Below are 57,671 nucleotides of genomic sequence, written 5' to 3'. Positions count from 1 at the left end.
TTGCATGATTGGCGCGTTTGTGGCGAATTTTATGGGTGGCGAACTGAAAAATGATCCGGTTTATCAGGAGCGTTTAGAGCAAGGCCTGATCAAACTCACCACACCGACTCAGCGTAATATTTTGCCGACCGCGAAAACCGCGACTTATATTTTCTTGGCCGCGATTGGTTTTGTGGTGTGTTACGCCGCAGCCATTTCTAAATCGGTTGGCCTTATTGTTGACCCTGCCCTAGGCCGCAACGAAGCGATCATGACGGTCATGCTTGCCGCCGCAGCGGTGATCGTCCTTATCACTAAAATCGATGCGGCGAAAATCCCGTCAGCGTCGACGTTTCGTTCAGGCATGACTGCGTGTGTTTGTGTACTGGGTGTCGCATGGCTAGGCTCAACCTTTGTTAATGCGCACGTCAATGAAATCAAAGAAGTCGCGGGTGAGCTACTCGCAGACTACCCATGGATGTTGGCTATGGTGCTGTTTTTCGCTTCGATGCTGCTTTACTCGCAAGGCGCCACAACGGTTGCACTGATGCCAGCTGCGCTGGCGATTGGTGTTGCGCCACTGACAGCGGTTGCGTCTTTTGCCGCGGTTAGTGCGCTGTTTGTTCTGCCAACTTACCCAACCTTACTGGCAGCAGTGGAAATGGACGATACTGGCTCAACACGTATCGGTAAGTATGTGTTTAACCACCCATTCTTTATTCCAGGTGTGGTCACGATTGCCTCAGCAGTGGCTCTGGGCTTTACATTTGGTGGTTTACTTATTTAGACCATTCAGATAAAAATCAAGCACTAAAAGGGAGGATGACCTCCCTTTTTTATTTTCCGCTGAATATAAAAAAGGCACATTCAAGATAAAGGTCACATCACAACTTTGATTTAAGTCAAAATACATTTAAAAAAATTGCCATGAATTAAAATCCGTTCGTTTGAATAAAATTCCTTAATTCTATCTCTCTAGCACTAAAATAGCCTCACTGACTCAACTTATAAAAATCACCTAGAATATTAATCCGATTTTATTAAACAAATACCCTGCCAGTTCTATTCAGCTAACTATAGCCTAAAAAAGACCAGTATATTTTTGTGAAGATCCACAAAGTACGAGCTTTTCTCTGCTCTTAAAATAGCGGAAAAGAACCAAACAATAAGGTTCATAAACCTCGAATTCCCAAGAACTTAATTAATAAAGTTTTTATTTCATAACTATTAGTCGCTGATTCACTTTTATTTATGGGTAAATAAATAAAAGTAAGGAGATCACCATGACAACCCAAACTGTACCTACTGAAGAAAAAAAAGGCGGCTTCTTAGCCAACTTTAAGTTTCCGTCCGCTTACACCATTTTATTTATCCTCATCGCGCTCGTTGCGTTATTAACGTGGATTGTTCCTGCTGGTCAATATGACCGTGCAATGAACGAAGACCTAGGCCGAGAAGTTCCAGTCACTGGCACTTACAAAGCGGTGGATGGCAACCCACAAGGCGTGGTTGACGTTCTACTGGCCCCTATCGACGGTTTCTACGACCACAACAGCTACGAAGCGGCTGCAATCGACGTTTCTCTATTCATTCTTGTTATCGGTGGCTTCCTTGGTTTGGTTACCAAAACAGGCGCTATCGACGCGGGTATTGAGCGAGTCACTCACCGCTTAGAGGGCCGAGAAGAAATGATGATACCAATACTGATGGCGCTATTTGCCGCAGGTGGTACCGTCTATGGTATGGCGGAAGAGTCACTGCCATTCTATACCCTACTTGTACCTGTAATGATGGCCGCACGTTTTGACCCACTAGTGGCAGCAGCTACTGTACTTTTGGGCGCTGGTATCGGTACGCTAGGTTCTACTATCAACCCATTTGCAACCGTAATCGCGGCCAACGCGGCAGGCATTCCGTTCACTGACGGCATCATCCTACGTGTTGTTGCACTGCTTATCGGTTGGGTGATCTGTGTCGCTTACGTGATGCGTTATGCGCGCATGGTTCGTCAAGACCAAACTAAATCTATCGTTTACGATAAATACGAAGAAAACAAAGCGCACTTCTTGGGCAACCAATCAGATGAAAGCCTAGAGTTCACAGGCACTCGCAAGCTGATCCTAAGTATCTTTGGCGCGTCATTCGCGGTAATGATCTACGGTGTATCAGTAGCTGGTTGGTGGATGGCTGAGATCTCAGCAATGTTCTTAGCATCAACCATCATCATTGGTATCGTGGCTCGTATGAGCGAAGAAGAATTTACTACCAGCTTTATCGACGGGGCCCGTGACCTACTTGGCGTAGCACTAATCATCGGTATCGCACGTGGTATCGTCGTGGTGATGGACCGCGGTATGATCACTGACACCATCTTGTACTCTGCAGAACAAATGGTGACTGGCCTTTCCTCGGTCATCTTCATCAACGTGATGTTCTTCCTTGAAGTGCTACTGTCATTCCTAGTGCCTTCGAGCTCTGGTCTAGCGGTACTCACCATGCCAATCATGGCGCCACTGGCTGACTTTGCTGGTGTAGGCCGAGACCTGGTTGTGACTGCGTACCAATCAGCCTCTGGTTTGGTGAACCTGGTAACGCCAACCTCTGCCGTGGTCATGGGGGGCTTAGCAATCGCACGTGTGCCTTATGTTCGCTACGTGAAATGGGTTGCGCCGCTACTTGCTATCCTAGCGCTATTCTGTATCGCGGTTCTAAGTGTTGGTGCACTGATCTAAAACCGATTTTTAAACTGGGTAGCTGCTCTCGTTCCTGCTATCCAGTTTCCTTGTCAAAGCCGCCCTGTGCGGCTTTTTTTTATTTCCTAATTTACACCCTTAGCCACAGGGAAATAATCGCTCTCTGTGTATTACAGAGACTCAAAAACGCCTTTCTAATTGCCGAACTATTTTATTTACCTTCTTGAAAACCTTATTACTTCTTTAATTTTTAAAAAATAAACCATCCCACATTCATTCGTAATAACTTTTTCAATGAGTTTTTATTAAATAAATTAATAAATCCCCCAAGGCGAATGTGATCTACAACAAATTTATTATCAAAAGTTTTGTTAGCAGAGGTTTAAATTAAAGCTAAAAAGCACTTATCTAGAAAGATTGAATGCATAAATTAATTTAATTCACTTGTTTATCACCCTCTTTTTATTGAATACATTTTCCATAAAAATCCGGATATCTAAAGCATACGAATATATTGTGCATAAACTTCCCAAACAAGTGGCTTTTTAGGGCATTCACAACCAAATAACAAGTGCATAGATATTGTTAAAACCCTTGAAAACACTGGCTTGAGGCATAAAAAATGAACTGTGATTGAGCTCTAAGTTTCCTATTCAGAGAAGCGTATATTTAATTCCAGAGCAAAGAAGTGAATAAATAAATTCACACCTCTTCCCTTACAAAATTAATTATTAGTTTTAATTTAAGAACTAATTAAATATAAGAGAGATACGATCATGAGTAAGTTATATGTAGGTTCTGAAATCGGTCAATTACGTCGCGTGCTAGTTCATCGTCCAAGACGCGCTCTAACTCACTTAACACCATCTAACTGCCATGAATTGCTATTTGATGATGTACTAGCGGTTGAACGTGCAGGTAAAGAGCACGACGTATTCACTCAAACTCTACGTGACCAAGGCGTTGAAGTATTGCTTCTTACTGACCTACTGGCTGACACGCTAGCAGTGCCAGAAGCAAAAGAATGGTTGCTAAGCCGCCAAGTGTCTGATTACCGTCTAGGCAAAACGTTCGCGAATGACGTTCGTTGCTACCTAGGTGACCTACCTAACCTTGAGTTAGCGAAGATCCTAACAGGTGGTTTGGCTTACGGCGAAATGCCAATGAAATCTTCTTCTATGATGCAAGGCATGCATGCACCAAGCGACTTCATCATCGAGCCACTACCAAACCATCTATTTACTCGTGATACATCATGCTGGGTTTACGGCGGCGTATCTATCAACCCAATGGCGAAACCAGCTCGTCAACGTGAAACAAACCATGTTCGCGCAATTTACCGCTGGCACCCAACCTTCGCTGGCCAAGACTTCGTGAAATACTTCGGCGACGAAGAAAGCATTAACTACGACAACTCAACTATCGAAGGCGGCGACGTACTGGTTATCGGTAAAGGCGCAGTACTTATCGGTATGTCAGAGCGTACAACAGCACAAGGTGTTGAACACCTAGCGTCTAACCTATTCAAGCACGGTCAAGCGAAACAAGTTATCGCAATGGAGCTACCTAAACACCGCTCTTGCATGCACTTGGATACAGTAATGACTCACATGCGTGAAGATACTTTCTCGGTTTACCCAGAAGTGGTTCGTAAAGACGTGAAATGCTGGAGCCTAACAGGCGATGAGTCTGGCGCGGTGAACGTGAAAGAAGAAGGCTACTTCGTTAACGCTATCGAGAAAGCACTAGGCGTAGACAAAGTGAACCTAATCACCACTGGTGGTGACAACTTCCACGCTGAACGTGAACAGTGGAACGATGCGAACAACGTGCTAACAGTGAAACCTGGTGTAGTTATCGGCTACGAAGGCAACACTTACACCAACGAGAAATACGACAAAGCAGGTATCACAGTACTACCAATCCCAGGTGATGAGCTAGGTCGTGGTCGTGGCGGTGCACGCTGCATGAGCTGCCCAATCGAACGTGACGGTATCTAAATCGTGATGAAAAGGCAGGAGTGCCTAGCACTTCTGCCCCCTGCAGAGAGATGAAAACAATGACGAAACAAACAGTAGTAGTAGCACTTGGCGGTAACGCCCTACTTCGTCGCGGCGAGCCTCTAGAGGCTGAAGTTCAACGCCAAAACATTGAAATTGCTGTCAAAACGATTTCTGAAATCGCTAAAGAATACAACGTGGTACTGGTTCACGGTAACGGCCCACAAGTCGGTCTTCTGGCACTACAAGGCCTAGAGTACAAAAAAGTCGCGCCTTATCCGCTGGATGTACTGGGCAGTGAAACGCAAGGCATGATCGGTTACATGCTGATGCAAGAGTTCAAAAACCAACTGCCAGAAGAAAACATCACTTGCATGCTAACGCAAATGACCGTGGATCCAAACGATCCGGCCTTTGCAGACCCAACCAAACCAATCGGCCCAGTCTACGAAGAAGCAGAAGCTCGTGAGATGGCTGAAAAGTACAACTGGATCATCAAGCCAGACGGCAAACACTTCCGTCGCGTAGTGCCTAGCCCACAACCAACCGGCATCATTGAACATGACGCGATCACTAAGCTGATTGATGAAGGTCACCTAGTGATCTGTACTGGCGGCGGCGGCATTCCAGTCAAACGTGAAAACGGCAAGCTAGTCGGTGTGGAAGCGGTGATCGACAAAGACATGTCAGCAGCATTCCTAGCCAAACAACTGGATGCGGATGCACTACTGATTCTGACTGACGCAGACGCGGTTTACCTAGATTGGGGCAAACCAACGCAACAAGCACTGCGCAGCACAAACCCAACTGAACTGGCGCAATACGAATTTGATGCTGGCTCCATGGGTCCAAAAATTGAAGCGTCGTGCGAATTTATCAAGCAAGGCGGCAAAGTGGTCGGCATTGGTGCACTCGAAGATGGCCTACGCATTCTGCAAGGCACAGCGGGCACCAACATCACTAAAGGCTAAACCGAAACGTATTTAACTTGTGCCCATAGTGGGCGCAACCAAAAACACAATATTACGCGCTTTCTTACTTCTTTACCCTGCATAACAAGGAAAGCGCTGAACATTAAGAAGGAAAACATCATGGCTTTTAACCTACGTAACCGTAACTTCCTAAAACTACTAGACTTTACTCCACGTGAAATCCAGCACATGCTAGACCTTTCTGCGGAGCTTAAAAAAGCAAAATACAACGGCTATGAACAACCTCGCCTAACAGGCAAAAACATCGCACTGATCTTCGAGAAAACATCAACTCGTACACGTTGTGCATTTGAAGTTGCGGCATTCGACCAAGGCGCGAAAGTTTCTTACTTAGGCCCAACGGGTTCTCAAATCGGTCACAAAGAATCAATGAAAGATACTGCGCGCGTTCTTGGCCGCATGTACGATGGCATTGAATACCGTGGCTTCGGTCAAGAGATCGTAGAAGAGCTAGGCGCTTACGCTGGTGTGCCAGTATGGAACGGCCTAACTGACGAATTCCACCCAACTCAAATCCTGGCTGACTTCCTAACTATGATGGAACACGGCCGTGGCAAACAACTGCACGAAATCAAGTTCGCTTACCTAGGTGATGCACGCAACAACATGGGTAACTCGCTAATGGTTGGCGCAGCGAAAATGGGCATGGACATCCGCCTAGTTGCTCCTAAAGCGTTCTGGCCAGAAGAAGCACTAGTAGCACAATGTCGTGAAATCGCAGAAGAAACTGGCGCGAAAATCACTCTAACTGAAGACGTTCAAGAAGGCGTTAAAGATTGTGATTACCTATACACAGACGTGTGGGTATCAATGGGCGAAGCGAAAGAAGCATGGGCTGAGCGTATCAACCTAATGATGCCTTACCAAGTCAACATGGACATGATCAAAGCGACAGGCAACCCACATGTGAAATTCATGCACTGCCTACCAGCATTCCACGGCGAAGACACAACAGTAGGTAAAGAGCTAGCTCAAGAATACCCAGAGCTTAAAGATGGTGTAGAAGTGACAGACGAAGTGGTTGAATCTAAACACTCTATCGTCTTCGACGAAGCAGAAAACCGCATGCACACTATCAAAGCTATCATGGTAGCAACACTAGGCGACTAATATCGACAGATACTAGCCACCTTAATACTCTGGCCTAAAAAGTTGTAGCAGGGAACACGTTCCCGATACCCCATGAAGGAACGTAAATTTCTCCGCTACAACTGACAACGGCCGAGTATTTCTGCAGGGAAATGCGGGCGGCAGGAAGGGAGACCCTCAACTTACCCTGAATAAAGCCCGCATTTTTTTTCAGAGCTCCACACTCAAAACAGCAATAAAAACGCCACCAAGCAAGTTCTCACAACCACTGAGAATCCATAATGAAAAGATGCCAATTTCGCATAAAAATCCATTTTATGGATACTTTTCACAAACGCTTGCAAGGCGTTTTTTTGCACGTATAATCCTCCGCAATTTGTCTAAGGAGCACAAAATGAAACAGCCACTTACAACGTATCGCGACAACTTTTCGCACCCTAGCTCAGGGACGTTCGCTATTTCTTTTTGCTCTATTGATCCTGTTTAAGCCTCCTATTTTTAGGGGGCTTTTTTTTGTCTGTTATTTACGTTTGATTAGAGACGAGGAAACACTGCTATGGCGCATTCGTTATTTAAAAAGCACATTATCTCCATCCCAGAGCTCAGCCGTGAAGAGCTAGAGCTGATCGTCGATACCGCTGCAAAACTAAAAGCAGAGCCAAACCCAGAGTTGCTAAAAAACAAGGTGGTTGCGAGCTGCTTCTTTGAGCCTTCAACACGTACGCGTTTGTCTTTTGAAACCGCAGTACAGCGTTTAGGCGGCACCGTGATTGGCTTCGATAATGGCGGTAACACGTCACTGGCGAAAAAAGGCGAAACCCTGGCAGACTCGGTACAAGTGATCTCATCTTACGTTGACGCTTTCGTCATGCGTCACCCTCAAGAAGGCGCGGCGCGCTTGGCTTCTGAGTTCTCAAACGGTGTGCCTATCGTGAACGGCGGCGACGGTGCCAACCAACACCCTACTCAAACGCTGCTTGACCTGTTCTCTATCTACGAAACCCAAGGCACGCTAGACAACCTCAACGTTGCATTTGTGGGTGACCTCAAATACGGCCGTACCGTGCATTCTCTGACTCAGGCACTGGCGAAGTTTAGCAACATTCGTTTCTTCTTTATCGCCCCAGAAGCATTGGCGATGCCGGACTACATTTGTGAAGAACTCGAAGAAGCGGGCATTCAGTTCAGCATGCACAGCAACATCGAAGAAGTGACCCCAGAATTAGACGTGCTTTACATGACACGCGTACAGAAAGAACGTTTTGACGAGTCAGAATACGCGCACATCAAATCGGCATTTATCCTAACCGCGGATACGCTAAAAGAAGCACGCGATAACATGAAGGTGCTGCACCCTCTTCCTCGTGTGGATGAAATCACAACCGACGTAGATAAAACCAAGCACGCTTACTACTTCGAACAAGCTGAAAACGGTGTTTATGCACGCGAAGCACTATTGGCTCTAGTTCTTAACGAAACCATTTAATTAGCAGGAGAGATATCATGGTGAAAGACACTCAACTACAAGTAGAAGCGATCCGTAACGGCTCTGTAATTGACCACATCCCTGCTAACATCGGGATTAAAATCCTCAAGCTGTTCAAGATGCATAAGACCAACGAGCGCATCACGATTGGCCTGAACTTGCCTTCTTCAGCGCTAGGTGCCAAAGATCTGATTAAGATTGAAAACCTTTATCTGACGAAAGAACAAGCCAACCAGCTGGCATTGTATGCACCGGAAGCAACGGTCAATCAAATTGAAGAATACAAGGTAGCAAACAAGCTTAACCTGACGCTTCCTGAGAGTATCGAAAGCGTGTTTACGTGCCCAAACAGCAACTGTATTTCTCACGGTGAACCGGTAGAAAGCAAATTTAAAGTGCAACAAAAACAAGATAATGTGCACCTAAAATGTCACTACTGTGAAAAAGTATTCTCTCGCGAAATCATGACTGAAGCACGCTAACTCAACAGAAACGAACGCTTAACGTCACCCTCGGCTTATCATATGGATATTTATTCTAACTAAAGAATAAATATCCACTTTTCTACAAAATAATCCTTCAAAACATAGCCTTATATATAATTTTTGTTTGGCGATCCTATTCACAAAGCCACACTTTGTTTGGTGGTAAACTGCCTAGCATTCAAAAAAGACAAAATCACCAAAGAAGTGATTGCTCACGCAAATGCCAATTCCATCGGTTTGGCTGATAGGCATATTAAGGAAAATAAAGTGCCTAGGTTTACATGGACGATTTGTTCGTACGTCACGTTAAGGAGTTCCCATGGGTGAAACTCTAAATCCTATTACTGTTGAATATAACGAAGATAAAACACTCACCGCTGCCTGCAAGCGTTTGTTACAGCAACAAAGTTTCGCGACGCAAAATGAATTGCGAGAAGCGTTGATTGATATTGGCTTTGAAGGCATCAGCCAATCCACGGTGTCACGTCTGCTTTCCCAGTTGGGTGTCGTAAAAGTGCAAAACGCCTGTGGTAGAAAGGTGTACTGCATTACGGTCGAAACCGCGCCAGTACGAGTGGAATCTTCCATTTCATCGCAGATTGAATTCATTACCCACAACCAAGCCATGGTCGTCGTAAAAACGCACCCAGGTAGCGCTCAGCTCGTTGCACGTTTAGTGGATATCGACCCGCACACTGAAATTCTGGGAACGGTCGGCGGTAACGATACCGTATTGATCATCCCAAAAGATGTCACTCGTATTGATGCGTGTGAGCGAATTGTAAAAGCACGTTTGGGCGTGGATTAATCCAATACATCCGGTCTATTAGCTGGGAGCCTCTCAAGCCTGAATAATGAGAGACTTCCAGCTAACCTTCCCTTAGTCACTATCTCGCTGAATGCTCCCCTAAAGAAGAATTTTCCGCTGGCTGAAACTTCTTCGCCCATTCTTCTGTCCTAATGAGTTAAAATGAACAAAATTAACTCAAGTGATTAACTATGCGCATCGTCTTTTCGCTATTGATTCTCTGTATTTCCATGGTCTCCGCCCCGGCGTTGGCCACCTTCGGTAATACCAACTCAACGCTAAGTTTCGACAACAACAATAGGTTTGTTCCCGTTGACGAAGCCTTTCCGTTCAACCATTTCCAACAGGGCAACCGCGTTTTCATTGATTGGCAGGTCAAGCCCGACTACTACTTGTATCAACATCGTATTTCGATCAGTGGCGAGAAAGTGTCGGTTGGCGAGATCGTCATGCTAGATGGCGAACCATATAACGATGAGTTCTTTGGTGATGTAAACATCTACACCACACCACTGTTTGTCGAAGTGCCTTTGTCAGATTATCAAGAAGGCGCGCGCTTAATCGTACAGTACCAAGGGTGTGCCAAGGCGGGTTTCTGTTACCCACCTGAAACCCGCACCATTGATCTCACCAGTTTTGAGTTTTCTGACTCAAACAGCGTGACACCAATAGCGAAAAAAGTGACTTCCACGCCAGCCGCACCTAAACCAACCTCACCAAAGTCGGAGGAGTCGAACCTAGCGTCAAGCCTCAGTGACAATTGGTGGACCCCGCTGATGTTTCTTGCCTTAGGGGTGGGCCTGGCTTTCACGCCGTGTGTGTTACCTATGTACCCGATTCTGACTGGTATTGTTCTGGGTAGTGGCAAACTCAGTCATGGCCGCGCACTGGGCTTGTCGTTTATCTATGTTCAAGGGATGGCGCTCACCTATACCTTATTGGGACTGGTAGTCGCATCTGCGGGTATGCAGTTCCAAGCTGCGATGCAACACCCATATGTGTTGATTGGTCTGAGCATTTTGTTTGTCACCCTAGCGCTGTCTATGTTCGGCGTGTACAACCTGCAACTGCCAAGCAGTGTGCAAACCTGGCTCAATAACCTGAGTAACAAGCAACAAGGCGGCAGCTCATTGGGTGTCTTTGCCATGGGTGCGATTTCTGGCTTGGTCTGCTCACCTTGCACCACTGCGCCATTATCGGGTGCGTTGCTGTATGTGGCGCAAAGTGGCGATTTGGTCACTGGTGGGGTTGCGTTGTATGCCTTGGCAATCGGGATGGGTATTCCGCTGATCCTAGTCGCGGTATTCGGCAATAAACTGCTGCCAAAAGCGGGCAATTGGATGGACAGAGTGAAAACACTGTTTGGCTTTGTTCTGCTCGCTGCGCCAATCTTCTTACTGGAACGTATCTTACCGGAAGTTTGGGCAACAGGCCTTTGGTCTGCGCTTGGGATCGTCGCCTTCGGTTGGCTGTACCACATCAAAAACTCACTGGAATTTGGTGGCTGGAAGCAAAGTACTGTCGGTATTATCGCGGTGCTCGGGCTATTTGCATCGGCACAACCGGCTCTAAGCTACTGGTTTGGTGCAGAGCAAACACAGCAAGCGCCAACCATCGCATTCACGCGCATTGCCACTGTAACAGAGCTGAATACGCAACTTGAACAAGCCAAACTCAGCGGCAAGCCCGTGATGCTCGATTTCTATGCCGACTGGTGTGTCGCGTGTAAAGAGTTTGAAAAGTACACCTTCCACCAGCCACAAGTGGAGTCAAAGCTGCAAAACTTTGTGTTACTGCAAGCGGATGTAACCAAAAACACGCCACAAGACATCGAGTTACTCAAACAGATGGATGTACTGGGTCTACCGACGATCGAGTTTTGGGACGCCAAAGGCGAACATGTCTCTAACGCGAGGCTCACCGGTTTTGTTGAAGCCCAACCGTTCTTAGAGCATTTGGACACCCATAGTCTTTAAGCTCGTGCCCCTAAAATTGGTCGCCTTCTGCTTCAGAGGGCGACCAACGTCTAAGCCTTCACTTTATACTCTGCACCTTTCCCGTTTCGCTTCACCACTCTCACGAAAATGACTCACGTTCTATTGATCTGACTGCAATGAACATTTATATGCAATATTTCTAATAAAACCCGATAGAGTTCAGACTTTTAGTGAATAAACATTGTTCCGTAACACAAAGGTGACAATAATTCTATTAACCAAACTGTTATAAGTGTTTACGTCATGGACTCGACCTACACCATTATCATCGCTGACGATCACCCTCTTTTTCGCAATGCCCTCTTCCAATCTGTGCATATGGCGGTTAGCGGCGCCAACCTGCTAGAAGCGGACTCACTCGAGGCACTACTCAATGTACTGTCTAAAGAAGACGAGCCGGATTTGCTCCTGCTTGACCTAAAGATGCCGGGTGCCAATGGCATGTCTGGCCTTATCCACCTCCGCGCAGAGTACCCAGATTTACCGATTGTGGTGGTCTCTGCCAGCGAAGAGCCTTCGGTTGTCACCCAAGTAAAAAGCCACGGTGCCTTTGGCTTCATTCCGAAATCGAGTGATATGCGTGAACTGGTCAGTGCGTTAAACCAAGTGCTGAACGGCGAACCTTTCTTCCCTGAAGGCTCGATCACCAATAATGCAGCGTGTAGCGATCTGGCTGAGAAAATAGCCACGTTAACGCCACAGCAATACAAGGTGCTGGGCATGCTTTCTGACGGCTTGCTCAATAAGCAGATTGCTTACGAACTCAATGTATCGGAAGCAACAATCAAAGCCCATATGACGGCGATTTTCCGCAAGTTAGGGGTCAAAAACCGCACTCAGGCGGTTATTTTACTTCAGCAGCTCGAATCTGAATCTTAATTCACTCCAGCTTAACGTAATTAAGTCAGACTTAGGGTATCGTTTAAAAGTCCGGTTACATCGGTGGCGTCGTTCTATCCTCTAGAAAATCCGCCATGTTTCCCTTCCCTATGTTTCACCTAACTCTGGGAGCCTATCGCTTGCTTAGTGTCTTAATTACTCAATTCGTTGTTCTCTGGGCTGTCATTGATCCTGTTGGCACAATTCCGGTCTATCTTGCTAAAACTCAGCACTTAACGGCCAAACAACGTCGCTCAGTTGCGATCAAAGCCGTTGGTATCGCAACGGGTGTCTTACTGTTTTTCCTTATCGCCGGGCAATTGCTGCTCGAAGCGATGCAAATCCCGTTACCCGCCTTTCAAGCAGCGGGTGGTTTGGTTTTACTGCTGTTTGCCTTAAGCATGATTTTTGGTGAGTCGAAACCCGATCAAGAAGCAAAGTTAAGCAAAGATTTTAGCCGAGCACATTTGGCTGACTTGGCCGTCTACCCACTGGCGATGCCGTCCATTGCCTCTCCGGGCGCCATGATGGCCATCGTCATGTTGACGGACAATCACCGATATTCCCTACTAGACCAAGGCATGACCGCTCTAGTGATGATGGTGGTATTGATCATCACCCTATTACTGCTGCTGGGCGCAACGCGCATTCAAAAGTGGATTGGGGACGCAGGGGCCGCAATCATCAGCCGAGTCATGGGGCTGATTTTAGCTGCTGTGGCACTCAATAATCTCTTGCAGGGAATAAAAGATTTTTACATTTAAAAATAAATCGAACCATCGATTGGTTAATTATTAGACTTTTGGCTAAATTAACACATATTTAACATCACAGAAACGCCCCACCAAATAATTAAGCGCCTGTTTTTATGGTGCTTTTTTTATATACCCCCACGACTAAAGTTGAAAAGAGTTCTTGCCAACACCTTGCTAATGTACATGGTGAAACATTTTTTTAACAACACAACAATCGTAAGGAGGCGGCCATGGCATTTGAAAGTCAGGAAAAAGCCAAAGCCTACTGGGACAAAAACGTGAAGCTAATGATCAATCTGATGATCGTCTGGTTTGTCGTTTCTTTTGGGTGCGGCATTTTATTTGTCGATGTACTTAACCAATTTCAATTAGGTGGATACAAGCTAGGTTTCTGGTTTGCACAGCAAGGTTCCATCTATGCGTTCCTCGGCATTATTGCCTACTACGCGTGGAAGATGCGCAGAATTGACCGCGAATTTAACGTGGACGAGTAAGGAGTCACTCAGATGGATTTGAAAACAATCACTTACCTCGTTGTTGGTGCAACCTTTATCCTTTACATCGGTATTGCGATTTGGGCACGCGCTGGTTCAACTAAAGAGTTCTATGTTGCAGGCGGTGGCGTAAACCCTATCGCTAATGGTATGGCAACAGCAGCAGACTGGATGTCAGCGGCGTCATTTATCTCAATGGCGGGTCTTATCGCCTTCATGGGGTACGGCGGCTCGGTATTCCTAATGGGTTGGACAGGCGGTTACGTACTTCTTGCTCTACTTCTTGCGCCTTACTTACGTAAGTTTGGTAAGTTCACAGTACCAGAGTTCGTAGGTGAACGTTTCTACTCAAAAACCGCACGTGTTGTAGCGGTGGCGTGTCTTATCATCGCGTCGGTGACTTACGTTATCGGTCAGATGAAAGGTGTGGGTGTGGCGTTTGGTCGCTTCCTTGAAGTAGATTACTCGACAGGCCTTCTGATCGGTATGTGTATCGTATTCATGTACGCGGTTCTTGGCGGCATGAAAGGCATTACGTACACGCAGATTGCTCAGTATTGCGTACTCATTCTTGCTTACACTATCCCTGCAATATTTATCTCTCTGCAACTTACGGGTAACCCTTTACCTCAAATTGGTCTCGGTAGCACCATTTCCGGCACCGACGTGTATCTGCTCGATAGGCTCGACCAAGTGGTGACCGAACTCGGCTTTAGCGAATACACCACGCAAGTCCGTGGCGATACACTCAACATGTTTGCCTACACCATGTCACTGATGATTGGTACTGCGGGTCTGCCACACGTAATTATCCGTTTCTTTACGGTACCGAAAGTACGTGATGCTCGTACTTCTGCAGGTTGGGCATTGCTGTTCATCGCGATTCTATACACAACTGCACCAGCCGTATCTGCGATGGCTCGTCTAAACCTAATGGATACCGTTAACCCGGCTCCAGGTCAGCACCTTGCTTACGATGAGCGTCCTGCCTGGTTCAAGAACTGGGAAAAAACAGGCCTTCTCGGTTTTGACGATAAGAATGGCGACGGCAACATTCAGTACACGTCTAGCGCGGAAACCAACGAACTTCGTGTAGACCGTGACATCATGGTACTAGCAAACCCTGAGATTGCGAAACTACCAAACTGGGTAATTGCACTGGTGGCAGCGGGTGGTCTGGCAGCAGCACTCTCAACCGCAGCAGGTCTACTATTGGCAATATCTTCGGCGGTTTCGCATGACTTAATTAAAGGCGTTATCAATCCGAATATATCCGAGAAGAAGGAGTTGCTCGCGAGTCGAATCTCGATGGCGGTGGCGATTGCAGTAGCTGGCTACTTAGGCCTTCACCCACCGGGTTTCGCCGCAGGTACGGTCGCACTGGCCTTTGGTCTGGCAGCCGCATCCATCTTCCCTGCACTGATGATGGGTATCTTCAGTAAGAGCATCAACAAAGAAGGTGCTATCGCAGGTATGATTACGGGTATCACCATCACACTGTTCTACGTATTCCAGCACAAAGGTATTCTATTCGTCGCGGATTGGACTTACCTAGAAAGCTGGGGCAGCAACTGGTTCTTGGGTATTGAACCAAACGCATTCGGTGCAATTGGTGCGGTATTTAACTTCGCAGTCGCTTACGGTGTTTCTCGAGTTACCGCAGAAACTCCACAAGAAGTGAAAGACTTAGTTGAGCACGTTCGTGTACCAGCAGGTGCGAGTGACGCCGTTGATCACTAATTCCATAATCTAAACCACAGAAGCCCCCTATTGGACTACCCGTCAGGGGGCTTTTTTATTACCCTTAGTTAAGGCAATTTAGGCCAAATAACGTTGTAGCAAGGAAGCCCAAATGTTTAAAAACAAACACTTAATTATCGCTCTGCTTATTGCACCGATTTTGTCCATCATCGCCTATTTCGGGACCGATATGGCAATCAGTGAAAAACCTCATGCCGCGCAGGAAGGCGAAACCTATAAGTTGATTTCAAAATCGAACTGCCGCTACACCAGTGGGCTGTGCGGAATGGAAAACGGCGAGTTTAAAGTGTTGTTCCGCTCAGAAAAGTTGACTCAAAATAATCTGGAACTTTCTATGGAAGCGAAGTTTCCATTAGAAGGCGTAAAGCTCTCTTTGGTTGATGAGCAAGACAAGACTGGCAAGCCAATTGATATGACCGCTGCGGGCAATGAAGGCAAAAATTGGTACATCACCTTACCTAAACCTGCCTCGCCAGAAAGCTGGTTGCGTGTCGCGATTCAAGCAGACGGCACACTTTACTACGGCGAGACGCAAACCGCTTTTGTGAAATACGAGACACTGTTCACCGAGTAATTTCCTCGCGTGTTATTGGCCTGAATCCGAATCTGAATAAAAAAGCCTGCATCGTTGCAGGCTTTTCTCTATGTAGCATGACACATCGTGTTATACGCGGTTCAAGATGGCCCTCAGTTTCAGGGGTTTAACGGGTTTCGGGATAAAACTAAAGCCGTTCGATTTGATGCCATCCATCATGTCACTGGTTCGGTCTGCACTGATGATCACCCCTTTAAAGCTATCCCCCAGTCGCAAACGGCATTGCTGGAGCACTTCTAACCCCGTACGACCGTTATCAAGGCGATAGTCCGACAAAATCACTTCTGGGTGCCACTCGTCATCAATTGACTTTAGGCTTTCGACAATATCGGTCGCGATGCGCACATCACACCCCCAGCGCGTCAGCAGGTTTTCCATCCCGACCAAAATATCGGCTTCGTTATCGACGCATAACACCTTTAGGTGCCCCAGATCAGAAACCGCGCCCGCGGGGACAGTCTGCGGCAATGGTTGCACTTCAGCGCTGCGTTTTAAAGTGATCGAAAATACACTGCCTTTACCTGGCCAAGAACGCATCGAAATTTGATGGCCAAGCACATGCGCAATCCCTTTCGAAATCGCCAGTCCCAGTCCTAGCCCTTGGTCAGAGCGAACCTGACTTCCTCGGGTGAACTCTTCAAAGATCTCTTGCTGTTTGTCTTCATCAATCCCGGTGCCGTTATCCCACACGTCGATTCGCGCTTCTCCCGCGACGCGGCGTACACCAAGGATCACCTTTCCTTTCGGGTTATAGCGGAATGCATTGGTCAAAAAGTTCTGTACCACCCGACGCAGCAACTTAGGATCCGATTGCACAATCAAGTGACTTGGCACCATTTCAAACTGAATACCTTGCTGCTTGGCCAACGCGCTGAATTCGGCGTTCAAGTTAGCCAACACATCATTGATGGCAAAACTATGGATATTCACATCCAGCTTGCCAGACTCAAGACGCGAGATATCCAGTAAGTCACCAATTAAGTCTTCCGCAGCCCCAAGCGCACTTTCAATGTGTTTCGAAAGTTGCTTGGTTTCGTCCTCTTTAGCCACTTCCGATAGTGACGATGCAAACAGCCGCGCGGCGTTGAGTGGCTGCATTAAATCATGGCTCACCGCGGCCAAGAAACGCGATTTGGATTGCGACTCTCGCTCGGATTTCTGTGTCGCGCTGACCAACTTCTTGTTAAGCTTTTCCAGCTCTTGGGTACGTGCGTGTACGCGTTCTTCCAACGTTTCATTGGCGTCTTTTAGGGCGCGTTCCGCATCTCTAAACACGGTAATATCGGTAAAGCTCATCACAAACCCGCCGCCCGGCATTGGGTTACCTTGCACTTCAATCACCCGACCATCGGCACGTGCACGCGACGAGGTATGGCGCGTTCCTTGCTCCAAATGATAAATACGGCGCCGAACATGCTCTTCCGGATCGCCCGGGCCACACAAGCCTTGCTGCGCATTATGGCGGATCACGTCTTCGATTGGCCGACCAACCTGAATGAGCCCCACCGGAAAGGTAAATAACTCCAGATAGCGTTGATTCCATGCCACCAGCCGGAGCTGTTTATCGACCACCGCGATGCCTTGCCCAATATGCTCAATCGCGCCTTGCAGTAAGCCACGACTAAAGTCATACAGCTCAGACGCCTCATCGACAATGGTGGCAACTTCTTCAAGCTGCATGTTGCGCCCTTGCAGCGCAGAAGTTAGCACCAGCTTGGCCGATGACGCGCCAAATACCCCTGCCAACACCCGCTCGGTGTGGCGGATCAAGGTCGACGGCGCTTGTTGGTTTGGCATCATGGTTTCGTGTTGCTGCGCCCAGTACTGATTAAACGCGGTGCGCACACGCTGCCGGCCAACAAAACGAGACGCCAGCATTTCCAGTTCTCCCACCGTGACACGGCTTTGGTACAAACTCATGTTTTCGTTTTCAGGCAGCGGAGTGCCGATAAACGAGGCCGATTGCAGGCGCTCACTCAAACTAGCGCGAGTAACCATCGAGACCAGCACATAACAGACCGCATTACCGAGCACACTGAGCACAATGCCCCAGTCGGAACTTTCAATCCCTGCGCCCTGAAGGTAATCCGGCGGCGTCACCAACCACAATAGGAAGTTGTTGCTCGCATCGCCTGCGAGCATATCGGTTTGGCTCATCAAGGTGATTAACCACACCGTAAAACCGAATGCCAAACCAACGTAGGCCCCTTTGCGGTTGCCTTGTCGCCAGTACATACCACCTAAAATAGCGGGCGCGAATTGGGCAATGGCCGCAAACGAAAGAAAACCAATCGCCGACAGCGAATGAATGGTGCCGAGCGCCTGATAAAAGCCCCATGCACCCAGCAGAAGTAATAAAATAAGCGCACGACGGATGATCAATAACAGGCCAGAAAAATGGCGATGATTACGCTGGGTGAGCCGCATTCGGCGCAGCAGCAATGGCATCACTAAATCATTCGACACCATGATCGCCAAGGCGATGGTCGACACGATCACCATACCGCTGGCAGCCGACGTACCTCCAAGAAAAGCCAACAAGGCAATATCTGATGCGCCAACGGCCATTGGCAAGCTGATGACAAACATGTCAGGACTGGTACCACTTAGTACACTTTCGCCGACCCACGCAATAGGCAGTACAAAAATGCCCATCAACACTAAGTAGACGGGAAACAGCCAGCGGGCGGTATGCAGATCTTGTGCGCGCTCGTTCTCAACCACCATGGTGTGAAACTGGCGCGGCAAACAAACGATCGCCATCATGGTGAGAAAGGTATGAATAAGCAGCGTCGGGATATTCGGTGACTCGTAGGTTTGCGCGGCAATCTCCAGCAGCTCAATGTCACGACTGCCCATCGCCAGATAAAGAATGAAGCAACCCACCACCAAAAAGGCGACTAACTTAACGAGCGATTCAAACGCAATCGCCATCATCATGCCGCGGTGGTGCTCGGTATTATCAATGTGGCGCGTACCAAACAGCATGGTAAATATGGCCAATGCTCCCACCACAAACCACGAGATGTCATAACTGTGATTGGTGGACAATTCCGGTGCAATGATCTCCAATCCCATGGTAATACCGCGCAACTGAAGGGCGATATAAGGCAAGATGCCGGCCACGGCGATTAAGGTCACCACCACCGCTAAACCTTGGGATTTCCCGTATCTCGCGGCAATAAAGTCAGCAATGGAAGTAATATGCTCGCGCTTGGCGGTAATGATCAAACGCGCCAGAATGCGCCAGCCAAAGGTAAAGACCAGAATAGGGGCGAGGTAGATGGGCAAAAACGACCACGGGTTATCGCTCGCCTGCCCCACCGTGCCGTAGAAAGTCCACGAGGTACAGTACACCGCGATCGACAAGCTGTAGATCCAAGGTCGCCACTTTGCCAACCATTTACTGTGCTTGTCACCATGCCACGCAATGAGAAACAGCAGCCCGAGGTACATCAGCAGCACCACGATTACCAGCCAACCTTGCATCCGATATCCTTATCTTTTCCAATCCATAAAAAAACCTCTCCGCGGGGAGAGGTTTCATTTAACTAAGGATGAATAGTTATCTCAACGAGTTAGGGTTAATTCTGTGGTTCAGCTTTCATAACCTTTTCGCGAGGTTCCCCTGTCGGCTCTACTCGAATAAAGAGTGCCAAAACGCCCATCAAGGCCATCGCCCAGAAGACATTCGCGCCCCAGTTTTCGTAGCCCCAGCCACTTAACGTGGTCATCAACGCGATGAATGCCCCTAATGGGATCGCGTTATACAGTGCCTGCAGCGCAACAATCTTACGTTGTTCAGAATGCTGGATGTACTGAATGGCGGCAATATGTGCCATCGCAAACGTCACCCCGTGCAAAAGCTGGATCATCACCAGAGCGGCAATCGCGGTGGTGGATGCCGTCAGGCCCCAACGCGCGATAACGCCCAATGACGCCACGACAAACAGGGTGCGCAGTGACCAGCCCGAAAATAATCGCTTACTGAATGCAAATACGCCCACTTCAGCCACCACGCCGAGGCTCCATAAGTAACCAATGATGTCTTCGGAGTGACCCGCTTCTTTCCAATAAATAGAACTAAAACTGTAGTAAGCAGCGTGACTGCCTTGGATCAAAGCGACTAACAATAAGAACTTCACCACCGGAAGATCTCTGAGTAACTCAGACAGTTTTGGTCGCTCGGCATGGTCTTCTTCTGTCGTTACTGGCATTGGATTGGTGCTGCGCATGCTAAATACTAAAGAAGCAAACACACCAGCTAGCGCGGTATAGATGATCATGTCAGTGCCAAACTTAGCAACCAAGAACCCCACCACGGTAGAGCCAGCGATAAACGCAATCGAGCCCCACAAACGGGTGCGACCGTAGTCCAGCATTTTAAGACGCGCATAGTAGTTCGCCATCGCATCCGAAAGAGGAACGATCGGTCCACAACACGAGTTAAACAAGATGGTTGCGATAGCCATCAACCAGAAACTGCCGCCGGTGAAAAAGTGGAAGGCAACAAACAGCAGTGACGCAAAACTCAGCCAACGCAGCGCTGGCATAAGATGCTCGACTTTATGGATGCGAGGCGTCAAAACCATATTAGCGACACAGCGAGTGGCAAAGCCAATACCGACCAGTAAACCAATATCGGTTGGGGAAACGCCCTGCTCTTCAAACCAAAGCGCCCAGAAAGGCAAATACACGCCATAAGCGAAGAAAAAGCCCGCAAAATATTGGGAAATCCACCCATAAGGTGACGGGGTAAACATAAAAACCTCAGATGCATATGAAAAAGCGTGGGTAGTATCACCCTTTTTCACGTGCTTAAAAAGGGAAGATTGCTCACCGCTGCGTTTCCTTATTATGCAAAAATGCAATGATGAGCCGTTCGACCAAAGTCGTCTGGCGGTTCAGCCTGAATTTGTCACACTTGCCAATATGGTCTCTTTGTACTTGTAGGTAAATCATGCCTGACAAATTTAACATGCACACGCCCCCGTTTGACTGCCTGGATGAAGCGCAGCAGCATAGGCTCAGGTCGTCTTTGGATGTCGCTTACTTCAGAGACAAAGAGACGGTCTTAACCGCCGGAGAAGACAGCGAGCATCTACTGGTACTGATTAAAGGCGCAGTTGAAGAGCGTTCGCAAGACGGGAGCGAGATTTTTGCCCACTACGCCAATGATGATCTGTTTGATGTGCGTGCGTTATTTGAAGGCAAAACGCGGCATACCTATGTAGCACTGGAAGACACACTGGCTTACTTGCTGCCAAAGGCTGTCTTTCTCGAACTCTACAACGAAAATGGTCAGTTCGCTGCCTACTTTGATAATAACCTCGCCAGACGTCAGGAATTGATCGAGGCGGCCCAACAACAGCAAAACTTGGCCGAGTTTATTCTGACTAAAGTCGATAAAGACATCTATCACCCTGCAATGATCTTGCCGCCAGAGCAGCCACTGAATGAAGTTACCCAAACGCTCAAGTCTAACGGTATCGATTCGGCGCTAGTGCGATTGAATGATGATGACATGCGCCTACTGGATGACCCACATCAGTTGCCTTACGGCATCATTACACGCACCAACATGCTGCATGCCGTGATGCTGGACGGCCACCCACTCGATACCCCAGTGGGTACAATCGCCACGTTCCCGGTCATCCATGTCGACGATGGTGATTTCTTATTTAATGCGATGATTAAGATGACGCGAAATCGCATGAAACGCGTCATGGTTGCCGATGGCAAAGACGCGGTCGGTATGCTGGATATGACCCAGATCCTCAGTGCGTTCTCAACTCACTCTCACGTGCTGACCTTAAGTATTGCCCGCGCCTCCAGTATTGAGGAGTTGGCCATCGCTTCAAACCGACAGCGCCAGTTGGTCGACAGCCTACTCAGTAACGGCATACGTACCCGATTCATCATGGAGCTGATCTCGGCGGTCAACGAGCAAATCATCGAAAAAGCGTTTGAATTAGTGGTGCCACCCGCCCTGCATGACCACTGCTGTTTGGTCGTGCTTGGCTCAGAAGGTCGCGGAGAGCAAATTCTAAAAACCGACCAAGACAACGCGCTGATCATCAAAGATGGATTGCACTGGCATCAGTGTGAGCCTGTTATGGAAAAATTCACCCACACCTTACAGCAGCTTGGTTATCCGCTTTGTCCAGGTAACGTGATGGTGAACAATCCCAAGTGGGTAAAAAATCAAACCGACTGGAAGAGCACTCTCAGCCAGTGGGCGAAAGCCACGTCGTCCGAGCAAGTGATGGACTTGGCGATTTTCACCGACGCGCATGCCGTTGCGGGTAACACTGCCTTGCTTGACCCGGTAAAAGAGCATCTACGTAAGCTGATGCTCAATAACATGCTGGCGCTGCAAGACTTCTGCCGCCCAGCACTGCAATTCAGCCTACCACTGACGCTGTTTGGTAACGTCAAAAGCGATAAACAAGGTGTGGATCTGAAAAGCGGTGGTATTTTCCCAGTCGTCCACGGGATCCGAACCCTATCGCTTGAATACGGCATCGAAGACAACAACACCTTCGAGCGTATCGAGAGCCTGCGCAAGCGCAAAATACTGGAGCCAGAAACCGCAGATAACTTAACCGAAGCACTGAAATTGTTCTTAAAACTGCGTCTTGGCCAGCAGCTAGCCAATCAGCACAGCCACAACCATATCGATTTAAAACAATTGGACAGAACGGAACGAGATCTTCTGCGACACAGTCTGCACGTGGTGAAAAAATTCAAACAGTTCCTTGGCTATCACTACCAGATCCGAGACTAAAGGTGATGACATGAACGCACTGCAACGCCTTTACTGGTATTACAAACTCAAAGGTTCTCCTTATCGGCCGTTATTTGCGTCGGTTCAGAAAGGCGAATACGTGTCGCTCGACTGCGAAACCACCAGCTTGGACCCAAACCGTGCTGAGCTGGTCACCATCGCCGCGACCAAAATCATTGATAATCGCATTATCACCAGCCAGCCGTTTGAAGTCAGGCTAAGAGCCCCTCAGTCACTAGACTCAAACTCAATCAAAATCCACCAGATCCGCCACCAAGATCTCGCGGATGGTATTGACGAAAAACAAGCGCTGATTCGCCTGCTCAATTTCGTTGGTAACCGGCCGCTGGTGGGCTATCACATCCGCTATGACAAAAAGATCCTCGATTTAGCGTGCAAAAGACACCTCGGTTTTCCACTGCCCAACCCACTGATTGAAGTCAGCCAGATTTATCACGACAAATTGGAACGCCACCTGCCCAACGCGTATTTCGATCTGAGCTTAGACGCCATCTGTAAACACCTCGATCTGCCACAACAGAAAAACAAGCATGACGCGCTGCAAGACGCCATTTCTGCCGCGCTTGTATTCGTTCGCCTAACAAAAGGTGATCTGCCTAGTCTAAATCTGCCTTATACCCGCTAGACGATCTGTCGATCAAACTCTCACTTTTAGACATAACAGACTAATTATTAAGCAAAAAGGCGCCTATCATCCTAAAGTCTAATTGTCGAATCTAACCCTGTGCAGGAAAGTTATAGGCGTAGGGACTTTGTATAACGTAAATCGTTTTAAACGGACACTTGCTTCATTTCACTAATCGAACTGAAGTGAAGCACAAGGAGAGAAGCAATGAGTGAAGCCCATATTTATCCGGTAAAAGAGAACATTAAAGCAAACACACATGCGGATAATGACACCTACCTAGCCATGTACGAACAGTCAGTGACGAACCCAGAGGGTTTCTGGAGCGAGCACGGAAAGATTGTTGATTGGATCAAGCCGTTCACGCAAGTGAAAAGCACTTCGTTTGACACTGGTCACGTTGATATTCGTTGGTTCGAAGATGGCACACTCAACGTTTCTGCAAACTGTATCGACCGTCACCTGGCTGAGCGTGGGGATGAAGTCGCAATCATTTGGGAAGGCGATGACCCGTCAGATGACAAAACACTCACCTTCAACGAACTGCACAAAGAAGTGTGTCGTTTTTCTAACGCGCTGAAAGAACAAGGCGTACGCAAAGGTGACGTGGTTTGTCTATACATGCCAATGGTTCCAGAAGCGGCCGTGGCAATGCTGGCGTGTACTCGTATCGGTGCGGTGCATACCGTGGTATTCGGTGGTTTCTCACCAGAAGCGCTTTCAGGCCGAATCATCGACTCAGACGCTAAAGTCGTCGTTACCGCAGACGAAGGTCTACGCGGTGGTCGCGCTGTGCCTCTGAAGAAAAACGTCGATGAAGCGCTGACTAACCCAGAAGTCAAAACCATCAGCAAAGTGCTGGTTCTACAACGCACAGGTGGCGATGTGGAATGGCACGAGCACCGCGATGTTTGGTGGCATGAAGCAACCGCGAACGTCTCTGACGACTGCCCACCAGAAGAAATGAAAGCGGAAGACCCACTGTTTATTCTGTACACCTCAGGGTCGACGGGTAAGCCAAAAGGTGTTCTACACACCACAGGTGGCTACCTAGTGTACGCGGCAATGACGTTTAAATACGTATTTGATTACCAACCGGGTGACACCTTCTGGTGTACAGCAGATGTGGGTTGGATCACCGGTCACACGTACCTGATTTACGGCCCACTGGCGAACGGCGCGAAAACCATTCTGTTTGAAGGCGTACCAACGTACCCAACAACAGCGCGTATGAGTGAAGTGGTTGATAAACACCAAGTCAGCATTTTGTACACGGCACCAACCGCAATTCGTGCGTTGATGGCGAAAGGTGACGAAGCAGTTGAAGGCACCACTCGTCAAAGCCTGCGTGTGATGGGCTCGGTTGGCGAACCAATCAACCCAGAAGCGTGGGAGTGGTACTACAAAACGATTGGCGAAGAAAAATCACCGATTGTCGATACGTGGTGGCAAACCGAAACAGGTGGCATTCTGATCACTCCGCTTCCAGGTGCAACCGAGCTGAAACCTGGCTCTGCAACGCGTCCATTCTTTGGCGTACAGCCTGCGCTAGTGGATAACATGGGCAACGTGATTGAAGGCGCAACCGAAGGTAACCTCGTTATCCTCGATTCATGGCCAGGTCAAATGCGCACCGTTTACGGCGACCATGACCGCTTCGAGCAGACTTACTTCTCCACCTTTAAAGGCATGTACTTCACTGGTGACGGCGCACGCCGCGATGAAGACGGTTACTACTGGATCACAGGTCGTGTGGATGACGTACTGAACGTGTCTGGACACCGTATGGGTACGGCAGAAATCGAATCGGCGCTCGTGGCGCATGATAAGATTGCTGAAGCCGCAATTGTGGGTATCCCACACGACATTAAAGGCCAAGCGATTTATGCGTACATCACGCTCAACGACGGTGAATTCCCATCAGCAGAGCTGCATAAAGAAGTCAAAGCTTGGGTACGTAAAGAGATTGGCCCAATCGCAACACCAGACGTACTGCACTGGACAGACTCTTTGCCGAAAACGCGTTCAGGTAAAATTATGCGCCGTATTCTGCGCAAGATTGCCACTGGTGATACCGGCAACCTTGGTGATACATCAACACTGGCGGATCCAAGCGTGGTTGATAAGCTGATTGCAGAAAAAGCCGAGCTTGTTTAAAACGCCCAATGATTCAAAAGCCGTCACGCAAGTGGCGGCTTTTTTGTTTGTGAGGGCACAAAATTAACCTTACAAAAAGTCAGACATCGACCGTTTTTGTTATCTTGGTTACAAATTTACGGCACTGCACTGGGAGATTAGACCAGTAAATTGCTGCTAAATGCGCTGAATTGGCTATAATCTGGGTCTATTTCAAAGATTCAGGCTGGTTTTGTTAAATAATGCCATGCTGAGTCAGCGATAATATGGGAATATTCTAGTTCGTATCATGAAATAGGAAAATAGCGACACAATGACAGCAAAATTACGCATTCTTGTCTTAAATGGTCCTAATCTCAATCTGTTAGGTCTTCGTGAACCCGCACATTACGGCTCTCAAACCCTAACACAGATTATCGACTCACTCACAGAACAGGCGCACCAATCGGACGTTGAACTGGAGCATTTACAGTCGAATCGCGAGTACGAACTGATTGAAAAGATCCACGCAGCTTATGGCAACGTGGATTTTATCATTATTAATCCTGCAGCGTTCACTCATACCAGTGTCGCTCTGCGCGATGCACTGTTAGGCGTCGCGATCCCGTTTATCGAAGTACATCTATCGAATGTACATGCCCGAGAGCCATTCCGTCACCACTCGTACCTATCTGATAAAGCAGAAGGCGTGATTTGCGGATTGGGTGCTCAAGGTTACGAATTTGCTTTGTCTGCTGCTATTAAGAAACTGCAGGCAAAGTAACAACAAACACTCTGCAGCCTCTAGGGCTGTCTTATTCACAAGATAAAAGAGAAAGAAAAGATGGATATCCGTAAAATCAAGAAGCTTATCGAACTAGTTGAAGAGTCTGGCATTGCTGAGCTAGAGATCTCTGAAGGTGAAGAATCGGTACGCATCAGCCGTAACGGCCCAGCTGCAGCACCTGCTCCTGTTCATTACGCAGCAGCGCCAGCTCCAGTAGCACCAGCTCCGGCGGCTCCGGCAGCAGCACCTGCTCCAGCAGCAGAAGCGGCGGCTCCAGCAGTTCCAGCTGGTCACCAAGTTCTTTCTCCAATGGTCGGTACTTTCTACCGTTCTCCAAGCCCAGACGCAAAAGCGTTCGTAGAAGTTGGTCAAAGCGTTAAAGCTGGCGAAACACTATGTATCGTTGAAGCAATGAAGATGATGAACCAAATCGAAGCGGACAAATCTGGCGTCGTTACTGCGATCCTAGCTGAAGACGGTCAACCAGTTGAATTCGACCAACCACTTGTTGTAATCGAATAATAGAGGCCCTCTCTTATGCTAGATAAAGTAGTCATCGCGAACCGAGGTGAAATTGCACTTCGTATCCTTCGCGCTTGTAAAGAATTAGGCATTAAGACCGTGGCAGTGCATTCGACTGCTGACCGCGATCTTAAGCACGTACTGTTAGCAGACGAAACAGTATGTATCGGTCCTGCTCGTGGTATCGACAGCTACCTGAACATCCCTCGCATCATTTCTGCGGCAGAGGTAACAGGTGCAGTGGCTATCCACCCTGGTTACGGCTTCCTATCTGAGAACGCAGATTTTGCGGAGCAAGTTGAGCGCAGCGGCTTCATCTTTGTTGGTCCTAAAGCGGAAACTATCCGCATGATGGGTGACAAAGTGTCAGCAATCAACGCAATGAAAAAAGCAGGCGTTCCTTGTGTTCCAGGTTCAGACGGCCCACTAGATAACGACGAAGCAAAAAACAAAGCACACGCGAAACGCATCGGTTACCCAGTAATCATCAAGGCGTCTGGCGGCGGCGGCGGTCGTGGTATGCGTGTTGTCCGTAGCGAAGGCGAGCTGATTGAAGCTATCGCCATGACACGTGCAGAAGCAAAAGCGGCGTTCGACAACGACATGGTGTACATGGAGAAATTCCTTGAGAACCCTCGTCACGTTGAAGTACAGGTTATTGCTGATGGCCAAGGCGGCGCCATTCACCTAGGTGAACGTGACTGTTCTATGCAGCGTCGTCACCAGAAAGTTGTGGAAGAAGCACCAGCTCCAGGCATCACTGAAGAAATGCGTAAGTACATCGGTGAACGTTGTACTCGTGCGTGTCTTGAAATCGGTTACCGCGGCGCAGGTACGTTTGAGTTCCTATACGAAAACGGTGAGTTCTACTTCATCGAGATGAACACGCGTATCCAGGTTGAACACCCAGTAACCGAAATGGTAACAGGTGTTGACCTAATCAAGGAACAGCTACGCGTCGCAGCAGGCCAGCCTCTGTCATTCACTCAGGATGACATCAAAATCCGCGGCCATGCGATTGAGTGTCGTATCAACGCAGAAGACCCAGAGCGTTTCCTACCGTCTCCAGGTAAGATTGAGCGTTTCCACTCTCCAGGTGGTATGGGTGTTCGTTGGGAATCCCACATCTACTCTGGCTACACAGTGCCACCACACTACGATTCAATGATCGGTAAACTGATCACGTTCGGTGAAAACCGTGACGTAGCGATTGCACGTATGAAAAACGCACTTGGCGAGATGATTGTAGAAGGCATCAAAACTAACGTGCCTCTACAAGTCACTATTATGAATGATGAAAACTTCCAGCACGGCGGTACTAACATTCATTATCTAGAGAAGAAGCTTGGTCTTCAGTAATCAATAACTGAACCCAATTAAAATGCTCACTTCGGTGGGCATTTTTTGTTTTGGCTGCCAATTTTTGTTTTGGGTATCCTAGATACTCAAATAATGAACGCAGTTCTGCTACACTCAGCGCCAATCACTATTTAACCATCTAAGAGAGCACATACTCATGCCTTGGATTCAAATCAAACTCAACGCGACCAATGACAACGCCGAACAGATCGGCGATATGCTTATGGAAGAGACTGGTGCGCTGTCTGTGACCTTTTTGGACGCACAAGATACCCCTGTATTCGAGCCTCTGCCTGGCGAAACTCGCTTGTGGGGTGATACTGACATTCTGGCACTGTATGACGCGGAAGCAGACTCCCACTTTATTATCGAGCAAGCAAAATTAAGCAACCTTCTCCCGGAAGGCTTTGCTTACAAAGTAGAGCAGCTTGAAGACAAAGACTGGGAACGCGAATGGATGGAAAACTTCCACCCAATGAAATTCGGTGAACGCCTGTGGATTTGCCCAAGCTGGCGTGAAGTGCCAGAACCAGACGCAGTCAATGTCATGCTTGACCCAGGTTTGGCGTTTGGTACGGGTACTCACCCCACCACTGCCCTTTGTCTTGAGTGGCTAGAAGGCTTGGACCTAGCGGGTAAAACCGTTATCGACTTCGGTTGTGGCTCAGGCATCTTGGCGATCGCTGCGATCAAACTGGGTGCGGAAAAAGTGATCGGGATCGATATTGATCCTCAAGCGCTACTGGCTTCAAAAGACAACGCCGAGCGCAATGGCGTGGCCGATAAACTCGAAGTTTACCTTCCTCAAGATCAACCAGAAGGTTTGCTTGCAGATGTGGTGGTTGCCAACATTTTGGCTGGTCCACTACGCGAACTTTCACCCATCATTAAGTCTTTGGTTAAGCCGAATGGCGACCTCGCGATGTCTGGCGTTTTAGATACGCAAGCGGAAGATGTTGCAAACTATTACCGTGACGAACTTCACATTGATCCTATCAAAGAGCAAAGTGAGTGGTGTCGCATTTCGGGTCGCAAGCAAGGCTAGACAAGACTTTCAGCCCTAATTGACTGAAATTTATACTATTTACTAAAACAAATTGTAAATGCTCAAATATTAGTCTTTTCACACAGTGAAAAAATGCGTAAAATGCGCGCCCTTGCTGGAACAGAACTGTGAAGACGTTTTGAAAATCGGAAATTACCAACTTAAGAATAATCTCATCGTTGCCCCTATGGCAGGTGTGACTGATAGACCATTCCGAGAGTTGTGCCTCCGCTATGGTGCGGGTATGGCCGTCAGTGAAATGATGTCCTCAAACCCGAAGCTATGGAAAACGTCTAAGTCTAAACAACGCATGGTACATGAGGGCGAATCGGGCATTCGTTCTGTACAAATTGCGGGGTCCGACCCACAGCTTATGGCTGACGCGGCTCAGTTCAGTGTTGAAAACGGTGCGCAAATCATCGACATCAACATGGGCTGCCCAGCAAAAAAAGTGAATAAGAAGCTAGCCGGCTCTGCATTACTGAAGTACCCAGAGATCATCGAAGATGTCCTGAAAGCGGTGGTAAACGCAGTAGACGTTCCTGTGACGTTGAAAACCCGTACTGGCTGGGATACAGAAAACAAAAACTGTGTCCAAATCGCTAAACTAGCCGAAGACTGCGGCATACAAGCTCTTGCCCTGCATGGCAGAACAAAAGCGTGTATGTACAAAGGAGAGGCCGAATATGACAGCATTAAAGCGGTAAAAGAGGCAATCTCAATTCCGGTTATCGCTAACGGTGATATTGATAGCCCAGAGAAAGCCAAATATGTACTGGAGTATACCGGTGCAGACGCTTTAATGATCGGGCGCCCTGCCCAGGGTCGTCCTTGGATTTTTCAGGAAATCCAATACTTTTTGGAAAACGGCACCACAATGCCTGGACTTCCTGTTGAGGAAGTAAAGAGCATTATGCTGGGTCATGTGAACGCTCTCCATGAATTTTATGGTGAGTATTTAGGTCCTCGTATTGCGCGTAAGCACGTAGGTTGGTACCTAAAAGAACATGAGCAAGCAGGTGAGTTTCGCCGTACCTTTAACGCACTTGATGCAGCCGAGCTGCAACTTGAAGCGTTAGAAGGTTACTTTGATAACGTTGCATCATAATTAAGAGAAGAGCTAGACCGAATATGTTCGAACAAAATCTGACTTCAGAAGCATTAACAGTAACTACAGTAACGTCACAAGACCAAATTACTCAGAAGCCTTTACGTGACTCTGTTAAAGCATCTCTTAAAAACTACTTGGCTCAATTAAACGGCCAAGAAGTCACAGAGCTATACGAATTAGTTCTAGCTGAAGTTGAACAGCCACTACTAGATACCATCATGCAATACACTCGCGGTAACCAAACTCGCGCAGCGACTATGATGGGTATCAACCGCGGTACTCTTCGCAAAAAACTTAAGAAATACGGCATGAACTAATCGTTCTGACGTAAATTCTTGCAGAAAAAGCCGAGTTCAGTCATGAACTCGGCTTTTTCTTTGGCTATCGATCGGGTAATAGAGGGGGCTTTCACGATTCACTCGCGAACGCCTCCAGAATTGAACAGTGGCTGGCATCATCATCCACATGACCACAACAAGCATCATTTATCTTTTTCAGCGCTTTACGGATACGCGTGAGTTCCTCAATTTTGCTATCAATCAGCGCCAGTTTCGCCGTCGTGATCGATTTCACCTCCGCACAGCTATGCTCTGTTGCTTCCAGTTTGATCTCTAAGAGCTCCTTGATTTCCTCCAAACTAAGTCCTAAATCCTTTGCCCTGAGAATAAACCCCACCTGTTTCTGGTTTTCTTCATCATATAAGCGATAACCAGACTCACTGCGCCCCACAGGCTTAATCAGCCGATTTTTTTCATAAAAGCGCAGGGTATCGGTCGAGACACCGCAGCGTTTTGCTAATTCACCAATCAGGAACATAACTCCCCTTATTAACCATCTCGTTACTTTTAAAGGTAAAAATAGAGTTTTTTGCAATTATTTATGCGATGCCAAACGATTGCGCGAGCTTTTTTGTAATAAATTAGTTAGAATGCACCCCGTCAAGTTCAGAGGCGACTAATTCATCAATATTAGTCGGTCGAAAGGTCTTTACCAAAACTGGCCAATATCTTACTGCTCACTGTAAGAACAAGTTCATTTTTGGCAAATATCTTTATCTTAATCTAACTCTGTGACTTAGAGGAAATGGAAGCATGAGTAACGCTCGCCCTATTCGCCGCGCCCTAATCAGCGTATCAGACAAAACAGGCATTGTTGAGTTTGCAAAAGCTCTGGCTGATCGCGGTGTCGATATCCTATCTACTGGTGGTACTGCTCGCCTATTGGCTGAGCAAGGCATTTCTGTAACGGAAGTATCTGACTACACGGGTTTCCCGGAAATGATGGATGGTCGTGTAAAAACGCTTCACCCTAAAGTTCACGGCGGTGTTCTTGGCCGTCGCGGTCAAGATGATGACGTGATGGAAAAACACGGCATCAACCCTATTGATATGGTCGTGGTTAACCTATACCCATTTGCAGAAACCGTAGCCAAAGAAGGTTGCACGCTGGCAGACGCGGTAGAAAACATCGATATCGGCGGTCCGACTATGGTTCGCTCAGCAGCGAAAAACCACAAAGACGTGACTATCGTCGTTAACGCTCACGACTACGACCGCGTCGTGGCAGAGATGGATGCAAACGACAAATCCCTCACTCTAGAAACTCGCTTTGACCTTGCTATCGCGGCATTTGAGCACACAGCGGCTTACGATGGCATGATCGCGAACTACTTCGGTACTATGGTTCCTAGCTACGGCGAGAATAAAGAGGGCGATGAAGAATCGAAATTCCCTCGCACCTTCAACCAACAGTTCATCAAGAAACAGGACATGCGCTACGGTGAGAACAGCCACCAAAACGCCGCTTTCTACGTGGAAGAAAAACCACAAGAAGCGTCTGTTTCAACCGCGAAGCAAATCCAAGGTAAAGCACTTTCTTACAACAACATCGCAGACACAGACGCAGCACTTGAGTGTGTGAAAGAGTTTGCTGAACCAGCATGTGTGATCGTTAAGCACGCCAACCCATGTGGTGTCGCACTAGGTAAAGACATCCTAGAAGCTTACAACCGCGCCTACCAAACGGATCCAACGTCAGCATTCGGCGGTATCATCGCATTCAACAAAGAGCTAGATGCGGAAACCGCAACAGCCATCGTTGAGCGCCAGTTTGTTGAAGTCATCATCGCACCTAAAGTATCAGCAGAAGCGATCGAAGTGGTTGCAGCGAAGAAAAACGTTCGCCTACTTGAGTGTGGTGAGTGGTCAACCAAGACAACGGGCTTTGACGTGAAACGCGTCAACGGCGGTCTATTGGTTCAAGACCGCGACCAAGGCATGGTTAGCCTAGATGACCTGAAAGTGGTTTCTAAGCGCCAGCCAACCGAGGAAGAGCTAAAAGACGCACTATTCTGCTGGAAAGTCGCGAAGTATGTGAAGTCGAACGCGATTGTTTACGCCAAAGGCGACATGACGATCGGTGTCGGAGCAGGCCAAATGAGCCGCGTTTACTCAGCGAAAATCGCCGGCATCAAAGCGGCAGATGAGAACCTTGAAGTTGCAGGTAGCGTGATGGCATCGGATGCATTCTTCCCATTCCGTGACGGTATCGATGCCGCGGCAGAAGCAGGCATCAAATGTGTGATTCAACCAGGTGGTTCTATGCGTGATGACGAAGTTATCGCCGCCGCAGACGAACACGGAATGGCGATGATCTTTACCGGTATGCGTCACTTCCGCCACTAATACATTAAGAGGTGCCGAGAGGCACCTTTTTCTCAACAAGATTAAAGGATATTGAAATGAATATATTAGTAATCGGTGCTGGTGGTCGTGAACATGCTCTTGGCTGGAAAGCAGCACAAAACCCAAACGTTGACACTGTCTTCGTTGCACCAGGCAACGCAGGTACGGCGCTAGAACCAAAGCTAGAAAACGTCAACATCGACGTTGAAGACATCAAAGGCTTGGTTGCGTTTGCTCAAGAAAAAGCGATTGAACTGACTATCGTTGGCCCTGAAGCGCCATTGGTTATCGGTGTCGTTGATGCATTCCGCGCTGCGTGCTTGCCAATCTTCGGCCCAACCGAAGCCGCAGCGCAGCTAGAAGGCTCGAAAGCCTTCACTAAAGACTTCTTGGCGCGCCATAAAATACCAACTGGCGCTTACGCGAACTTCACTGAAATCGAGCCAGCATTGGCTTACGTTCGCGAGCAAGGTGCACCGATCGTAGTGAAAGCGGACGGCCTGGCAGCAGGTAAAGGCGTGATCGTTGCCATGACGCTTGAAGAAGCGGAAGACGCCATCAAAGATATGCTGGCGGGTAATGCTTTTGGTGAAGCAGGTAGCCGAGTGGTTATCGAAGAGTTCCTAGACGGCGAAGAAGCCAGCTTCATCGTGATGGTGGATGGCAAGAACGTTCTGCCAATGGCCACTAGCCAAGATCACAAACGCGTCGGCGACAAAGATACTGGTCCTAACACGGGTGGTATGGGCGCTTACTCTCCTGCCCCAGTTGTTACACCTGAGATCCACGACCGCATTATGCAGGAAGTGATCTACCCGACCGTAGAAGGTATGGCGTCAGAAGGTCATCCTTACACTGGCTTCTTGTATGCTGGTCTGATGATTGATAAAGACGGCACGCCAAAAGTGATTGAGTACAACTGTCGCTTCGGCGATCCAGAAACTCAACCAATCATGATGCGTATGGAGTCAGACCTGGTTGAACTTTGCTTGGCAGCTATCGACGAGAAGCTGGACCAAGTCGAATCAAAATGGGCACCTCAAGCCTCTATTGGTATCGTACTGGCAGCGGGCGGCTACCCAGCGGCGTACAATAAAGGCGATGTGATTTCTGGTCTTCCACAGCAAGAAGTGGCAGGCGAGAAAGTCTTCCACGCGGGTACCGACAACAAAGATGGCGACATCGTGACAAACGGTGGCCGCGTACTGTGTGCGACTGCGCTAGGAAATACAGTCTTAGAAGCTCAACAACGTGCTTACGAGCTTGCTAAGCAAATTAGTTGGGATGGTATGTTCCACCGCAATGACATTGGCTACCGTGCGATTGAGCGCGAGCAAAGCAAATAATCACTTCGCAACATACAAAATGATAAAAGGCGCTCAGTGAGCGCCTTTTATTTGTTATTGAGGAATCGAATCTAGCTTTCAATCAAGCTTGGCCTTTCGATGCAGTCATGATCGTCTTCAGCCAGCATCAACAGAGCTTCAATCACCACTTTGTTGTTTCGGTCAGAGCCCAAAAACGCCACATAGCTGTCGATAGCGGCCAAACGATTGACCACAAAGCTAGGCAAAGTTTGGTTAAACTCCACCTCATCAAACGACTTATCGGTGCATGTTTCGAATTCACTGCCATCCCAATAGCCCTGGATCAACTGCGAGCCTTGATTATTTTGCTCTTTAGTAATTTTAGGGATGTTAAGCGCTTCTTGTTTTAACCAATCCAGCTTACTGGCGCTCAAAGGCAATACTTTCCCATCAATGCGGTATTGCTGATATATCGCTTCGCCACGCTTATTGAATCGCACATGGATGGTATAAGGAAGCAGCTCTTCGTTGTCGTTGACCTGCTCACCTTCACGGACAAGCTCTCTCAGCTCTCCACCAGCCCAGCGGTAGTCCGTTTTAAACCAACCATAGTCACCCGCGGTTACGTAGTCCGCTGCCGTATAAGGCGAGACCAATCGCTCGGTGTACCAATAAAGACTGGTGGTATCTCCCATCGTGCGTCCGCCTGTATAGTCTCGATACTGATCTAAATCAGACCGAGAAGGACCCGACGAGCAGCCCACTAACAAAGAGAACATCAGAGAAGGCAACAATAAGTTTTTCATCATAAAAAAATACGCCAAGATATGGACTACCTTGGCGTATATTAAACTATTCCAGAGAAAAACGCTGGACTTGCTTATTTAATTTATTTTACTGCGTCTTTCAGCGCTTTACCTGATACGAATGCAGGAACATTTGCAGCAGCGATTTGGATTTCATCACCAGTCTTAGGGTTACGGCCTGTACGCGCTGCACGGTGGTTAACTTTAAATGTACCAAAACCAATTAGTTGAACTTGGTCGCCCTCTTTAAGTGCTTCAGTTACACCGTCAAGAGTCGCTTCAAGAGCCGCTTTAGCTTGAGCCTTAGACAGGTCAGCTTTCTCTGCGATAAAATCGATTAATTGGGTCTTGTTCATTAGGTTTCCCTTCTCATATGTTATCGAATCCAGCTCACTCTAAAGCATAAATGCCCCATCTGGCAAAGGTTTGTAAGCGATCTTTGACTTTCATGACGTACTTTTAACCATATTCTGAGTATTAACTCACAATTTGTTACTACACCACCTGCGACTCCCTCTTGTTTTTCGCCCAAATAGGCCTTATTAATAACGCTACAATCGCCTGTGAAGCCTGATATGACGGGCCTTGTACGATGAAAAAACACTCACACCAATAATGCTCAGGTATGATTTACCAAATCTCGAATGGTTTATTCTGATGGGTTACATGCAAAGTTCGGTTGTGATACCAATGTCTTTGTTCGGTGTGTACATTATTTGAATGACTCCCACAGAACGCCCCACATTGGCGAGAATATAACCTCTATAGGATCTGTATGTTTCTGCTAACCCTCTACATCGGTATTGCTATTGGCGTATCGTTTATTTGTTCTGTATTAGAAGCGGTATTGCTAAGTATCACCCCTAGCTATCTGGCGCAACTTCGTCAACAAGAGCACCCGACAGCGGATAAGCTCTCTGCTCTAAAAGACGATATTGACCGCCCGCTGGCGTCGATTTTAACGCTCAACACCATTGCTCACACGATAGGTGCCGCCAGTGCGGGTGCACAAGCGGCCGTTGTGTTTGGCAGCGAGTGGCTGGGCGTATTCTCAGCGGTTCTGACCTTAGGTATTTTGGTGTTGTCTGAAATTGTGCCAAAAACCATTGGTGCCACCTATTGGCGTCAGCTCGCTCCAACCGCCGCTATCGTTTTACGCTGGATGGTGTGGGCTCTCACCCCATTTGTTTGGTTCTCAGAGCAAATTACCAAACGCCTGTCTCGTGGTCACGAAACACCTAAAATGCGTGATGAACTGTCTGCCATGGCGATTCTGGCCAAAGAAAGTGGTGAGTTTGCTGAAGGAGAGTCTAAGATTCTAGACAACTTACTGGGTATTCAAGACGTTCCAGTCACACAAGTGATGACACCACGCCCGGTCGTTTTCCGCGTAAGCGCCGAAATGAGCATTACCGAGTTTCTCAGTAGCCACCGAGACACGCCCTTTTCGCGACCATTAGTGTATAGCCAATCGAAAGATAACATTGTTGGCTTTGTGCATCGGCTTGAACTATTCAAGCTCCATCAAGCCGGACGCGGCAGCCAACAGCTTGGCTCGGTGATGCGCCCGGTTCATGTATTGCTGAACACCATCGCATTGCCTCAAGCGTTTGAACAGATGATGGCCAATAGGCTGCAACTGGCCATGGTGGTCGACGAGTACGGCACCGTACAAGGCATTCTGACGCTAGAAGACATCTTCGAACATTTGGTCGGGGAGGAAATTGTCGATGAAGCAGACCGTGCGACAGACATGCAGCAATTGGCCTTTGAGCGCTGGGAAAAATGGAAACAAACCCACAGCGTGATAGAAAACCGTGACGATGAAGAAACCAACCACTCGTCAACCAAGTAAATAAAAGTAAGGCTAACCATCTGGTTAGCCTTACTTTTATGAGGTTTTAAATGCGTAATTCCGCGATTATTTTACGCTGACGCCAATGTTGCTGACGCCTTCCTCTCTCAGCTCTTCACGCAAATCTTTGATCAGGTCAATATCGCGCTCTTCGGCATCTTTTAATGGACGGAAAATCGCCCACTGAACATCCCACTCTGCACAAACCGCTTCGTTATCTTTTTGATTCTCGTTAGTGATCTCATCGCCGCTCTGCGCTTCTTCAAGCTGAGCCACCGTTACCACCGATTGTTGACTCACTTTTTGCATGCTCTCAAACAAATCGTCACGGTCTAGCAGACCATGTAACAGCGTCGACAAGCCAATACACGCGTCAATGGCTGGGTAGACACCATAAAATTCGAAATCTTCTGAGCTTGGGATGATCTCTTCCAGCTTTTCCAACTGACGCTCAAAGTTCACCTTGGCGTTTTTTACTGTTAGAAGCTCCCAAACGCTATCTAGGATATCCCTGTAAATACGCTCTTGCGCAAACTCAGTACTTTGACAAAACATGGCATAGTTTGGATACATGCGTTCACATAAACACGCCATAAAGGTAATCTGTTTCCAGGGTTCTAACTTCTCAAGGCGAAGCTGAAGAGGGTTCTGTAGCATAGCGACTCATCGGTTGCAGAAATAAACAGCGAGAGTTTACTTGATAACCAGCAGGGAAAAAAGAAAGGCGATGAACAATTTCACTCACAAAATCTACCTTTTGACTGAGGATGACCAAAAATACCAGCAATTACTCGAACAAGCGCAACTGCCTGCTCTAGAAATCACAACCAATAAAAGCGAGGCGAGTATCTTACTGGCAGCCCCACCTAAGGCAGTGGGAATGCTCGAAACATTCCCCAAACTAGAGTGGATACAGTCAGTTTATGCCGGGGTCGATGCGCTTATTCCCGACCTCACAAGTAAGTCAATTGAGCTGACTAACGTCAAAGGCATTTTTGGTCAGCTTATCGCGGAATACGTGCTGGGCTTCACAATACAGCACTACCGACACTTTCAGGATTATAAAGCTAATCAAGAGCAGCAAATTTGGTCTCCCAAGCCTTACTCATCTCTCGCCGATAAACGGATGCTGATCTTAGGGACGGGTTCGATCGGAAGCTACCTTGCCAATTCCGCCCATTCACTCGGCTTAAGCGTTTCTGGTGTGAACAGTCGAGGTATCCCGGTCAAAAATGCTAAATTTGATGCGATTTATCATATCCAAGAGTTACCCGCAGCGCTTCAAGAGGCCGACATCGTGGTCAATACTTTGCCCGATACACCAACAACCCAAAAGCTCTTAAATTACCAGACATTGGCGCATTGTCACAACGTGCTATTGTTTAACGTTGGTCGTGGCAGCGCTATCGATGAACAAGCCTTGTTGGACGCGATTCAACACCAACAGGTGGAACATGCGTTCCTCGACGTCTTTGAAGTAGAACCGCTTGAGAAGGGTCATCCGTTCTGGCACAACTCCGCTATCACAGTCACACCACACATTGCAGCACTCAGCTTTCCTGAACAGGTCACGGATATATTTAAAGATAACTATCAACGTTGGCGAGATGGGTTCCAATTGGCTAATAGCGTCGATATCGAGAAAGGCTATTAAAGCGATGATAGCAACTGACAGGCCTGATGAAGGTAAATAAGCGTATGCTAGAAGAAACACTCAAACAGATCCGCGCCTGCACGCTCTGTGAGCCTCACTTGCCGCTTGGGGCCAACCCCGTCATTCAAGCCAGCGAATCGGCCAAGCTCTTGATCATTGGCCAGGCTCCGGGGCTCAAAGTACACAACACGTCGATACCTTGGAATGACCCGAGCGGTGATCGGTTAAGGGAGTGGCTGCAACTCGATAGAGAGCAATTTTATAACCCGGATGAAATCGCGATTATGCCGATGGGGTTGTGCTACCCGGGTAAAGGGAAAAGTGGCGATCGGCCGCCAAGAAAAGAGTGTGCGCCAAAGTGGCATGCCAACGTTCTGTCACAATTACCTAATGTAGGTATGACGTTGTTAGTTGGCCAATATGCGCAGAGTTACTACCTTAAGGACAAACCCAAAACACTGACTGAGACGGTAAAACAGTGGCGTCACTGGGCTCCTCATTACTTACCGCTTCCCCACCCTTCACCACGTAATACATTGTGGTTAAAGAGAAACCCATGGTTTGAATCAGAAGTGGTGCCGTATATGCGGGAATACGTCCACCAGCACTTGAAAAGCTGACTTAAGCGAGCTGCTAAAGTCAGCTTAGAGAGGTGAGGTTAGTCCGAGCCAAATAAGTCGCGGGTATAGACTTTATCAGCAACGTCTGAAAGCTCTTGCGCCATGCGGTTTGACACAATGACATCTGATTGAGCTTTGAAGGTCTCCAAATCGCGTACCACTTCCGAATGGAAGAACTGCACGTCTTCCAGCACTGGCTCATACACAATCACTGTTATGCCTTTTGCCTTGAGGCGCTTCATAATGCCTTGAATCGAGGACGCACGGAAGTTATCCGACCCTGCCTTCATGATCAGGCGATAAATGCCGACTACCTTTGGTTCACGCTTCAATATAGACTCCGCGACAAAGTCTTTACGCGTTCGGTTGGCGTCCACAATCGCGCCAATGATGTTGTTCGGTACCTCTTGGTAGTTTGCCAACAGTTGCTTGGTATCTTTAGGGAGACAGTAACCACCATAACCAAAGGATGGATTGTTGTAGTGATTACCAATGCGCGGGTCTAAACCAACACCTTCAATGATCTGACGCGCGTCTAGACCATGCGATTCTGCGTAAGAATCTAACTCATTGAAATACGCCACACGCATCGCAAGGTAAGTGTTAGAGAACAGCTTCACCGCTTCCGCTTCGGTTGAATTGGTTAGCAATACGTCGATATCTTGCTTTACTGCGCCTTCCACTAACAAATCCGCGAACTCTTGAGCACGTTCACTTCGCTCACCGACGATGATTCGTGACGGGTTAAGGTTATCGAACAGTGCTTTGCCTTCACGTAAAAATTCAGGCGAGAAGATGATGTTATCGCAGTTTAACTCTTGTTTAATACGCTCTGTATAGCCCACCGGCACGGTAGATTTAATCACCATGACCGCATCTGGGTTGATGACCATGACCTCTTTAATCACAGACTCTACAGAAGAGGTATTGAAGTAGTTAGTTTCTGGGTCGTAATCGGTCGGCGTTGCGATAATGACATAATTTGCACCGTGCAAAGCTTGCTTAACATCGGTAGTTGCCCGCAGCGTGAGCACCTTATCACGTAGGTATCGCTCAATGTCGGGATCAGCGATAGGCGATAAACGATCATTAATTAAATCGACTTTTCGTTGTAGAACATCAAGTGCTATCACTTGGTGATTTTGCGCCAAAAGAAGCGCGTTAGACAGCCCAACATAACCACAACCAACCACGGCAATTTTCATTGTCACCTTCCTGCTAAATCCGATCTCTTAGTTAGCATTGAGGTGTGAGATTTCAGCGGTAAGACGCTTCATTGACAGTTTAAAGACATAAAAAAACGGAGACCGAAGTCTCCGTTATCTCTATAGCTAAGTCGCTTGAGGGAATTACATCATACCGCCCATGCCACCCATACCGCCCATGCCGCCCATATCTGGCATTGCAGGCGCGTCTTTTGCTGGAAGGTCGGTTACCATCGCTTCTGTTGTGATCATTAGACCAGCAACCGATGCTGCGAACTGAAGAGCAGAACGAGTTACTTTAGTTGGGTCTAGGATACCCATCTCTAGCATATCGCCGTACTCGCCTGTTGCTGCGTTGTAACCGTAGCTACCTTCACCCGCTTTCACGTTGTTCGCAACCACTGAGTCTTCGTCACCAGCGTTCTTCGTGATTTGACGGATAGGTGATTCCATCGCACGTAGCGCAACGCGGATACCCACGTTTTGTTCTTCGTTGTCACCTTGAAGGTCAACAATCTTAGACGCCGCGCGGATCAGTGCCACACCACCACCAGCAACAACACCTTCTTCAACCGCTGCGCGAGTTGCGTGCAGTGCATCTTCTACGCGGTCTTTCTTCTCTTTCATTTCAACTTCAGTCGCTGCGCCAACTTTGATCACTGCAACACCGCCCGCTAGTTTAGCAACACGCTCTTGTAGTTTCTCTTTGTCGTAGTCTGAAGTTGCTTCTTCGATTTGCTGACGGATCTGAGCCACACGGCCCTGGATCATCGCTTCTTCACCGATACCGTCGATGATAGTTGTATTTTCTTTCGTGATTGCAACGCGCTTCGCTTGACCCAGATCTTCTAGCGTCACTTTTTCAAGCTCTAGACCAACTTCTTCAGAGATCACTGTACCGCCAGTTAGGATAGCGATGTCTTGTAGCATTGCTTTACGACGGTCACCAAAACCTGGCGCTTTAACCGCAGCCACTTTCACGATGCCACGCATGTTGTTGACAACGAGTGTTGCTAGCGCTTCACCTTCAACGTCTTCTGCAATGATCAGAAGAGGACGAGATGCTTTCGCTACTGCTTCTAGAGTCGGCAGCAGTTCACGGATGTTCGAAACTTTCTTGTCGATAAGAAGAATGAATGGGTTTTCTAGGTCCACAGAACCCGCTTCTTGGTTGTTGATGAAGTAAGGCGATAGGTAACCGCGGTCAAACTGCATACCTTCAACCACATCTAGCTCATCGTGTAGAGCCTGACCTTCTTCAACCGTGATCACGCCATCGCGACCCACTTTTTCCATCGCTTCTGCAATGATGTTACCCACACTTGAATCAGAGTTAGCAGAGATAGTACCAACCTGAGCGATCGCTTTTGTATCAGCACACGGTACAGATAGTTCTTTCAACTGTTCTACTGCTGCCACGACCGCTTTATCGATGCCGCGCTTAAGATCCATTGGGTTCATACCCGCAGCAACTGCTTTAAGACCTTCGTTTACGATTGATTGTGCAAGCACTGTCGCTGTTGTCGTACCGTCACCCGCAGCGTCATTCGCTTGAGACGCCACTTCTTTTACCATTTGCGCGCCCATGTTCTGGAACTTGTCTTCCAGCTCGATTTCACGCGCAACAGATACACCATCTTTAGTAATAGTTGGGGCACCGAATGATTTGTCTAGCACAACATTACGGCCTTTAGGGCCAAGAGTTACCTTAACTGCGTCCGCTAGAACGTTTACACCTTCTAGCATTTTAACTCGTGCGTCATTACCAAATTTAACGTCTTTAGCAGCCATCTTTGATTTCCTTTCTAAAATTCTTTGTGTTTGATTTCGTTATTTGAATCTGAGCAAAAACTTACTCAATGATTGCTATTATCCAACGATCGCCATGATGTCGTTTTCAGACATAACCAGCACTTCTTTACCGTCGATTTTTTCAGTTTTCGTGCCGTAACCTTCAGCGAAGATAACTGTATCACCCACTTTAACGTCTAGCGGTAGCACAGTGCCGTTTTCTAAGATGCGGCCTTTACCTACAGCTAGAACTACGCCGCGAGTCGATTTCTCTGCAGCAGAACCAGTCAGAACAATGCCACCCGCTGATTTAGACTCAACTTCTTGGCGTTCTACGATAACTCGGTCGTGTAATGGACGAATGTTCATCGGTCGTCTCTCCTGAAAATTTACATGTTATTTGATAATTACCCCGAAACCGGGCTTCAAGGCCTTGTGGTAATTATATGAGGGATGGATTGGGTAAACCCAAGGGGAGAAATGAAGTTTTTTGTGATCAAGGTTGGAGAATAAAAAATGGCTCGGCACACAGCCCGACATCGGCATAGAAGGAATGGTATGGCGAGCAACAACAGTCGATATAAGTGTGTTCGTGGACTAACGCCACTGGTCAAATTGGACAACCGTTGCCCCAGGCACCTTCGAATCCGCCATATCACCTTGCAGTGCATGCTGGAATTTACCTAATTGAGACATCAATTCTTTCATCAGTTCAACATTAACATGATGGGGGTTTTTGCAATGACTGATCACAAGGTCAATGTGGCTTTGCTGTGCCCACAACCTATCTTGCATTGCCAAAGAAGATGATAAAATCTGCTCTCGACACAATTTGCGTTTGAGTGCATCGAACGCTTGAGGATCGTTTTTTGCCAATTCAGCTAACTCATCAAAAGGAGGAAGCATCTGATTGATAGGGAAAGACTCCATTTAGCACCCTCATAATTAACAATACCATCAATTAGTAAAGGAGATAATAGGAGAGAAAACTATCCTACCAGCAACAATATTCATTACGTCTTATTAATAAGACACTGCAAGCCTTCGCCAAAATATGTTCATTAATACGCTTTTTCTTCCCAGACCCTCTTATTTCTCTACCTGTCTTCCATAAATCACATATTCGTAATTGCAGCACCACAATCATTATGGATAATTAGGTAATTAATCGTATGCATAGTACAATCTCGAACCACTGTGTCGTCCATATAGTTCTATATTGATTCGTTAATAAAAGTTCAGTCAGTACTGGTTTTAAACTCAATTATCACGACATAAAACGTTGTAAGCCTATAATATTAGATGATTTGTCAAAACATGGAATTCAAGAAAAAGATTTTGCTGACGCTAGTCGCCCCAGCACTGCTTGCGGGATGTACAATACCTGGCGCGCACATACCGACCAGCGATAAAAACATTGTTGAGACGACAAACAGCGAACATGGCTCTGTTTCAAATGATGTGAACCTCTATCCACTGACCGCAAATTCAGTAGGGACACTGTCTTCAAAGAGTGCTTACGCTTCTCGTGCAAACCCAGCACTGGAACAAGAGATCGCGCGCTACGAATATAAAGTCGGTGCAGGAGATATTTTAAATGTCACGGTCTGGGACCACCCAGAGTTGACCATTCCTGCTGGTTCTTATCGCAGTGCCTCTGAAGCGGGTAACTGGGTGCATGCTGATGGCACCATTTTTTACCCGTTTATCGGCACAGTAAAAGTAGAAGGAAAGACCGTTAGGGAAATCCGGACGGATATTGCTAAACGTCTTGCCCGCTATATCGAAAGCCCTCAAGTCGATGTCAGTGTGGCGGCTTTTCGCTCAAAGAAAACCTACGTAACTGGCGAGGTGTCTAAACCAGGCCAACAAGCCATCAGTAATATTCCTTTGACCCTGTTAGATGCGATCAACCGCGCAGGCGGCCTCGCAGCAAATGCTGATTGGAGAAATGTCACTCTCACTCGCAATGGTGTCGAGGAAAATATTTCTCTGTATGCGCTCATGCAACGCGGTGATTTGACACAAAACCGACTATTACAATCCGGGGATATTATTCATGTTCCTCGTAACGACAGTCAAAAAGTATTTGTCATGGGAGAAGTCAATGACCCTAAACTATTAAAAATGGACCGTTCAGGCATGAGCCTGACCGAAGCTCTCAGTAACGTTGGTGGCATCAATGAGCTATCAGCGGATGCAACAGGCGTGTTTGTAATACGTACATCCGATGACAAAGCCGAACGTCTAGCGGATATTTATCAGCTTGATATAAAAGACGCCTCCGCCCTGGTGATTGGCACGGAGTTTGACTTGAAGCCCTATGACATTGTCTACGTGACGGCGGCGCCTATTACTCGCTGGAATCGTGTAATCCGCCAGTTAATGCCTACCATCAACGGGTTCAACGAATTAACAGAAAGCGTACTGCGCGTGCGTAATTGGCCATAAGATAGCCTCGCTTTCTATCCTTGAAAATATTACATCAGGCGGAGAATCCTATTAAAAGCTTCTCCGCTGTCATCATAGTGAAAGTTATGTTTAATAATATTCTTGTGGTTTGTGTCGGTAACATTTGCCGCTCTCCGACAGGAGAACGCACACTAAAAAAGCGATTCCCGAACAAACATATTGCCTCTGCGGGGATCGCCGCTGAGAAAAGTGGATTAATCGGAAAACCTGCAGACCAAATGGCGGTTCAGGTTGCTTTAGAAAATGACGTCGATCTTTCTGGTCATCAGGCTCAACAATTGACGGCCGCTTTGTGCGCTCAATACGACCTTATTCTTATCATGGAAAAAGGACACCTCGAAGCGCTGACGGCAATCGCGCCCGAAGCCAGAGGTAAGGCCATGTTGTTCGGTCAATGGATAGGGCAAAAAGATATCCCCGACCCCCACCGACAAAGTAGAGAAGCCTTCGACCATGCGTATAACTTAATCGAAAGTGCAACCGAGGCTTGGGCTAAAAAGCTTTAAGGTTATACCCACTTACTTAGCAAACAGGAAAAGACACGACTGACAGCTGGACTCGCATGTAGAAATACCTCTGGTTTACAGCATTGCTCCTCGACTCTGAAGATGAACTATGACAAATCAAGTAGCACGACAATCCATTGACAATACGTCAGATGAAATAGAACTAGGTAAACTTATTGGTATCCTTTTGGATGCTAAATGGCTAATCGCCATCGTTACTTTTGTTTTTTCGATCGTTGGTATAACCGTCGCCCTCCTTTCAACACCCATTTACAAAGCGGACGCACTGATCCAAATTGAGCCCAAAAGCTCTGGCGGTATCTCTGCCATGGTGGGAGATATGGGAGAGCTGTTCTCACAAGAATCATCAGCCACCACCGAAATCGAGATCATCAAATCACGCATGATCTTAGGTGATACCGTCGACAAGTTTAACCTAACAACCGTCACCTCACCGACTTACTTCCCAATCGTGGGTAAAGGCTTGGCACGTTTAAGCGACGAGCAGGCCTCCATTCAAGTCAGCCGCTTTACTCTCCCACCCTATGCAGAAACGATGCAACACACCTTGGTGATTGAAGGTCCTGACGCACAAACTTACCAGCTCATTCGCGAAGATGAGCGCGTGGTATTAGAAGGCCAAGTCGGTGAATTGAGCCAAGGCGATGGGTACACCTTGTTTGTGAGTCAGATAATAGCAAGCGCTGGGGAAGAGTTTGCTATTGGACAACGTTCTAAATTAGAAGCGATTGAATGGCTAAAACAAAACCTATCTATTAGTGAACGAGGAAAACAAACAGGGATCCTTAGCCTCAGTTTCACTGGTGAGAATAAAGCCCAAATCAGTGCCATCTTGGATCATATCAGCCAGACCTACTTCCTGCAGAATGTGGAGAGAAACTCAGCCGAAGCGGAGAAAAGCCTGACATTCTTAGAAGATCATTTGCCTGAAATCAAAACCAAACTGACTTCGTCTGAAGACATTTTAAATCAATACAGACAAGATAACGAGTCTGTCGATTTAGGCCTTGAAGCACAATCAACATTAAAAGTCATGGTCGAACTTGAGGCGCAGCTCAACGAACTGACTTTTAAAGAAAGTGACATTAGTCAGCGCTTTACAAAAGATCACCCAGCTTATCGCTCGTTACTAGATAAGCGCCAAACGCTATTGTCAGAAAAAGAACGTCTAAACCAACAGGTGCAAAAACTGCCGAAAACTCAACGTGAAATCTTGCGTATGACACGTGACGTTGAGGTAAACCAACAAATCTATGTTCAATTGCTGAATAAAGTCCAAGAGCTGAACATTATTAAAGCAGGAACCGTGGGCAACGTTCGCATTCTGGACAACGCGCAAAGCTACGCTGTACCAGTCAAACCGAAAAAGCCGCTCATCGTCGTCTTAGCGACGTTACTAGGTGGCATGCTCAGCGTGACATTTGTCCTTGTAAGATCGGCACTTCATCGAGGTATCGAAAACCCAGATGAGATTGAGAAAATTGGCCTTTCTGTTTACGCCAGCGTGCCTAAATCGGATATGCAAGCTGACCTCCTCAGCAAAATGAAGAGAAAGGGTAAGCGTAATACCGAAATACAATTGCTAGCTGAAGCCAACCCCGCCGATTTGTCGGTAGAAGCCTTACGCGGGCTGCGTACCAGCTTACACTTTGCCATGATGGAAGCCGAGAACAACGTACTCATGATCTCCGGCCCGGCTCCGGGTATTGGTAAATCTTTTGTGTCGACAAACTTTGCGGCCGTAGCTGCTAAAACGGGGCAAAAGGTTCTTTTGATTGACGCGGATATGCGTAAAGGTTACTTACAAAGTATCTTTGGCCTAAAATGGGACAAAGGTCTGTCCGGTGTGCTAGCGGGCACCATAGAGGCCAATGAAGCGGTTCAAAGCACATCAATCGAGAACTTGGATATTATCGCGCGCGGTCAAGTCCCGCCTAACCCTTCAGAGCTATTGATGCACCCAAGGTTCAAAAGCCTGTTAGATAAAGCAAGTCAAGATTACGATCTTGTTATAATCGATACGCCACCCGTGCTCGCGGTCACCGACCCGAGTATTGTGGGCGCGATCGCAGGCACCACACTCATGGTGGCAAGATTTGGCCAAAACACGCTCAAAGAGATTGATGTGGCTCGTGATCGATTTGAGAAAGCCGGTATTGAAGTCAAAGGGGTCATTCTCAACGCGGTAGAGAAAAAAGCATCCAGCTCCTACGGATACGGTTACTACAACTACGCGTACAAGAGTGATAAACAGGCCAGTTAAATGCCCCACACGAATCAACGTTTTACACATGTAAAGATGTTGCATAGAATGGGAACGGGTGATTAAAAACCCATCTACATCGATGTATAAATTGTAAATTTACAAGGAAAATTTCATGAAACATATTGCTCTAGCAATGTTGCTTGCGCTGGGTGCGTCAACCAACGCTTTTGCGGCAGGTGAAGCGGCAGCAGGCGCAGCAACTACAACGGGTGGCACTGCAGGTGGCGCAACGGCAGCGGCCGGCACAACCGCAGCAGCGGGTGGCACAGCGGCTGGTACTGCAGCGGCAGCAACAGCAGCAGCGGGCGTGGCAACAACAACAGCCGTAGCGGTTGGTACAGCAGTAGCGGTGACAGCGGCAGCGGTTGTCGCAGCAGACAATGACGACGGTACTTCAGCATCTGGTACTGACGGCACAAACTAAGCCTAAGCTACACATACAAACACCCTTAGTAAAGTAAGGGTGTTTTTTTTGCCTTTCATCTATTTATCTCAGGGAACTGCCCACCTTAAGGAATAGCATGCGTATCCTATCTAAACCCATTTTCCTTGGTCTTTGTGTTATTTTATCCGGATGTACACAGCGATTCCAAGATACCAACGCGACCATCAAAGAAGCATTTTTTGGCTTCGAGAGTGTTGATATGAGCTCAGAACACGTCGAAAATTTGCCTTATGCCAGTGCTTACGCTCGTATTAATGGAAAGCACCGTATTTTTTTGGTTTTGGCATACGCAGAGCAGAATCCAGCAACAGGCAAAACCCAACTGAAATGGATGTCTTCCGATAAAGCCATGATCGTGACCGAGAATGGCCGCATCATCAAAACACTGTCATTACCCAGCGCCAATTTAGTGTCACTCTCGGCCACAAACACACTCCCGACGCCTTCAGCAGACAATGCACCATGGCAAGCGCAATACGATTGGCAGCCTAATTATTCTTATGGGCACCAAGCCAATGTCCAATCCCACTTTGTCAAAAATGAATGGCTAACGTCATTGCTGTGGAGCAAACAAACGCAGTTAATCGAAGAAACCGTCACGTTCGGGGCGCTCAACACCACCATCTCCAATCAATTTTGGGTCAATGAGCAAAACACCATCGTAAAAAGTGCTCAATGGGTAGTGCCCAACAAATTACACATTGAATTAGAAATTTTAAAACCTCTCGCTCTCACACTGCCTCAGGGGAATGAGAAATGAATAAACCACTGCTTATCACTCTCGCAAGCGCACTGCTGCCAATCTTTGGTGCATCAGCTGATGGCTTGAAAGTCGAACTTCCCATTCAGAACACCATACTTCAGTATGAAGACGCTCAGCGCTTAGAAACCGTCCTGTCAGATGCCATCGCACACAGCCAAATCTTTTCCCCTGCTAGCTATCCATTGGCCAATCAGTTATTCAACAGAGATAAACAGGCCACGGCTCAGCAGCTCAAACATGATGTGTTGCAACAGTTAGAACAGAGGATGCATCATACAGACGATGATACTTCGATAAATATTCTAATCGAGCAAATTAAACACTGGGCTGTCGGCTATAGAGAGTCACTCTCACTGGATATCGATAAGGTGAGGATCCAAGCAGAGCATAACCCTTTACTTGCTGGGGTGTATGAACTCATCACGCCGCAACGGAAAGAACACATCCAAGTCGAGGGACTACTCGCTCGTCCTCAGGCTCTCGCTTTTGCCTCGGCAACAACACTCTCCGAAACTCTAGACCAAACAGGCCTATTGTCTAGCGCCAATAATAGTTATGCCTGGGTGATCTACCCCGACGGACATTACATCAAAGCTGGCTACGCGTACTGGAATAATGAGAACATACACTTGACACCGGGTACCGTCGTCTTTGTTGGATTCAATTCAGACGATAGCGAACTGCAAAGGCTAGAAGAAAACATCGTGAAACTGATCAGCATGAGAAAGGGCTCGCAATGAAACACCATTACAACACCATATTGCTATCATCGTTTACATTGCTGAGCTGCTCAGTGGCATTAGCAAACGACGATGCCTTGTGGAAAGTCTCACAAACCGACTTTGGTGGCACCGGTCTGATGCAACTGCCTACCGCGCGCATGGCTGAAGAAGGGGAGCTCAACCTCGGCACGACATTCAATGAGGACTACCATCACTATATGGTGTCGATCCAATTGATGCGTTGGCTCGAAACTACCATTCGCTACACTCGAGTACCCGATCTCTACTTTAGTGGTGACCCTGAATACAGTGGTGACAACCTTTATACCGATAAAGGCATCGACTTTAAAGTTCGGCTACTGGAAGAGAGCTATTGGTTACCCGAAACCTCAATAGGTATTCGTGATTTTGGCGGGACCGGCCTGTTTGATGGGGAGTACGTTGCTGCCACCAAACGCTTCGGCAACCTGGATGTCTCGTTAGGTTTAGGGTGGGGATATCTAGGACAAAGAGGAAATACCACCAACCCTTTTTGCAAAATAAAGGATAAGTACTGCCATCGCCCAAGTGGGTACAAAGATAGCGGCGGCAGTGTGGACTTTGAGCGTTGGTTTAAAGGGCCTGCAGCACTCTTTGGGGGGGTTGAGTATCAAACACCGTACGAGCCACTGAGGCTGAAAATTGAGTACGAAGGCAATGATTACAGCCAAGACTTTCCCGTTCAGCGTGGCAATAAGGACATGTCACAGCACACGCCTTGGAATATTGGGCTGAACTATCGTTTAGGTGACTGGGGGGATGCAAAAGTCAGTTATCAACGTGGTGATACTCTCACACTGGGCTTTAATTTATACACCAACTTTAACGACATGAAAGCCATATGGCGAGACGAAGACAAGCCCCTAGTGCAACTTCGCCCGAATCCAGAAAACACCGACTGGGATGAGGTGTCTCTCCTACTAGAAAAGAACGCAGGCTACAAACTCAACACGATATCGAAAACGGATGAAACGATTACCCTTCAAGGGGAGCAGGCCAAATACCGTGATAGAAACGAAGCACTTGATCGTGCTGCGGCGATTTTAAACAACCACAGCGAACCGTCGGTGACTCAATTCCATATCGTGGAAATGAAAGATGGCATGCCCTTAACCGAAACAACCGTCGACCGAACTCAATATGTCAGTGCGGCGAACTACATGTCGACAGACGCCGACGTGAAACAGGCTTTTCGTGTGACCAAACCAAGTGAAAAAGAGACCGACACGCCACTTAGCTCAACAAAACAAGTGTTTGACTATGGTGTAGAGCCCGTACTTAAGCAAAGTATTGGGGCGCCTGAAGATTTTTACCTGTACAGCTTTGGAGTGAACGCTAAGTCCAGTGTCTGGCTTGCCGATAACCTGATCTTAGGTGGCTCACTCTACTTCAACCTTATCGATAACTATGACAAGTTTAACTATGTTGAAAATTCACCGCACGTACGCAACTACTCAACCCCTCGTGTACGCACCATGTTCCGAGCTTATGTTCACGACAACCCTGTTCGTCTGAGCCAATTACAGCTGACATGGTTTGATCAGCCGTTTGATAACCTCTACACTCAAATGTACGGAGGCTATTTGGAGATGATGTTCGCTGGTGTCGGCGGCGAAGCACTGTATCGCCCGCTTAACGCCAACTGGGCGGTAGGGATCGATGCCAACCTCGTCAGCCAACGAGATCCAGACTCTTGGCTGGGTGTTTATTATGATGACTATTTCTTCTACGATGAAGCAACATGCAATGAAGCCAAGCCATCATGTCAAGCGTACGTATTGAGCAAAGGAACGACTGGACATATCACCGGTTACTATATGCCTGAATGGGAGTTTTTAGGCGATATCCTCTTCAAAGTCAGTGTCGGTAAATTCTTAGGTGGTGATAAAGGTGCACGTGTCGATTTTTCTAAACAGTTTAAGTCGGGGGTCACTGTCGGAGCCTATGCGACCCTCACAGACCTCACCGCGGACGAGTATGGGGAAGGCAGTTACAATAAAGGCTTCTATGTTTCGATTCCAATGGACATCATGACGATCAAGCCAAGTACGAGCCGAGCGACAATTTCTTGGGAACCACTCACTCGAGACGGTGGACAAATGTTAGCAAAACCTCACTATTTGTTTAGTCAGACAGACGCACGTTCACCATGGTATCAGCGCCCAAGTCAAATAACCCAAGTCAAATAAATAGAGCACTAAAAAACGACGGTGGCCAAAAGAGTTAGACCTCTTATTACTCTCTGTCTCATCCTAAAATACGTTGACAGTTTTACACTAAGCCATCTGCGTTAGCAGTTGGCTTTTTCATGCACCTCACACTTGGGGGTCTCATCCCGAGACTTAGGTGTGGTCTCATATTGTTATAGATGTTGGTTGATTCCTTTCCTAGCTGTTAAAGCTCAACCATATCCTTACAGCTATTCAGTAAGAACTCTTGCTTCAGTATCCCGTTCACTCTCTCTTTCGGTAGCAGTCATACCCATCCGTCATTGATGTCATGTCTCCACTTCTCAATTTGTCTTGGTAGACGCTTGAGCAATATTGGAGCCCTCTGTCTGAGTGATGAATACATGAACAACGATACCGACGAGTCCTTATCCCCATATCTAAAGCCTTTACGACATCCGTCGCTTTCATTTCACTACTGAGTTCATAGCCCATAATTAGGCGTCAGTAACTAATGAAAGATAATGCGCACCTTCATCAGATTGGACATAGGTTATATCGCTCACTAATACATCTTCAGGATAGTGAGGCTTGTAGTCTTTCAGTAAGTTAGGATGCTTCTTCATCCAATGCCTACTATTAGTTGTCTTTATAAAACTGCGTTTGGGGCGAACAAGAAATCTTTCGTTACGCAAGTAATCAAAAAGAGCATCTCAGTCTAGCTTTATTCCGTCTTCTCGCAGCTTAGGTTTGATTAAGGAATACAACTTTCTAGTACCCACTCGAGGCATACATGTAACGTCGAAGCTCTAGAACCATCTTCTTAATGGGTTTGAGCTCTATTTGGCGGCTAGCTGCTCGCTTTTCTTTTTGATAAACGCTCTGTCTCGATATCCCGCATAGTTTGCAGACTCGAGCTAGGCTGGTCCCATGCTCAGCATTGAGAATATCAATCACTTCGTTAAAGAAGAGGTTCTTCAACCGTTCATCTTCTAACTCTTTTTCAAGTCGTTTGATTTTTTGAGCCGGAGACTCTTTTGGGTTGGTTGTTTTATGCATGGTGTTCTTCCTTGGATTTTGCGTCCAGTCTATTTTTCCGTGCTTTCTTAGCCAGGTTAAAACTGTTGAACGACCTTGAATACCATAGATTGCTTGGGCTTGTTTGTAAGTCATGTCACCTTTTTCAACAGCATCGACGACCTGTAATTTAAAGCCTAGTGTGTAATCACGCTGTGTGCGCTTAACGTAAGGACTATGTGAAGTGGTCATAATTCGTCCTCAATGTGTAAACACATTTCAGGACGAGACACTCGATTAAAAAAGCCCGCCAACCATATTTACAAGGCCTGCGGGCTTTTTTGTTTGCATACTGAGACAGAAAATAGTCTGAAAGTGGAAACTTGAGGCAGCTTGATCTTTCTTTTACTGAGGTAGCTCCGACACTTTAATACCACGTTGAAGAGGCGTTGACGCTCACCCAAAACCACTACAGGCCCAACATTCCCCACCTAGACCAAATTGTCAAAGTGGCATGATCAATACACGGAGCCCATTTTCTCTCACCAACTGAAGCTTCACAGCTCAGCACTTCCCGGCGACTCAGCTCATCATTATTATCTATTCTCAGAAATCAAAATAAATTTAGTAGAGGGGAATTGACTAACTGGAAGTGAGGCCGAAGACGTCTGGGTAGGGTTTCTTTCGGCTCACCGCCGTCACGATCTCTCTGATAACATCCAGCGCTGGTAGCCCGCGTTTCTTACAGGTCTCCACCACCGACAATACCCTTGAACAGAACGGCTCTCTGCCGTCGTTCCAAAGCAGGTCTTTCTCAGGGTGACGCTGCCTCTCAGGCACCGCTCTGCTTCATTATTGGTGAGCGGTACACCCGTGAGGTATTGGAGTCAGCATCGCCCCGACTTTGCCCTGAGCTTCACTGATGGCACCTGTGGAAAAGTGAGAGCCGTACTGGTCTTGTTAGGCGCTGTATCTTGCTGATACTCATATGGTATTACCCTGCCAGTACAGCGACATGGCTCAGCAATCTCGGTCCCATCTGGCCAGCGGGGGCATCAAGCGGCAGCTCGGCCCTTATCGCATTATGACAGCCACTACATCTGCCATGAAACTATTGATATTCCGTGATATCAAGTGCGGACTTTGGCAGCTCAAAGACCTAGTGACGATAAGTTGGCGAGGCGTTCGGTACCACATCACCACCGCACTCATGACAAGAGGAGTCAGTGAAGCAGTGTATGACCATGTCCGTTTCCTTCAGTTCACTCAGCGGTCTTCAGTGCCCTTCGTGGTCTGGCTGAGCTCTAACCTGATTTCGATGACGAGGGCGTTAAGCTTTTGTCTCTCGGCCCTCGCCTTCGGAGTATCGCCGGAAGGTGAGCGCGATGAGTTTCGCGAATTCAGAGCCAAGCGCTCTTCGTACTCACGGAGCTTTGCCCAGAGTTCACGGATGAGTGCATTGGCCTCACCGATATTACTCACACTTGGAGGCTCGGCGGTAAAGTGATTTTTCTTTTTCATGATACAAGTTTGACGAACCAAATAGGTCACTCAAGAGGCAAAGCTAGCTCAAGAGATGATCGTAACCTGCGAGCTGTCAACTGGGGGTTGGTGAATGGTTACCTATAACTGACGTGCTACATATGTACTTTACTGGCGGTCATGGCCACACAGAGCCGCAATCGTCGTTATAAGTGCGCTTACCCTTTGTTTCACTATCACGCGGCAAGGATGCCCTCCTTTGCTACTGCCTTCAACCTCGCTATCAACGGCAGAACACTCCATCGATGGGGGACAGACTCTGTACTCATATGGGTCGCCAATGGCCAACCTCGGGAGTCGGTGCAAGCCCCTCATGTTCACGCTCATTAAAATGAGGGTAATGGATGATCCCCAAAAGAAAACGCATCCACTCCCTGTCACTCCAAGCGGTAATACCCCGCACTGTTGCACGTTAGAGTAGCTACCGCTTATGGAACACCTCAAAACCTCCCAAACCACACTCATTTCCTTCGTTTTAACCCTGTTGGTTTATCCGTAATAACACACTCGGAGCGTGCTCAGTACAACGTTGCTGTTTGAGCCCGCACTTTCGTTATCGAATAAAGTCTCAGCCAACAAACAAATCGCGCTCAGACTTCTTCAATTCAAAGCCTACTGCTAACAGCGCAAGAAAAAAGTATTGGCCAACCTTGCCGAAAACACCACAATTCATTGGCCAATGCGGTGATTTCTTGTTTTTTCGCTTCGAACTTTTGTTGTAGTTTTTTGATAATCGGCTTAATCTCAGCGGCTCTTCGCGGCGCATTTATTTTGCTTCGCTCAAATCCTCATTGAGTTCATTAAACCATTTTTAGTCATACAAAACATTCTTGCTTTCTTTAGTCTTATTGACCGTCGTCTTTAATGAACTATATCTGGCAATTCGTCACTTTCTTTCTGGTTAAGTCGCTGCCACACCAAGTCTCCAATCCCATCTGTTGGGTTAAAGTCAGTTGGAGCCTCAAGTAATAGCTGACGAATTTTTTCATGATCAAAGTTATGGCATGCTTCATCAAGTGCATTCATTAACATTTGATACTTTTCGTAAGGCAAAAACTTCTCGTGGGCAGTCATAATACGCTCGTGCGCGGTTTGAGCCACGTTATCACCAATAAGTAGCTCTTCAAACAGCTTCTCACCTGGCCTAAGCCCCGAAAACTCGATGGCGATATCACCATAGGGATTTTGTTTATTTTTCACTTCGAGCCCTGAGAGCTGAATCAGGTTTTCAGCTAGGTCAGTAATTTTTACTGGCTCACCCATATCAAGGACAAATACATCACCACCTTTACCCATAGCGCCCGCTTGAATCACCAACTGCGCAGCTTCGGGAATTGTCATAAAGTAGCGAATAATGTCAGGATGGGTCACCGTAACGGGACCACCTGCGGAAATTTGACGCTTGAACAATGGGATCACTGAACCAGAAGAGCCCAAAACATTACCAAAACGCACCATACAAAATCGAGTACCATTCGGTTTTATATTTTCTTGCTCGGCAAGCGCTTGTAAACCAAGCTCAGCCACACGTTTCGTAGTACCCATGACGTTAGTCGGGCGCACCGCCTTATCTGTCGAGATCAACACGAAAGATTCCACGTTTGCTTCTATCGCTGCTTTTGCGGAATAGAGAGTACCGAAGACGTTGTTTCTTACCCCTTCCACTACGTTATATTCGACGAGCGGCACATGTTTGTAGGCTGCGGCATGATACACCGTTTGCACCATAAAGCTTTTCATGACTGTCGCTAGACGATTAATTCGCTGAACAGAACCAAGCAGAGGAATTACCTCTACATTGAGCCGCTCTTTGACGATGAGGTTTGTGAGCTCTCGGTCGATTTGGTACAAACCAAACTCAGAGAGTTCAAACAAGATAAGTGTAGTGGGTTTTTGCCTGACTATTTGGCGACACAACTCAGAGCCAATAGATCCGCCAGCACCTGTGACCATCACCACTTTACCTTTAATGTTCGCCTCCATTAGAGACTGCTGAGGCGCCACCGGATCGCGCCCCAGTAAATCATCTATAGCGACGTCTTTGAGCTCATCAATATTGGCTTTCCCTTGTACAATATCTCGCATATCTGGCACAGTTAGCACCTTTGCAGGCAAGTGTACTAACGCATCAAGGATTTCTTTGCGGCGGCGACGCGAAGCACTAGGCACAGCCAAAAGAATTTGACTCACTGAATATTTAGTGGTCAACGACTCTGCCCTCTCGATATCGATGACTTGAAGCCCCATAATAATGGTATTCGCCAAAGTCGGATCTTCGTCAATAAACGCAACCACTTTGTAAGAGTCTGAAGAGCGCAATGCCAACGCAAGCTGACGCCCCGCAGCGCCAGCACCATAGATTAACACCCGTTGACTACCTTTATGGCTTACTTGGGCAACTAGTACTCTAACAATGAGCCTTGCCCCGCCACACAATAGCGATAAAAACGCCCCATAAATGATAGGTACTGAGGGTGGGATTGGCGCATCTAGATAGTATGCAAATAAGGCAACGGAAATCGCAGAGATAAACGTACCAATACTGACTACCGCAAGGGCATGAAACGTGAGATAACGAAGTACCGCGCGATAGAGGCCAAGCTTAGTGAATGCGATAATCGTGATCACTAGCGTTCCCAGAATGGCATACTTTGCTGAAGGACTCGATAAAGGTTTAATGTCGCCAATTATTGTCCAGTAGGCAACATAGAATGACATTACTATAAATATCGCATCGACACCAACGCTAATCACACGCTTGTTGTAACGAGAGAGGTTCCAAATGAAGTTAAGCCTAGCCATAATTCTATTTTCTGTTTGTTTTGAATATTAGTTTGATTATAAATGATTATCATTAAAATGATTAACACTCACCCTTAGCATTAGCATATTTTATCCGATATTTCGCAACTATTTCAGAAAAAAGCTGCGAAATATCGGATAAATTTTTGAATAAAGTTAAACTGTACTAATTCAGACTGATGTGACGCGCAACGGCTAAACTTTTTTTGCCTGCTCGCGTCTTATCATGACAGCTATCCACATTGAATCAGACACCAAGTCGCTAATACATCTGATTTTCGATACTCCAGCGTGCTCTCAGCAACTCTTTAGCGGACAACTTCACTGAACTGATAATACTTAACCAGCATCTCCTCTGCTGGTTTTTCGCCTTCTTGTCAAATTGAAACAACCATACCCGAAGTAGTTAAATGGTGACAACCAAGGAACAACAGGGTTCCCGCATGAATGCTTTTTAACCACCAAATAAGATCTTTTCTCTATAACTCGTATCTAAAGCACACCTCATTTGTCGGCGTTTTAGAGTCCCTTTCTCTGGATAAAGCTTAATCATATTCAGACACATCTGACGAATGCGGAATAAGTTTTGTGCCGCTTGCTT

The 57,671-nt window shown here is 47.3% G+C and carries 47 protein-coding genes and 1 pseudogene (1 of these 48 running past the window's edge); 35 read left to right on the top strand and 13 right to left on the bottom strand.

What is annotated here, in order from left to right; genetic code table 11:
- The 14 genes from VNE01S_RS16070 to VNE01S_RS16005 all read left to right on the top strand — a co-directional run.
- Positions 1-766, top strand: the 3' portion of a protein-coding gene (locus VNE01S_RS16070; protein WP_053397098.1) for an anaerobic C4-dicarboxylate transporter. The gene continues 542 nt to the left of window position 1, outside the view; only the last 766 of its 1,308 coding nucleotides appear in the window; its start codon lies off the left edge, out of view; it ends in the stop codon at positions 764-766.
- A 496-nt stretch (positions 767-1,262) separates the two neighbouring features.
- Positions 1,263-2,711, top strand: a complete 1,449-nt coding sequence (locus VNE01S_RS16065; protein ID WP_053397097.1) for a YfcC family protein — start codon at positions 1,263-1,265, stop codon at positions 2,709-2,711.
- A gap of 737 nt (positions 2,712-3,448) precedes the next feature.
- Positions 3,449-4,672 carry an arginine deiminase gene (arcA, locus tag VNE01S_RS16060; protein WP_053397096.1) on the top strand — a complete coding sequence of 408 codons (1,224 nt, stop codon included), beginning with the start codon at positions 3,449-3,451 and terminating at the stop codon, positions 4,670-4,672.
- A 59-nt stretch (positions 4,673-4,731) separates the two neighbouring features.
- Positions 4,732-5,643, top strand: a complete 912-nt coding sequence (gene arcC / locus VNE01S_RS16055) for a carbamate kinase (RefSeq protein ID WP_053397160.1) — start codon at positions 4,732-4,734, stop codon at positions 5,641-5,643.
- Positions 5,644-5,763: 120 nt separating this feature from the next.
- The gene (locus VNE01S_RS16050) at positions 5,764-6,774 is read left to right on the top strand and encodes an ornithine carbamoyltransferase (protein WP_053397095.1); all 1,011 of its coding nucleotides are present in this window, start codon (positions 5,764-5,766) and stop codon (positions 6,772-6,774) included.
- 535 nt (positions 6,775-7,309) lie between these two features.
- Complete coding sequence (gene pyrB, locus VNE01S_RS16045; protein WP_053397094.1) at positions 7,310-8,239, top strand: aspartate carbamoyltransferase; 930 nt, start codon at positions 7,310-7,312, stop codon at positions 8,237-8,239.
- A gap of 17 nt (positions 8,240-8,256) precedes the next feature.
- Complete coding sequence (pyrI, locus tag VNE01S_RS16040; RefSeq protein WP_053397093.1) at positions 8,257-8,721, top strand: aspartate carbamoyltransferase regulatory subunit; 465 nt, start codon at positions 8,257-8,259, stop codon at positions 8,719-8,721.
- Between the two features lie 322 nt (positions 8,722-9,043).
- Positions 9,044-9,532, top strand: a complete 489-nt coding sequence (locus VNE01S_RS16035) for an arginine repressor (RefSeq protein WP_053397092.1) — start codon at positions 9,044-9,046, stop codon at positions 9,530-9,532.
- A gap of 191 nt (positions 9,533-9,723) precedes the next feature.
- The gene (locus VNE01S_RS16030) at positions 9,724-11,508 is read left to right on the top strand and encodes a protein-disulfide reductase DsbD (protein ID WP_053397091.1); all 1,785 of its coding nucleotides are present in this window, start codon (positions 9,724-9,726) and stop codon (positions 11,506-11,508) included.
- Positions 11,509-11,772: 264 nt separating this feature from the next.
- Positions 11,773-12,408 carry a response regulator transcription factor gene (locus tag VNE01S_RS16025; protein WP_053397090.1) on the top strand — a complete coding sequence of 212 codons (636 nt, stop codon included), beginning with the start codon at positions 11,773-11,775 and terminating at the stop codon, positions 12,406-12,408.
- Positions 12,409-12,548: 140 nt separating this feature from the next.
- Positions 12,549-13,172, top strand: coding sequence for a MarC family protein (locus VNE01S_RS16020; protein ID WP_053397089.1), 624 nt, complete (start codon positions 12,549-12,551; stop codon positions 13,170-13,172).
- Between the two features lie 221 nt (positions 13,173-13,393).
- Entirely contained in the window at positions 13,394-13,657 is a 264-nt protein-coding gene (locus tag VNE01S_RS16015; RefSeq protein ID WP_053397088.1) for a DUF4212 domain-containing protein, read from the top strand.
- A 12-nt stretch (positions 13,658-13,669) separates the two neighbouring features.
- Positions 13,670-15,397, top strand: coding sequence for a sodium:solute symporter family protein (locus VNE01S_RS16010; protein WP_053397087.1), 1,728 nt, complete (start codon positions 13,670-13,672; stop codon positions 15,395-15,397).
- 112 nt (positions 15,398-15,509) lie between these two features.
- Positions 15,510-15,992: a hypothetical protein gene (locus tag VNE01S_RS16005; protein ID WP_053397086.1), complete on the top strand. Its 483-nt coding sequence runs from the start codon at positions 15,510-15,512 to the stop codon at positions 15,990-15,992.
- Positions 15,993-16,082: 90 nt separating this feature from the next.
- Here VNE01S_RS16005 and VNE01S_RS16000 read toward each other — a convergent pair whose 3' ends face one another.
- Positions 16,083-19,502 carry a PAS domain-containing hybrid sensor histidine kinase/response regulator gene (locus tag VNE01S_RS16000; protein ID WP_053397085.1) on the bottom strand — a complete coding sequence of 1,140 codons (3,420 nt, stop codon included), beginning with the start codon at positions 19,500-19,502 and terminating at the stop codon, positions 16,083-16,085.
- A 95-nt stretch (positions 19,503-19,597) separates the two neighbouring features.
- On the bottom strand, positions 19,598-20,776 hold the full coding sequence (locus VNE01S_RS15995) for a 3-phenylpropionate MFS transporter (protein WP_053397159.1): 1,179 nt from the start codon (positions 20,774-20,776) through the stop codon (positions 19,598-19,600).
- A 197-nt stretch (positions 20,777-20,973) separates the two neighbouring features.
- Here VNE01S_RS15995 and VNE01S_RS15990 point away from each other — a divergent pair, with 197 nt between their 5' ends.
- The 9 genes from VNE01S_RS15990 to fis all read left to right on the top strand — a co-directional run bounded on the left by VNE01S_RS15990 (position 20,974) and on the right by fis (position 30,702).
- Positions 20,974-22,800 (top strand): DUF294 nucleotidyltransferase-like domain-containing protein, encoded by a 1,827-nt coding sequence (locus tag VNE01S_RS15990; protein ID WP_053397084.1) that lies wholly within the window; start codon positions 20,974-20,976, stop codon positions 22,798-22,800.
- Positions 22,801-22,810: 10 nt separating this feature from the next.
- Complete coding sequence (locus VNE01S_RS15985) at positions 22,811-23,446, top strand: 3'-5' exonuclease (RefSeq protein ID WP_053397083.1); 636 nt, start codon at positions 22,811-22,813, stop codon at positions 23,444-23,446.
- Between the two features lie 207 nt (positions 23,447-23,653).
- Positions 23,654-25,603 carry an acetate--CoA ligase gene (acs, locus tag VNE01S_RS15980; RefSeq protein ID WP_053397082.1) on the top strand — a complete coding sequence of 650 codons (1,950 nt, stop codon included), beginning with the start codon at positions 23,654-23,656 and terminating at the stop codon, positions 25,601-25,603.
- Between the two features lie 292 nt (positions 25,604-25,895).
- Positions 25,896-26,345: a type II 3-dehydroquinate dehydratase gene (aroQ, locus tag VNE01S_RS15975; RefSeq protein WP_053397081.1), complete on the top strand. Its 450-nt coding sequence runs from the start codon at positions 25,896-25,898 to the stop codon at positions 26,343-26,345.
- A 60-nt stretch (positions 26,346-26,405) separates the two neighbouring features.
- Positions 26,406-26,870 (top strand): acetyl-CoA carboxylase biotin carboxyl carrier protein, encoded by a 465-nt coding sequence (accB, locus tag VNE01S_RS15970; RefSeq protein WP_053397080.1) that lies wholly within the window; start codon positions 26,406-26,408, stop codon positions 26,868-26,870.
- Positions 26,871-26,885: 15 nt separating this feature from the next.
- A complete protein-coding gene (gene accC, locus VNE01S_RS15965) occupies positions 26,886-28,229 on the top strand; it encodes an acetyl-CoA carboxylase biotin carboxylase subunit (protein WP_053397079.1) in 1,344 nt (447 codons plus the stop codon).
- Between the two features lie 157 nt (positions 28,230-28,386).
- Positions 28,387-29,274: a 50S ribosomal protein L11 methyltransferase gene (gene prmA / locus VNE01S_RS15960; RefSeq protein ID WP_053397078.1), complete on the top strand. Its 888-nt coding sequence runs from the start codon at positions 28,387-28,389 to the stop codon at positions 29,272-29,274.
- A 139-nt stretch (positions 29,275-29,413) separates the two neighbouring features.
- A complete protein-coding gene (dusB, locus tag VNE01S_RS15955; RefSeq protein ID WP_053397158.1) occupies positions 29,414-30,382 on the top strand; it encodes a tRNA dihydrouridine synthase DusB in 969 nt (322 codons plus the stop codon).
- Positions 30,383-30,405: 23 nt separating this feature from the next.
- Positions 30,406-30,702 carry a DNA-binding transcriptional regulator Fis gene (gene fis / locus VNE01S_RS15950; RefSeq protein WP_000462885.1) on the top strand — a complete coding sequence of 99 codons (297 nt, stop codon included), beginning with the start codon at positions 30,406-30,408 and terminating at the stop codon, positions 30,700-30,702.
- Positions 30,703-30,793: 91 nt separating this feature from the next.
- Here fis and zntR read toward each other — a convergent pair whose 3' ends face one another.
- The gene (gene zntR / locus VNE01S_RS15945) at positions 30,794-31,201 is read right to left on the bottom strand and encodes a Zn(2+)-responsive transcriptional regulator (RefSeq protein ID WP_053397077.1); all 408 of its coding nucleotides are present in this window, start codon (positions 31,199-31,201) and stop codon (positions 30,794-30,796) included.
- A gap of 275 nt (positions 31,202-31,476) precedes the next feature.
- Here zntR and purH point away from each other — a divergent pair, with 275 nt between their 5' ends.
- Complete coding sequence (gene purH, locus VNE01S_RS15940) at positions 31,477-33,069, top strand: bifunctional phosphoribosylaminoimidazolecarboxamide formyltransferase/IMP cyclohydrolase (protein ID WP_053397076.1); 1,593 nt, start codon at positions 31,477-31,479, stop codon at positions 33,067-33,069.
- A gap of 56 nt (positions 33,070-33,125) precedes the next feature.
- Positions 33,126-34,415, top strand: coding sequence for a phosphoribosylamine--glycine ligase (gene purD / locus VNE01S_RS15935; RefSeq protein ID WP_053397075.1), 1,290 nt, complete (start codon positions 33,126-33,128; stop codon positions 34,413-34,415).
- A gap of 71 nt (positions 34,416-34,486) precedes the next feature.
- Here the strand turns inward: purD and VNE01S_RS15930 are convergent, their stop codons facing one another.
- Positions 34,487-35,182 (bottom strand): DUF1481 domain-containing protein, encoded by a 696-nt coding sequence (locus VNE01S_RS15930; RefSeq protein WP_053397157.1) that lies wholly within the window; start codon positions 35,180-35,182, stop codon positions 34,487-34,489.
- Positions 35,183-35,265: 83 nt separating this feature from the next.
- Positions 35,266-35,538, bottom strand: a complete 273-nt coding sequence (gene hupA / locus VNE01S_RS15925) for a nucleoid-associated protein HU-alpha (protein ID WP_053397074.1) — start codon at positions 35,536-35,538, stop codon at positions 35,266-35,268.
- A 419-nt stretch (positions 35,539-35,957) separates the two neighbouring features.
- On the opposite strand from hupA, the gene VNE01S_RS15920 reads away from it, so the two are divergent.
- The gene (locus tag VNE01S_RS15920; protein ID WP_053397073.1) at positions 35,958-37,037 is read left to right on the top strand and encodes a CNNM domain-containing protein; all 1,080 of its coding nucleotides are present in this window, start codon (positions 35,958-35,960) and stop codon (positions 37,035-37,037) included.
- Positions 37,038-37,103: 66 nt separating this feature from the next.
- On the opposite strand, the gene VNE01S_RS15915 is transcribed toward VNE01S_RS15920, so the two are convergent.
- Entirely contained in the window at positions 37,104-37,694 is a 591-nt protein-coding gene (locus tag VNE01S_RS15915) for a YjaG family protein (RefSeq protein ID WP_053397072.1), read from the bottom strand.
- Positions 37,695-37,764: 70 nt separating this feature from the next.
- Here VNE01S_RS15915 and VNE01S_RS15910 point away from each other — a divergent pair, with 70 nt between their 5' ends.
- The gene (locus VNE01S_RS15910) at positions 37,765-38,691 is read left to right on the top strand and encodes a D-2-hydroxyacid dehydrogenase (RefSeq protein WP_053397071.1); all 927 of its coding nucleotides are present in this window, start codon (positions 37,765-37,767) and stop codon (positions 38,689-38,691) included.
- Between the two features lie 44 nt (positions 38,692-38,735).
- Complete coding sequence (locus tag VNE01S_RS15905; protein WP_053397070.1) at positions 38,736-39,311, top strand: uracil-DNA glycosylase family protein; 576 nt, start codon at positions 38,736-38,738, stop codon at positions 39,309-39,311.
- A gap of 38 nt (positions 39,312-39,349) precedes the next feature.
- Here VNE01S_RS15905 and VNE01S_RS15900 read toward each other — a convergent pair whose 3' ends face one another.
- From VNE01S_RS15900 to VNE01S_RS15885, 4 genes are all read right to left on the bottom strand, one after another.
- Complete coding sequence (locus VNE01S_RS15900; protein WP_053397069.1) at positions 39,350-40,516, bottom strand: nucleotide sugar dehydrogenase; 1,167 nt, start codon at positions 40,514-40,516, stop codon at positions 39,350-39,352.
- 144 nt (positions 40,517-40,660) lie between these two features.
- Positions 40,661-42,307, bottom strand: a complete 1,647-nt coding sequence (gene groL, locus VNE01S_RS15895) for a chaperonin GroEL (RefSeq protein ID WP_053397068.1) — start codon at positions 42,305-42,307, stop codon at positions 40,661-40,663.
- Between the two features lie 78 nt (positions 42,308-42,385).
- The gene (locus VNE01S_RS15890; RefSeq protein ID WP_053397067.1) at positions 42,386-42,676 is read right to left on the bottom strand and encodes a co-chaperone GroES; all 291 of its coding nucleotides are present in this window, start codon (positions 42,674-42,676) and stop codon (positions 42,386-42,388) included.
- Between the two features lie 228 nt (positions 42,677-42,904).
- Entirely contained in the window at positions 42,905-43,237 is a 333-nt protein-coding gene (locus VNE01S_RS15885) for a DUF3135 domain-containing protein (protein WP_053397066.1), read from the bottom strand.
- Between the two features lie 387 nt (positions 43,238-43,624).
- On the opposite strand from VNE01S_RS15885, the gene VNE01S_RS15880 reads away from it, so the two are divergent.
- From VNE01S_RS15880 to VNE01S_RS15850, 7 genes are all read left to right on the top strand, one after another.
- Entirely contained in the window at positions 43,625-44,758 is a 1,134-nt protein-coding gene (locus VNE01S_RS15880; protein WP_053397065.1) for a polysaccharide export protein, read from the top strand.
- A gap of 86 nt (positions 44,759-44,844) precedes the next feature.
- Positions 44,845-45,285 (top strand): arsenate reductase/protein-tyrosine-phosphatase family protein, encoded by a 441-nt coding sequence (locus VNE01S_RS15875; protein WP_053397064.1) that lies wholly within the window; start codon positions 44,845-44,847, stop codon positions 45,283-45,285.
- 109 nt (positions 45,286-45,394) lie between these two features.
- On the top strand, positions 45,395-47,569 hold the full coding sequence (locus VNE01S_RS15870) for a polysaccharide biosynthesis tyrosine autokinase (protein ID WP_053397063.1): 2,175 nt from the start codon (positions 45,395-45,397) through the stop codon (positions 47,567-47,569).
- 115 nt (positions 47,570-47,684) lie between these two features.
- Positions 47,685-47,996, top strand: a complete 312-nt coding sequence (locus VNE01S_RS15865) for a hypothetical protein (protein ID WP_053397062.1) — start codon at positions 47,685-47,687, stop codon at positions 47,994-47,996.
- Between the two features lie 97 nt (positions 47,997-48,093).
- On the top strand, positions 48,094-48,777 hold the full coding sequence (locus VNE01S_RS15860; protein WP_082331724.1) for a YjbF family lipoprotein: 684 nt from the start codon (positions 48,094-48,096) through the stop codon (positions 48,775-48,777).
- Positions 48,774-49,520, top strand: coding sequence for a capsule biosynthesis GfcC family protein (locus tag VNE01S_RS15855; protein WP_053397061.1), 747 nt, complete (start codon positions 48,774-48,776; stop codon positions 49,518-49,520). The genes VNE01S_RS15860 and VNE01S_RS15855 overlap by 4 nt, the downstream gene beginning before the upstream one ends.
- On the top strand, positions 49,517-51,730 hold the full coding sequence (locus tag VNE01S_RS15850) for a YjbH domain-containing protein (RefSeq protein ID WP_053397060.1): 2,214 nt from the start codon (positions 49,517-49,519) through the stop codon (positions 51,728-51,730). Before VNE01S_RS15855 ends, VNE01S_RS15850 begins: the two co-directional genes overlap by 4 nt.
- 101 nt (positions 51,731-51,831) lie before the next feature.
- Here VNE01S_RS15850 and VNE01S_RS18945 read toward each other — a convergent pair.
- The 3 genes and pseudogenes from VNE01S_RS18945 to VNE01S_RS15825 all read right to left on the bottom strand — a co-directional run bounded on the left by VNE01S_RS18945 (position 51,832) and on the right by VNE01S_RS15825 (position 57,070).
- A pseudogene (locus VNE01S_RS18945) lies at positions 51,832-52,978 on the bottom strand (IS3 family transposase).
- A gap of 1,014 nt (positions 52,979-53,992) precedes the next feature.
- Positions 53,993-54,247, bottom strand: a complete 255-nt coding sequence (locus tag VNE01S_RS19785) for a DUF6444 domain-containing protein (RefSeq protein WP_053397059.1) — start codon at positions 54,245-54,247, stop codon at positions 53,993-53,995.
- A gap of 882 nt (positions 54,248-55,129) precedes the next feature.
- Positions 55,130-57,070 carry a nucleoside-diphosphate sugar epimerase/dehydratase gene (locus tag VNE01S_RS15825; RefSeq protein ID WP_053397057.1) on the bottom strand — a complete coding sequence of 647 codons (1,941 nt, stop codon included), beginning with the start codon at positions 57,068-57,070 and terminating at the stop codon, positions 55,130-55,132.
- Positions 57,071-57,671: the final 601 nt, after the last annotated feature.

The organism is Vibrio nereis NBRC 15637 (assembly GCF_001591105.1).
Classification (GTDB): Bacteria; Pseudomonadota; Gammaproteobacteria; order Enterobacterales; family Vibrionaceae; genus Vibrio; species Vibrio nereis.
This window is presented reverse-complemented; position numbering and strand designations above follow the sequence as displayed.

Bases quoted from the DNA above. Each gene is read 5' to 3' on its own strand.
- VNE01S_RS16065 (WP_053397097.1), top strand. From the start codon at position 1,263: ATGACAACCCAAACTGTACCTACTGAAGAAAAAAAAGGCGGCTTCTTA.
- arcA (WP_053397096.1), top strand. From the start codon at position 3,449: ATGAGTAAGTTATATGTAGGTTCTGAAATCGGTCAATTACGTCGCGTG.
- arcC (WP_053397160.1), top strand. From the start codon at position 4,732: ATGACGAAACAAACAGTAGTAGTAGCACTTGGCGGTAACGCCCTACTT.
- VNE01S_RS16050 (WP_053397095.1), top strand. From the start codon at position 5,764: ATGGCTTTTAACCTACGTAACCGTAACTTCCTAAAACTACTAGACTTT.
- pyrB (WP_053397094.1), top strand. From the start codon at position 7,310: ATGGCGCATTCGTTATTTAAAAAGCACATTATCTCCATCCCAGAGCTC.
- pyrI (WP_053397093.1), top strand. From the start codon at position 8,257: ATGGTGAAAGACACTCAACTACAAGTAGAAGCGATCCGTAACGGCTCT.
- VNE01S_RS16035 (WP_053397092.1), top strand. From the start codon at position 9,044: ATGGGTGAAACTCTAAATCCTATTACTGTTGAATATAACGAAGATAAA.
- VNE01S_RS16030 (WP_053397091.1), top strand. From the start codon at position 9,724: ATGCGCATCGTCTTTTCGCTATTGATTCTCTGTATTTCCATGGTCTCC.
- VNE01S_RS16025 (WP_053397090.1), top strand. From the start codon at position 11,773: ATGGACTCGACCTACACCATTATCATCGCTGACGATCACCCTCTTTTT.
- VNE01S_RS16015 (WP_053397088.1), top strand. From the start codon at position 13,394: ATGGCATTTGAAAGTCAGGAAAAAGCCAAAGCCTACTGGGACAAAAAC.
- VNE01S_RS16010 (WP_053397087.1), top strand. From the start codon at position 13,670: ATGGATTTGAAAACAATCACTTACCTCGTTGTTGGTGCAACCTTTATC.
- VNE01S_RS16005 (WP_053397086.1), top strand. From the start codon at position 15,510: ATGTTTAAAAACAAACACTTAATTATCGCTCTGCTTATTGCACCGATT.
- VNE01S_RS16000 (WP_053397085.1), bottom strand. From the start codon at position 19,502: ATGCAAGGTTGGCTGGTAATCGTGGTGCTGCTGATGTACCTCGGGCTG.
- VNE01S_RS15995 (WP_053397159.1), bottom strand. From the start codon at position 20,776: ATGTTTACCCCGTCACCTTATGGGTGGATTTCCCAATATTTTGCGGGC.
- VNE01S_RS15990 (WP_053397084.1), top strand. From the start codon at position 20,974: ATGCCTGACAAATTTAACATGCACACGCCCCCGTTTGACTGCCTGGAT.
- VNE01S_RS15985 (WP_053397083.1), top strand. From the start codon at position 22,811: ATGAACGCACTGCAACGCCTTTACTGGTATTACAAACTCAAAGGTTCT.
- acs (WP_053397082.1), top strand. From the start codon at position 23,654: ATGAGTGAAGCCCATATTTATCCGGTAAAAGAGAACATTAAAGCAAAC.
- aroQ (WP_053397081.1), top strand. From the start codon at position 25,896: ATGACAGCAAAATTACGCATTCTTGTCTTAAATGGTCCTAATCTCAAT.
- accB (WP_053397080.1), top strand. From the start codon at position 26,406: ATGGATATCCGTAAAATCAAGAAGCTTATCGAACTAGTTGAAGAGTCT.
- accC (WP_053397079.1), top strand. From the start codon at position 26,886: ATGCTAGATAAAGTAGTCATCGCGAACCGAGGTGAAATTGCACTTCGT.
- prmA (WP_053397078.1), top strand. From the start codon at position 28,387: ATGCCTTGGATTCAAATCAAACTCAACGCGACCAATGACAACGCCGAA.
- fis (WP_000462885.1), top strand. From the start codon at position 30,406: ATGTTCGAACAAAATCTGACTTCAGAAGCATTAACAGTAACTACAGTA.
- zntR (WP_053397077.1), bottom strand. From the start codon at position 31,201: ATGTTCCTGATTGGTGAATTAGCAAAACGCTGCGGTGTCTCGACCGAT.
- purH (WP_053397076.1), top strand. From the start codon at position 31,477: ATGAGTAACGCTCGCCCTATTCGCCGCGCCCTAATCAGCGTATCAGAC.
- purD (WP_053397075.1), top strand. From the start codon at position 33,126: ATGAATATATTAGTAATCGGTGCTGGTGGTCGTGAACATGCTCTTGGC.
- VNE01S_RS15930 (WP_053397157.1), bottom strand. From the start codon at position 35,182: ATGAAAAACTTATTGTTGCCTTCTCTGATGTTCTCTTTGTTAGTGGGC.
- hupA (WP_053397074.1), bottom strand. From the start codon at position 35,538: ATGAACAAGACCCAATTAATCGATTTTATCGCAGAGAAAGCTGACCTG.
- VNE01S_RS15920 (WP_053397073.1), top strand. From the start codon at position 35,958: ATGTTTCTGCTAACCCTCTACATCGGTATTGCTATTGGCGTATCGTTT.
- VNE01S_RS15915 (WP_053397072.1), bottom strand. From the start codon at position 37,694: ATGCTACAGAACCCTCTTCAGCTTCGCCTTGAGAAGTTAGAACCCTGG.
- VNE01S_RS15910 (WP_053397071.1), top strand. From the start codon at position 37,765: ATGAACAATTTCACTCACAAAATCTACCTTTTGACTGAGGATGACCAA.
- VNE01S_RS15905 (WP_053397070.1), top strand. From the start codon at position 38,736: ATGCTAGAAGAAACACTCAAACAGATCCGCGCCTGCACGCTCTGTGAG.
- VNE01S_RS15900 (WP_053397069.1), bottom strand. From the start codon at position 40,516: ATGAAAATTGCCGTGGTTGGTTGTGGTTATGTTGGGCTGTCTAACGCG.
- groL (WP_053397068.1), bottom strand. From the start codon at position 42,307: ATGGCTGCTAAAGACGTTAAATTTGGTAATGACGCACGAGTTAAAATG.
- VNE01S_RS15890 (WP_053397067.1), bottom strand. From the start codon at position 42,676: ATGAACATTCGTCCATTACACGACCGAGTTATCGTAGAACGCCAAGAA.
- VNE01S_RS15885 (WP_053397066.1), bottom strand. From the start codon at position 43,237: ATGGAGTCTTTCCCTATCAATCAGATGCTTCCTCCTTTTGATGAGTTA.
- VNE01S_RS15880 (WP_053397065.1), top strand. From the start codon at position 43,625: ATGGAATTCAAGAAAAAGATTTTGCTGACGCTAGTCGCCCCAGCACTG.
- VNE01S_RS15875 (WP_053397064.1), top strand. From the start codon at position 44,845: ATGTTTAATAATATTCTTGTGGTTTGTGTCGGTAACATTTGCCGCTCT.
- VNE01S_RS15870 (WP_053397063.1), top strand. From the start codon at position 45,395: ATGACAAATCAAGTAGCACGACAATCCATTGACAATACGTCAGATGAA.
- VNE01S_RS15865 (WP_053397062.1), top strand. From the start codon at position 47,685: ATGAAACATATTGCTCTAGCAATGTTGCTTGCGCTGGGTGCGTCAACC.
- VNE01S_RS15860 (WP_082331724.1), top strand. From the start codon at position 48,094: ATGCGTATCCTATCTAAACCCATTTTCCTTGGTCTTTGTGTTATTTTA.
- VNE01S_RS15855 (WP_053397061.1), top strand. From the start codon at position 48,774: ATGAATAAACCACTGCTTATCACTCTCGCAAGCGCACTGCTGCCAATC.
- VNE01S_RS15850 (WP_053397060.1), top strand. From the start codon at position 49,517: ATGAAACACCATTACAACACCATATTGCTATCATCGTTTACATTGCTG.
- VNE01S_RS19785 (WP_053397059.1), bottom strand. From the start codon at position 54,247: ATGAAAAAGAAAAATCACTTTACCGCCGAGCCTCCAAGTGTGAGTAAT.
- VNE01S_RS15825 (WP_053397057.1), bottom strand. From the start codon at position 57,070: ATGGCTAGGCTTAACTTCATTTGGAACCTCTCTCGTTACAACAAGCGT.